Consider the following 49,963-nt stretch of genomic DNA (forward strand, 5'->3'; position numbering starts at 1 on the left):
GCACAAATTGTCATGCTAAGAGTGATCCCTGAGCCTTAGCTAAAGAGTCGTGCTTCGCTGTTTCTATACTGGTCGGGTTTCATCCCGTCGGTAAAACCGAGGGTCTTCACCCGACATTGCAGATAATCACGACTAACGGCCTTTTTCAGCCACCCCTCCCTAAACCAAAAAGATACTTAAGGGGTCCGCCAGTTTCTGCTGGGTGCCGGCTAAAACGAGGGAGAGATATTGCCTTAAGCGTCGCCCTTGTTGATAGTTAGGAATATAATTCCCCTGACCATCGGGACGGAATAAGGGGGCGGCCATAACAGCCTGATATTCTAGGGTTTGTTGGGACTCGGGAGTTAACCAGAGGAGATGATGGGCTGTGGGGACTAGGCCGGAGGGTAATTTTCCTTCTAAGATGGCTAAGACTCGCCACATACAAGCTTTCGGGTTGATGCCTCGTTGTTCTAGGGCTTGTAACATTCGTTCGAGGGTGATGGGTTTTTGGGGGAAGGTGTGGAGTAATTCTGACAAGAGGAAAAAATCACTGTATTGGTGGCGTAAGCGGTCGAAGAGTTGGGGATACTGGGGCAGTTGGGCTAATCCGAGGGCGACTGGCCGGGTGTCGGGGGGGTGAAGACCTTGGATAAAGCGGGCTTGGGGGAATTTTTGCCTTAACCAAGGTTCTAAAAAAGGCCATAAGGGGGTGAAAAAATCTCCACTGTAGAGAATTTGGCTGATTTTTGTGCCGGGATGCTGCAATCCGTCCTCCTGATAGTCTCTATGGCTGAGTAGGAGGTTAATCTGTTGGTTGAGTTGTTTGGTGAAGGGGGTCAATATTTGTTCAATTAAGTCTGCCCGTTGTACTCCCCAAGTTTGCTCTCCGAGGAAGGTGGAGAAGGATTCTTGTTTCTGTAAAATCAACCACACTCGACGGGCCATTTCTAAAAGCGATCGCCCTTCGGAAAAAGACAACACCTGCAATAAGGCCTGATCTCGCTTTGGGTGATCTGGTGTTCCCCCTTGAGGAGCCTCAAACTGTAAATCGGCCAGAAACGCCTGTTCTGGTTGCCACTGGGGATAAATCAACTGGTAAAAAATATCCTCATATAACCCCTGTAGTCCATAATCCAAACTGGTGAGGGTAAAATCACGATAGGAGAGGTCGTTTAAATCGTCGGGAAGGTCTACTAAACCCAGTTCAAGGGTGGTTATCCCTCCTTGGAGGATTAAGGTGCTAGAAGGGGCAAGGTCGGGGCTGTAGGGGCGGGGATCTTCTAAGCGTTCCTGATGGACTTCTTGCCGATCCTGACAGACTTGTGACCAATGAGCCAATAAAACGGCGATCGCATCCTCCACAAAGATCACCTGATCCGGACGCTCCACCACCTTCGCCCCTAAAATCACCTCCCGCACATTAAAGCGATAACTATCCCCCCAAGTCGCCGGACAGTTCACCACCACCGCCACCACATTGGACAACATCTCACCCAACACCTCCCCCGATAACCCCTTAGCCCCCACCCGATACAAATGTTTTACTCCCGCCGGAGTTAAGCTACTCAATAAACTCTGTAAAGCCCGTTGCACCCAATAAAGAGAAATACTTTGACCCAGATCCCCATAGACCTTAGGCTCCCATTGTCGTTGTTTGCGACTGTAATACGGCACCGCCACATTCAACAAAGGCTTAAACTGCTGAACTAACGTCCCCTCCCCCGGTTTCGCCACCTCAGCCGCCATCTCCCCCACCACCATACTCAACCGAGACTTACCCGTTGGCTTAACCTTGGGGCTAAAATAGGCCATCAACGGCAACACCGAAAGCGTCCGACTATCGCTAGAGCCATTGCGTGCCGACCAATAGAGATGATATTGTTCCCCGGTCCCCACTTTCTGCAACACAGCCGAAATGCCAAGGGTGTCAATCTCTAAACCGAGATAGCAACGATTTTCTGGAGCTTCTTCCGAGGAAAACATGGACTCTACAGAGGGTTAGGAGTGATTTGACTTCTCGATTTTAATCAAGGGTTAACTCTCACTCTTTATTTTTAGGTTTGAACAGGGAGGGAGTTGTCACTTCACTCCAAGGATCCGTTGTAATTTCTGTGATGGAGTGAATAATCCGCACTTCATCGGAATCCCCCTCCGATTCTAGGTCAGCCGACTCCTCAAAATCCAGACTTTCCTCTGGACTGTCCCATAAATCGGCAATGGGGGGCAACTCATCAAAAACCATTTCAGGGGGATCTAGGGGATCTAAGGGGTGAAAATCTCCCGCATCCACAAACGTCACCACCGGATCCGTTGCAACCCCATGAATGGGGAGTTCCTCCCAATCTTCCTCCGTGGGTAAATCCAACAAGACCGAACTAGGATCTTCAGGCCAACTCTCCGGATCAACCACATCCGGTTCTGAGTCATCCTGTGCCGATGGGTGAATCCCGTCTGAGGGGGAAACCCCGTCCGTTATCCCATCCAATACAAGGGGATGGGGCATCTCGTCCTCTTGAGGCTGTTCCAACCCCATTTCCGGTTCAGAATTCCCCTCCTCTGGTGCGCTAATTTCCCAGTCCTCAACGGTAGGTTCCACCGTCTCCTGTGGAGTGAAGGATAAAAGAACATCTTCAGGGGGATTTTCCTGTTCTGGTGCGCTAATTTCCCAGTCCTCAACGGTAGATTCTACTATCTCCTCTCTCTCCTCCACGGGGGATTCTACTTCCTCCTCAGCAGGTGCAGCTAAAAGCACTTCCTCAGCATCACTTTCCCCGGAAATCTCCTGTCTTGGCTCAACTGGGGATTCTACTCCCTCCTCAGTCGGTGCAGCTAAAAGCACTTCCTCAGCATCACTTTCCCCGGAAATCTCCTGTCTTGGCTCAACTGGGGATTCTACTCCCTCCTCAGTCGGTGCAGTTAAAAGCACTTCCTCAGCATCACTTTCCCCGGAAATCTCCTGTCTTGGCTCAACTGGGGATTCTACTCCCTCCTCAGCAGGTGCAGTTAATCCCGTTTCCGGTCCAGGAATAACCTCCTCGGCAGGACGAACGCTAGACTCCTGTACAACCTCCGGTTCTCCCCATATATCACCATCTCCCCCATCATTCATGGATAACGGACGAGTAAAGGCAGGATTAGAACTAGGGTGACTGCTTGTTGTATCATCAGAGTCCCACATATCCCGAGACACAAAAACCTCGTCGGGTTCTTCTTCCTCTTCTTCAATTTCCAGAACTTCCACCTCATCTTCTGCTTCCTGTAACAGCAGATCAGACAAGGACTGAATCACCACCACCCCGGATAAGTTTTCTGGTTGAGCGACTGCAACCACTTCCTCCTCGTCTAACACAATTTCCATTGATGGGGGGGGAGGAGTCACGGCTTCTGGTGTTTCTACGGTTTCCTTACCCCCCAGCTCGACATCTTGAACTCTCTCGGAGACAGGAACAGGCATTTCTGCCATGGTAGGTTCTACCGGAGTGGGTTCTACTTCCTCATCAGGAACAACAGGAGCAGGTTCTGTCCTAGCTTCTAACTCTTCTGTGGGTAAGGTAGTGGGTTCTACTTCCTCATCAGGAACAACAGGAGCAGGTTCTGTCCTAGCTTCTAACTCTTCTGTGGGTAAGGTAGTGGGTTCTACTTCCTCATCGGGAGCAACAGCAGGGGCAATTTTTGCCTCGGGTGTAGCCACTGCTGGAGACTGTTCAAAACTAACTAAATCTTCGTTGAGATGTTGGAGGGTTTCCTCTCCTAACACTTCATCTAATACGGGATGACGCAGAACCGAGGTTTCCTCGTCTGGGAGGAGTAACTCCTCTTGCTCTGGATTATGAAACTCATCAAGGTCTTGTTCTACCTCTTCTCCCTCTTCGGGTGAGCGGACGACTAAATCCGACACCTGATCTAAGAGCATGGTTAAAGATGCCGTGGTGACAATCTCCTCCTCGTCCTCGTCATGGGTTTCTGCTAACTTGGCTTTCGCCGGAGATAATTCCGCCGGGGGAACGGTTTCTGGGGCGGGTAAAGCGGGAACGTCTTCAAATAGGAGGGTTTCTAGGCTAACATCTCTCCGCAAGGTCAACAGGGAGGAGTCTTTTAACCCGATTGCGGGATCGTCCAACTCCGCAAAGAGGGCGGTTTCTAGGGGTTGATCGGGGCTGATTCCTTCAAATAGTACGAGTTCGGGGGTGGGAGGTGGGGGTTCTTCTGTGGTGAGGATGAGATCCGATTCTGAGGGGGGTGTCTCGGTGGTGAATAGATCGGAATCGCTGCCGAATAACTGTTCATCCCACGCTTCCCACATTTCGCTGGCATGGGGGGGTGCAGGGGTTTCGGGGGTGGGTTCTCTTGGTTCAATCTGGAGGACTTGATTGGCTTCTGTGGCACTTAAATCTAGATCCAGTATGGCGGCGAGGGTATCGGGTACCCTGGCGGATTCGGAACGGTCTAATATGTCGAAATGATGACTTTGTAGGGGGATTTCTACCCCGGCGAAGGGGTAGAGGGCATTTTCGTTTGTATCCCGTGATCTGGGAAGGGAAAGCTCTGTTGTGGATGTTTCGGGGGCTTCTGGGAGAGCAGAGGCTGGGTGGTCTTTGGAGGAGGGGAGGGAGAGGGGCGTTCCGTTGGCGTAGGGGGCTGAAGGAAGGGCGGGGGCGAGTTGTTGAAGGTAGTCTTGGAAGAGGTTGACGCTTTGTTCCCCTAAGTCGTGGAGGTTGGCGATGTTTTCGCCGAGGGAGTAACGATAGGCTTGGAGATCCTGTTCTAGGGTTTGGAAGACGCTGCGCACGGTGGCATCCCAACCGAGGAGCAGTTGATCAAATTGGCGCTGGAGTTCTCGTAATTGTTCGAGTCGTTCGAGTTGTTGGAGGGGGTTGGGGTTGAGATTGGAGGGCAGGGCGGCCTTTTGGGGGTTTTCCTGTAGGAGGGGCAGGAGTTGGTGGGTGAAACTTTCGAGCGATCGCGCCATTTGTTGCTGGAGTCCTTCACTACACCGGGCTAACAGGACTTGAACAAAATCCCCGGTGATTTGTTGACGCTGACTTTCTAACTTGCGGATCTCGTGGAGTAGGGCCTCACGTTGTTGACGGAGGGTTTCTAACTCCATCTGTAAGGGTTCAATCCACTGATGGCGCTGTTGATTCATCTGTCTCATGACGGCCTGGGCGATCGCCTCGGCTGTCTCTTTCCCTCCGACTGTCTCGGTTGGAGCTAGATTGGGGCTGTTTCCTTCGGAACTCTGTGCGAACAACAGAAACTGACGGATTTTCGCTAAAACCCTCTGTTGTTCATGTAGTTTTTGTTGATGCACTTGTTGGGGGTTAACCTCTTGTGCCTTGGCGTTAACCCCAGTCAAAACCTGATCAATTTCTGTAATCAGTGCGTGAATATCTGTTGGTGAAGTCACAGTCAAACCCAGATCGTAAAAGTACGCAAAGCGGAAACGCCCTATCTTTTTATATTGACACTCTCCCGATACATTGGGAAATTTTTGGCTCAAACTTAGATGGCCTGCCTAAATGATAACCCAGGAGTCTCAGAGAGAAGAGATCGTGAACGACCCACACGAAAAAAACTCGGGAGTTTGGTAGCCCCGTCTCTTTAAAGCGGGGAGTAGTCAATTCTCTACGAGGATGTGACAGCAAACTCTTTAGGTTGGGGGGTGCAGTATGGGGGATGGAGTGGGGAGGGCGGGTAAAAAAATGCAAGCACCTCAGATCGCCATTAGGCGTTGATTACTATCGCCTATGGCTCTGTCGGGGTCAATCTCTGATTGGCTAGACAAGAGTCTATGAGGAAAGAATCCACTCGCCTTTAGGCAGTGGAGTGTCAAATCAACGTTGGAGGGAACAAACTAGATCCTTGACCTTGAGCAAAAAACTTTTTAGTAATAATTTCCCGAAATGTCTCAAAATCGGTCTGCCATGTGCTAATCCGTTTGCTTAAATAAGCGGTTTTTTGGTCTTGATATTCGGGAGGAATGCCATAGGTAAACCCTCCCGAAAATAATAAAGCGGCGATGGAAGTTTGATCCGGTTGTTGTAAACGAACTTCATTAATCCCCAAGTTGAGGGGACAACGTTTAAGCTGATAACTTAAATTGATCGATGCTTTGAGGGGGGCTTGTCCTAACTGTTGCCATCCTCCGGGAGCTAATAAGGTTTCGACAATGTATTTGCGGGCGGCATCTTCTTGATTGGGAAACCCGATGAGAATTTTGGGGTTAATACTAATGCCTTGATAATTGGCGTGGGGGAGTTTTTCGAGGTACTGACGGGCGACAACGGGGGCTTGGAGGTCTTGGGGATTTTGCTTAATGGCTTCTAGGAAGTTAATGGAACGCGGTTGAGCAAAAATATTCACCCCATTGCTAAAGTTCAATTGGGCTACGGCATTATTCAAAACGGGTTGCTGGGTTAATTCCCAGTCGGTGGGAATGATGCCGCTAAAACGTAGGAAGTCTAAACTGATGCTGCCGGGATTGAGATCTGTGGCGGCGATCGCAACGGCCACCTCCTGCATCTCAATATGATTCCCTAGCAAGGGGTTGGTGAGTGGTAAATTTTGCGCCATGATCCTAATTCAATTGAGTAGTTAGGGCTTGCTGAATAAATCCGAGAGTTGGGGAGGCGGGAATCGGGAGGCGGGAGTCGGGAGTCGGGAATCGGGAATCGGAAACAATTGTCAATTGTCAATTATCAATTCCCTATTACTTCTCCCCCTCTCCCCTGCTCCCCTGCTCCCCTGCTCCCAGTTAAGAGGCCATCGTTGCCGTAGAACGTCGGCGACGACGGGAACTCGCCGGAGTGGAACTGGTTTGATCATCGGAAGTGGGGGGCGTTTGCAAGAGGAAAATCACTAAGGGACGACTGCGTAACTCCCGTTGGGTCAAACGCTGTAAACTGTTCTCAATCTCCGCACAAACTTTATCCCAGTTCATCCCCCCATTTTTGGACTCGCTGATCTGTTTACTGTAATCCGAGAGCAAACGTTCCACATTGCGGATCATCAACTGCTTAATAAAGGTCTGATCGCTCGTAGAAACCACACCGCGTAAATGAATGGCTGGGGGAGCGAGTAACTGTAAATTGTGATCCACAGCGGCCGCTACTGTCACAACGCCATCTTCTGCCAGTTGTTGGCGCTCTTTCATCACATGATCATGGACAATTCCCGCCCCATCGACTAACTCAATCCCCGAGGGAACTTGTCCGGCAATACCAATCCGCTCCTCGGTTAGCTCTACAATATCCCCATTGTTAATAATCACCATATTTTCCGCCGGAATGCCCATATTTTGCGCCATTTGGGCGTGTTTCACCAGCATCCGATGTTCTCCATGGACGGGGACAAAAAACTTAGGTTTCGTCAAGGCGAGCATCAACTTATGATCTTCTTGGGCCCCGTGACCGGAAACGTGAATCCCTAAATGACGACCATAGACAACATTTGCCCCTAACATCATTAAGCGGTCGATAGTGTCCACCACGGCTAAGGTATTGCCGGGAATGGGATTGGCACTAAAGACAATGGTATCTCCTTGTTTTACCCGGACTTGGCGGTGATCCTTGCGGGAAATGCGCGTCAGGGCGGCTAAGGTTTCTCCTTGGGAGCCGGTGGTCAAAATCAAAACTTTCTCATCGGGTAAACCGGACAGGGCTTTGAGGGGGGCAAATAAATCTTCGGGACACTTGATGTAACCCAGTTTGCGGGCATGGGCGATGACGTTTAACATAGAACGTCCCAAGGTGATCACTTTGCGGTTATGTTTTTGCGCTAACTGTAGAACGATATTGACCCGGTGGACGGAGGAAGCAAAGGTGGTGACAAATAGACGACCTTTGGTTTCGGCAAATACCCGGTCTAAGTTGGGATAAACGGATTGTTCCGAGGGGGTATGGCCAGGAACTTCGGCGTTGGTGGAGTCACTGAGTAAACACAACACTCCTTTTGCGCCATATTCGGCGATGCGGTGGAGATCAAAATATTCGCCGTCTACGGGGGTGTGGTCAATTTTGAAGTCTCCGGTATGGATGAGGACACCCAAGGGGGTGGTAATGGCGACGCTGAAACTGTCGGCGATGGAGTGGGTGTTGCGGATGTACTCGACGCGGAAGGAGGGACTAAGTTGGACGGTTTGCCGGGGGGTAACGCTATTGAGTTGGGTGCGTTCTAATACGCCAGCCTCGTCTAATTTATCCCGCAAGAGGGCCATTGCTAAACGGGGGCCATAAATTTGGGGGATGTCAAACTGTTTGAGGTGGTGGGCAATGCCGCCAATATGATCTTCGTGACCGTGGGTGACGATCATGCCTTTAATTTTATGGCGATTCTCCCGAACGTAGGTCATGTCAGGCAGGACTACGTTAATGCCGTGCATTCCGTCGGTGGGGAAGCCAATCCCGGCATCGAGTAGGATCATTTCGTCGCCATACTCGAAAATACAGGTATTTTTGCCAATTTCATGGAGTCCACCTAAAGGAATGATTTTTAAGGAGGATTTTTGGTTGTTGTTTGTCATGGGATTTTGTTGGTTTAGATAAGGTTGATCGGCTGTTGAAACGCTGTTTTTTTTCAGGGGTTTTGCTGTCACCCTGTTCTGGTTATTTGTCAAAATGCTTAATTGTTCCTAATTTTTGGGGTTACTCAGGTGATGGGATGCTGAAATAATCAATTGTGAATGATCAATCATCAAGGGACTGTTTTGAGGGATGGGAGTCCATGAACAATTGTTCTTTTGTCTACATTCCTGACTCGCCCCTGATGTCCTGTGCTGTGCCTAATCGTGAGAGAAGAGGAGAAGCTTAACTTCTCTCACGATGAGGGGTTTGAGTTTCCGTTACAGGAGTTTGAGGTCGGTTAAAACGCTTTTCACTTTCCCTTCTAATTCTGGGGGAAGGTCAGTTAGGGGAGAACGGAGTCCCCCTACGTCCCACCCTTGGAGTTTTAAGGCGGCTTTGATGGGAATGGGATTGGTGGTACAGAATAGCACTTTAAAGAGGGGGAACAGTTCAACGTGAATGGCTTGGGCGGTTTGGGGTTGACCGGAGACAAAGGCCTCAATCATGGCTTTAATGCGATCGCCCACTAAATGACTGGCCACACTCACCACACCCGTCCCCCCAACGGCTAAGAGGGGTAAGGTGAGGGAATCATCCCCGGAGTAAATCAAGAATTCTGGGGGGGTCGCGACCCGAATTTGACTCACGAGGTCTAAACTCCCACTGGCCTCTTTAATCGCCACAATATTCTCGATTTGGGCGAGTTCTGCCACGGTTTCCGGTTGTAAACTTTGTCCCGTCCGACCGGGGATGTTATAGAGCATGAGGGGTAGATCGGGGCAAGCTTGGGCGATCGCCTTAAAATGGGCTAATAACCCCGCTTGGGGGGGTTTGTTGTAGTAAGGCACGACCTGTAAACTGGCAGCCACGCCCAATTTAGCGGCTTTTTGACTCCGGGCGATCGCTTCATGGGTCGAATTAGACCCCGTTCCCACAATCACCTTGGCTTTCCCCCCGATGGCCTTTTGAACCACTCGGAATAACTCTAACTCCTCTTCCTCCGACAACGTGGGAGACTCTCCCGTAGTCCCACAGACCACTAAACTCTCACTCCCTAAGTTCACGAGATGATCCGCTAACTTTTCCGCCAGACCATAGTTCACCGTCCCATCCGGCGAAAAGGGCGTAACCATCGCTGTAATAACTCGTCCGAACTCTACCACACTGGAATCCACTCCTACCTTCACATCAAAATCGACTTCTCGCACCACTGCCCTGATCAAATCCTAGCAAGTGGCTAAATGCTGACCGGGTTTTAACCAGTCCTTCTCCAGCAATAACTCCGCAATTTGTACGGCATTTAAGGCCGCACCCTTGCGAATTTGATCCCCACATAACCACAACTCCAAACCACAGGCATGGGATAAATCTTGGCGAATGCGTCCCACCAAAACATCATCCTCTCCCGTCGCATCCATTGGCATGGGGAAATAATTTTGTTGCCAATCTTCCACCAAACGCACCCCCGGCGCTTGGGCTATCACGTCCCGGGCTTTTTCCACCGAGAAAGGTTGACTAAACTCCAAATTCACCGCTTCTGAGTGGGCCCGCAACACCGGCACCCGCACACAGGTAGCACTCACCCGTAACTCGGGTTCCCCGAAAATCTTGCGGGTTTCATGGAGCATCTTCAACTCTTCCTCACAATACCCATTCTCCTTGAGCGGGGAATTGTGGGGAAACAGATTAAACGCCAAAGGATAGGGCAGAATTTCCGGTTGGGGAGCTTCCCCCCGCAAAATTGCCCCCGCTTGGGTTTTCACCTCCTCCATTGCCCTCGCACCGGCTCCACTGGCTGACTGGTAGGTAGCCACCACCACACGCTGAATGGGCTGCACTTGATGGAGGGGATAAATTGCCACCCCCAACAAAATCGTCGTACAGTTGGGATTCGCAATAATTCCCTGATGTTGAGCCGCCGCTTGGGGGTTAATTTCCGGCACCACTAACGGCACTTGGGGATCCATACGGAAGGCACTGGAGTTATCAATCACCACCGCCCCCGCCTCTACAGCCACCTTAGCCCAACGTTTAGACGTAGACCCTCCCGCAGAAGCCAACACCACATCCACCCCTTCAAAGGAGCTTTCTTGTACCGCTTCCACCGTTAGGGTTTCCCCTTGGAAAGAGATTTGCTGCCCTGCCGAACGTTCGGAAGCCAGCAACTTCAACGAGGCTAAGGGAAAGTGACGTTCTGCCAGTAGGGTCAAAAACTCACTGCCTACGGCTCCGGTTGCACCAAGAATGGCTACATGAACTGGTTTTGACAAATGATTATCCTCCAAAATTTACAGGGTAGGTAATTTGAGAGACTTTGTGCATAGACTTTGTGCGTATTTTGCTCAATTCGGGCTTTAATAAGGCTTTACTTTATATTTTTTCCAATCAATTCAATTCTGCGGAACAGTTCCCCTCTGGTTCTGGGCTTGTTTTAGGTAACAGTTACAATAAACTTTAGAAATATAACTCTAAAATACTCAGTTTCTCAAGCATCCCCGGTCATTATTTTTTGATGATCGGGTTGGGGTGAGTTCCCATTCTAGTCTAGAACCAACATTTTAGTTCAAATTCGTTGCCAGTGATTCATTGCCAGTGACTCGTTGCCAGTAATGTGACTCGTTGCCAGTAATTTATCCGTAAATACAAGGTGAGTCTGTATCCTTGTCTAAACGAGGCAGATAGTCTAAGTAATTGTAACGCGCTTTGTACCAAATCGGTAAGTGGGGGGGTGAGTCATCAGTTATCAACTGTTGTTTAATGATCAATGCTCAGGGGTCAACCTTTGAATTCCACATCAGGGAGAGATTCCTTAATGGGGAGATGAGGCAGCTTTTTGTCTCTCTAGAGAGTCGAAGGATGGCGACTTGTGATAAGATCGCATTTGCTGTGCCAAGAGATTCCCCTATCTGCGTCTTGTTGAGTGGGGGGTGTATAAACAGTTTCACGTCACAGTTTCAAGTCATAGTTTCACTTCACTTGGTTGAACACGAGTTATCAATGAAAGTTACCCAGGAAAAGCTCCCCGAAAGTCAGATCGGCCTAGCCATTGAAATTCCCGCAGAAACGTCCAAACTGATGTATGAGCGGACAGTTAATGATCTTGCGCGTACTATTAAGCTTCCTGGGTTTCGCAAGGGGAAAATCCCGCGTCAAGTCTTGATTCAGCGTATAGGAGCCGAGCGTATCCGGGCGGAAGTGGTCGAAACCTTGATTCAGGATAGCTTGCAAAAGGCTTTAAAGCAAGAGAAAATTGACCCCCTTGGCAATTACCAGTTAGTCTCTGATATTAACGAACTGGTCAAGGCCTACCAACCCGGCGAAGCCCTTACTTTTACCGCTTCTGTAGATGTAAATCCTGAAGTCAAACTGGGTGAGTATACAGGTTTAAAGGTTCAAGCGGAAAAAATCGAATATAATCCCGCGAAGGTGGATGAGTTTTTAGAGGAGAAGCGGGCTGAACAAGCCATTTTAGCCCCTGTGGAAGGTCGTCCGGCCCAGGAGGGGGATGTAGCGATGGTGGATTATGAAGGTCGCATCCCTCAAGAGGGTGAGGCTGAAGATATCTTGATTGAGGGGGCAGCAGCGACGGATTTCCAAATGGAGTTAACCTCCGGTCAGTTTTTGGATGATCTGGTCAATGGCATTAAGGGGATGAATGTGGGGGAAACCAAAGAGATTCCTGTAGATTTTCCCGAAAACTATGCCCGCGAGGATTTAGCCGGGGTTTCAACAAGGTTTACTGTCACCCTGAAGGAATTGAAGGAGAAAGAACTTCCCGAACTCGATGATGATTTTGCCGAGGAGATCAGCGAGTTTTCTACGGTGGCGGAATTACGGGAGCATCTGGAAAAACGCTATCAAAACGAGGCCGAAGAAGCCACCAACGCTAACATTGAGGAAGCTTTAGTTGAGGCGTTGTTAGAGGTGGTTGAGGTAGATTTACCCAAAACCTTAGTTAGCCAGGAAGTCGATGCCCTGCTGCAACAGACGGCTATGCGCATGAGTCAGTATGGGGTTGATGTGCGCAGTTTGTTCACTCAGGAGATGATCCCCCAGTTGCGGGAAAATTCTCGCCCAGAAGCGATTAAACGGCTAAGTACCTCCTTAGCGCTGGCGGAAATTGCGAAACAAGAGGGGCTAACACCGGATGAGCAGAAGGTCAATGAACGAGTTCAAGAAGTCTTAACGCAACTGAAGGATCGTCAGGAGGTTGATCCGTCAAAGTTACGGGAGTTTGTGGTGGATGAGTTGCTGCAAAATCAAGCCATTGACTGGTTAAAGGAAAAGGCGGTGGTTGATCTCGTGCCGGAGGGGACGTTATCTCAGCCCGAGGAGGAAGAAGTAGAGGAACAAGCAGAGGAAGCGGCATCGGAAGCTACGGTTGATGTGGAAGCGACGGCCGAATAAGTGACATCCTCCCGACGCCGACCGCTTAGGCGGTACGGCGCGGGCTTCTCCTCTGGGTTGCTCCAGCTTCGCCTTTGCTCGAAAAGGTCGGGCAGAATCCCCCATCCTTTTCAGTGTGACTGTCCCTGTTGGGCAAATCTTAGAGAGTCTCGGTCTGTTTAGAGTGAAGCTGGTTAAGATCAAGGATGAGTTGCCCCATTTGTGTAAAAGTCTCCCCTGTTCTGGGGAATTAAGGCATAATGGAGGAAGGGGGGAATAATAGAGTTAACAAGCATTCAAATTCAGATTTTCTGATTGTTCTTTAATCTGTTTATTCTTCAACCCATTTAGTTCTCAGGCTAAGAAGCTTTGTTATGATTCAATCGCGATCGCCCGACTACTCACCTAAAAGTCATTTTATTCATGATTACTGCTCTTTGGGCAACAGCGCATCTAGCCCGGTTAATTCTAGTTTGAATAGTTCCCGGCGTTCTAGTGCTGTAATCCCTAGTGCTGTAATCCCTAGTGCTGTAATCCCCATTGTCATTGAGCAATCGGGGATGGGCGAACGGGCTTTTGATATTTATTCCCGTCTGCTGCGAGAACGGATTATCTTTTTAGGGACGGCGGTGGATGATGCGATCGCCGATTCTGTCGTAGCCCAACTGCTCTGTCTTGATGCAGAAGACCCAGACAAGGACATTCAACTCTACATTAACTCCCCCGGGGGTTCAGTGTACGCCGGAATGGCCATCTACGACACCATGCAGCAGGTGCGGCCTGATGTTGTAACCATTTGTTATGGACTAGCCGCCAGTATGGGGGCGTTTTTGCTTTCAGGGGGGACAAAGGGAAAACGTCTTGCCCTACCCAGTTCGCGGATTATGATTCATCAACCCCTCGGAGGCGCCCAAGGACAGGCCGTAGATATAGAAATTCAAGCCAAAGAAATTCTCTATATCAAAAACCAACTGAACGAAATGCTCGCGAGTCACACAGGTCAACCCTTAGAAAAAATTGCCGTTGACACAGACCGCGACTTCTTTATGTCCGCACAAGAAGCCAAAAATTACGGTCTGATTGACCAAGTAATCACTAAACCCGGACTTCCTCAAATTGAAGTCCCCTTAACTGCAATCCAATAAGAGGTAGATATGCCGAAGTACGACTCCCATCTAAAGTGTTCATTCTGTGGCAAATCTCAAGAGCAAGTCCGCAAGCTCATAGCCGGGCCAGGAGTTTACATTTGTGACGAATGCGTAGAGCTATGTAATGAGATTTTAGATGAGGAGTTGATTGATTCGTCAAGTCCAGCCCCTCAACCCGTGGCCACCCGGGAAGAACAACCCCCCAAACGTCGGGTTCATGCGGATCGTTTCTCTTTCAGTCAGATTCCCAAACCCACAGAAATCAAAAAATATTTAGATGAGCATGTCATCGGACAGGATGAAGCCAAGAAAGTTTTATCTGTTGCCGTTTATAACCACTACAAACGCCTGAGTTTTGTCCAGTCCAAAAATAATAATGGTGGTAAAGGCGGGTTAGATGACAATATTGAGCTACAAAAATCCAATATTCTCTTAATCGGCCCCACCGGTTCCGGGAAAACCCTGCTAGCTCAAACCTTAGCCAAAATCCTTGATGTTCCCTTTGCCGTAGCCGATGCTACCACCCTCACCGAAGCAGGTTATGTGGGGGAAGATGTAGAGAATATTCTACTGCGTCTGTTACAAGTGGCCGATTTAGACGTAGAAGAAGCCCAACGGGGCATTATTTACATTGACGAAATTGATAAAATTGCCCGCAAGAGTGAAAACCCATCCATTACGCGGGATGTCTCAGGGGAAGGGGTACAACAAGCCCTCTTGAAGATGTTAGAAGGCACTCTAGCCAATGTTCCCCCCCAAGGTGGACGGAAACACCCCTATCAAGACTGTATTCAAATCGACACCAGCAATATCTTGTTTATTTGTGGGGGCGCATTCGTTGGCTTAGAGAAAGTGGTAGAACAGCGCATTGGCAAGAAATCAATGGGTTTTGTGCGACCCGGAGATAACCAGCAGTCGAAGGAACAGCGCACTGTAGATATTATGCCCTTCCTAGAGCCGCAGGATTTAGTGAAATTCGGCTTAATTCCAGAGTTTATCGGCCGGATGCCTGTGATGGCGACCTTGAATCCTTTGGACGAAGAGGCCTTAATGGAAATCCTGACCCAGCCACGCAATGCGTTAGTCAAGCAATATCAAAAACTGCTTTGGATGGACAATGTACAGCTAGAATTCCGTCAAGATGCGGTCAGGGCGATCGCACAGGAAGCCTATCGCCGCAAAACTGGAGCGCGAGCCTTGCGGGGAATTGTGGAAGAATTAATGCTAGAAGTCATGTATGAACTGCCCTCCCGGAAAGACGTGCGGCGCTGCTTAATCACCCCGGAAATGGTCGAAAAACGCTCAACGGCGGAACTGTTAGTTCACCCGTCCACCCTGCCTAAACCGGAATCCGCTTGAAAGGAGGATGAGCAAGGGTGCAGTTTAAAACCAGCCTCAGCGATAGAGAAACCGGATCTACAGAAACCGGAATTGTGAACCTAGGGGGAGTAGACCACTTTTATCAGTGGATTCGCTCCCCCGGCAGTGGGACAGAAAAACCCATCACCCACAAACCCGTTATGGTGTTTGTTCATGGTTGGGGCGGTTCGGCTCGTTACTGGGAAAGCACAGCCCGCGCCATTTGTCAAGACTTTGACTGCTTGCTCTACGATTTGCGCGGTTTTGCCCGTTCAGTCTTACCGAACACTGGAGTTGAGTCCTTGGGGAGTTATGAGTTAGGGGACTATGCCCAAGATTTAGGACTATTATTAGACCATTTTGGCTTAGAGCGGGTTTATTTAAACGGTCATTCCTTGGGCGCTTCCATTGCCGCTTTATTTGCGGGACAATTTCCCGAGCGGGTGGAACGTTTAATCCTCACTTGTAACGGCATTTTTGAATATAATGCCCTATCGTTTAAAGCCTTCCATTTGATCGGCGGATATGTGGTTAAATTCCGCTTTCCTTGGTTTTTGAGCGTTCCCTTGGCGGGGCGTTTGTTTATGGCGCGTTTTTTGCATCGTCCTTTACCGGATGCCATGAGTCGGGAGTTTTTAGAAGACTATTTAATGGCGGATGAAGCGGCGGCTGTCGGGACAATTTACACAGCAGTGAGTGAGCAGGCCGCGTTAGAAATGCCGCAAATTTTCGCTAATTTAGCCATCCCGACGTTATTAGTGTCAGGGGAAAAAGATATTATTATCCCAGCACAATTGGGGCGCAATGCGGCGGCGTTGAATGGCAGGATTGAGTATTTAGAAATTCCCCAGACGGCTCATTTCCCGATGTTGGAAGATGCGGGAGCGTATTTAACCGGAGTGCGGGCTTTTTTGCAGAGCGGAATCTAGCTTAGACTGACCAAATTTCCTCCCCTTAACTCTTTGCGTTAAAGCGGCAAGGCTAGGTTATATTAATGCTTACGGGACATGAATTGATGAAGTATTATGACCTACAGCTTAAGAATTGCCGATCTACCGGAAAGTGAGCGCCCCCGGGAACGTTTGCTAACTGTTGGAGCCAAAAACCTCCTGACGGCTGAACTCCTTGCCATTCTCCTCGGTACAGGTCAAGGCCCCGGCAAACTTTCGGCTGTTGGTTTAGGACAGTACATCTTGCAAACGTTGGGGCAACATCAACGAGATCCCCTGGATGTTTTACGCAGTGTTTCTCCTCAAGAATTAATGGATATTAATGGAGTGGGGCCGGCCAAAGCAACAGCGATTTTAGCAGCTATTGAACTAGGAAAACGAGCCTTTCAACTACGTCCGGCTCCCCGTGCTTTAATTGATAGTCCCCAAGTGGCGGCCGACGCTCTGAGTCATGATTTAATGTGGCAAAATCAAGAACGTTTTGCTGTGTTATTGTTGGACAATAAAAACTGTTTAATTGGGACTCAAGTGATTACCATTGGCACGGCAACAGAAACCCTTGCCCATCCTCGGGATATTTTCCGGGAAGTGATTCGTCAAGGGGCGACTAAATTAATTATTGCCCATAATCATCCTTCGGGAAATTTAGAACCCAGTCATGCGGATTTAATCTTGACGGAGCAATTATTAAAATCGGCTCAATTACTGGATCTTCCTATTTTGGATCATTTAATTTTAGGAAATGGTAATTTTGCCAGTTTACGTCAAGTGAGTGATTTATGGACTCGCTATCCTCAAGGAGAATAGTTAGGGATTAACGTCGTCTTTGAACGACACGATAACCTGTAACTACGCGATGACCATTGGGGAGATTCAGCCATTGCCATTCCACATCGCGATCGCCTTCTAACTCAATGCCAAAAATCGAGGGCGGAATAGATGGATCCGTAGGAGGAGGTGCAGGAATAAAGCGGATACCCTCAGCAATTGCACTGGCACTAGGACTCATAACCTGTCTTCTACCTTGTGATGGATTAACAGCGCCCCCCCATTTTACCCCAAATACTTGACAGTTTGCCCAGAAATTGGTAAGCATTACAGAACTTAACCTAATTAGGGTCTGCTGAAAAAGCCCAACGCTAGACTCAACAAGGGAATAGGGAATAGGGAATAGGTAATAATTATCAATTGTCAATTGTCAATTATCAATTATCAATTCCCCTCTCCCCTGCTCCCCAAGTTATTCAGCAAGCCCTAATTAGGATTCCCGGTACCAAGTAGTGACTCCCCCCGGTTTGTCCACCAGAATCACCCCTTGTGCCTTCAACTCATCCCGAATGCGATCGCCCTCCCCATAATTCTTCGCCCGTCTCGCCTCCTGACGCTGGGCAATCAGCCCCTCAACTTCCGCCTCACTTAACCCCCCCGTCGCCGGAGTTTCCAGACCACCCCAATCCGCCTTAAACCCCAACACCCCCGCCAACGTCACCAGAATCCGCCATTGCACCTCCAACCGTTCCGGACTCACCTCCGTTTTCCCCTCATGGGTCAACAAATTCCGTTCCTTGCGTAACTCCTTCGCCAACTCAAACAAAATCGCCAATCCCCCCGCAAAATTAAAATCCTCATCCACCACATCACTAAAACGCTCAATCCAAGCCTCCGCCACCGGGACATTCCCCCCCCGATAAGCAATATCCTCCAGATTCACCCTCCAGCCCAACTGTTCCCCATACTGATAGCCAAACAGCAAACCATCCTGTAACGTTTGCCAGCCATTCGTTGCCGCCTGCAAGGCCTCATCCGTAAAATCCAACGGCTTCCGGTAGTCCGCCTGCAAAACAAACAACCGCACCGCCATCGGATGCACCGGACGCGCCAACAAATCCCGAATCGTGGTGAAATTGCCCAACGACTTCGACATCTTCTCACCCCCCACCTTCACCATGCCATTGTGTAGCCAATAGCGCGCCAACGGTTTCCCCGTCACCGCCTCCGACTGAGCGATTTCATTCTCATGGTGAGGGAACTTCAAATCCTCCCCCCCCACATGGAGATCAATCGTTTCCCCCATCCCCTCACGCACCATCGCCGAACATTCAATATGCCACCCCGGACGACCCGCCCCCCAAGGCGACTCCCAAGAAGGTTCGCTCGGTTTTACCCCCTTCCACAGCGCAAAATCAAAGGGATCTCGTTTTTTCGGCGCGTCCGGGTCTTCCGTCTCCACCCGGCCACTCGCCCCCGCTTGTAAATCTTCTAACTTGCGACCCGACAGCTTACCATAATCCTCAAACTGCCGCACCGCATAATAAACATCCCCCTGAGACGCATAGGCAAACCCCTTTTGTTCCAACTCCGTAATCAGGCGCTGAATCCCATTCAAGGTATGAGTTGCCCGAGGGTAACTATCCGCCCTGCCCACCTGCAAAGCCTCCATATCCTCAAAATAAGCCTCAATAAAGCGTTCCGATATCTCCTCCATCGACACCCCCTCATTCTTCGCCCGATTGAGGATTTTATCGTCAATGTCCGTAAAATTCTGGACATACTGCACCCGATAACCTCGCCACAGCAAATAACGACGCACCACATCCCAAATCAAACAAGTGCGCGCATGACCCAAATGGCAGTAGTCATAAACCGTAATCCCACAGCAATACATCCGCACCATTCCCCGTTCGATAGGTTCAAATACTTCCATTTGGCGGGTTAAGCTGTTGTAAACACGAATAGTCATGGGAGGTTTTCAGAATCCAGTGAAGTCCAAGGGCAAGCTCTTGAATTATATAGCAGTCGGGGGAATTGATAAATTGCCCCCCGCCCCATCAGGAATAAAGACGAGCCACATAGATCCCATAACCGTTATAAGGTAAGGTTGCCCGCACCTCCCAACTTAAATTAGGCCCTGAACTAATAAACTTTTCCGTCGCTTGGGACCAACGAGGATGGGGTTTACTTGGGTTGACATTGGCCTCAAAATCATACTCACTCGGCACCAATGTATTCCAATAGGTCGCAGGTTGTTCGGCTACAAACTCCACCTTAACAATAGACTTTGCCCCCTTAAAACCATACTTCCAAGGCAAAACCGCCCGAATGGGTGCGCCATGTTGTTTCGGTAACTCTTTCCCATAAATTCCTAGGGCAAAAAAGGCCAACTCATTAGCCATTTCATCAAGGCGCAAACTCTCCGTATAAGGCCAAGGTAACGTCCCTAAATGAAACCCCGGCCCCTTCGTAATATTCGGGTCATAAAAAGAGGTAAAGCGAATAAATTTCGCCGCCGATGTAGGTTCAACTTCGGCCATTAGAGCCTTCATAGGAAACCCCACCCAAGGCAACACCATTGACCAAGCTTCCACACAGCGAAAGCGATAAATCCGTTCTTCTAGGGGAAATTTGCGTTTTAAATCGTCTAAATCGTAGGTGCGAGGATTTTTAACCAATCCTCCCACTTCCACCGTCCAGGGATTCGTCGGCAAGGCTTGGGCGGCCGGCCAAATGCTTTTATTCCCCCCAAACTCATAGAAATTATTGTAACTACTCGCTAAACTTTGGTCGGTAATTGGTCGATCGACCTCAGCAAAATTTGGGTTTTTTGTCAAGTTCTCCAGGGCGGGTAAATTATAGGTCATCGCCAGTTCAGACTGTTGGAAGACTGAACTTTTACAAGCGGTCAGGGGAAGTAATGACGCACCAATCCCCGCCCCAATTAGGGTTTTAAGGAAGCGACGGCGATTATGATAAACGGTTTCAGAGGTGACAACAGATTCTGATAATTGCCAACTGGGGGGATGGACAAAAAAGCTCATAACAGATTACAAAATCAGGATTTTTTCCTATATTAGCTTGTTTTTTAACTCGATTGTTATTTGAATTTAAGTCCGTCCATGGTTTAAAATAAGACAAAAAGCGATACATTAACCAATTTATAATGAGTATTGTCACCCTACAAGAAATTAAAAAAGACTTTGGGATTAAAGAGATTCTGCGCAGGGCGAGTTTTAGTATTGACTCCAACGATAAGGTGGGATTGATTGGGGTAAATGGCTCAGGAAAATCCACCCTCTTAAAAATGATTGCTGGACTAGAACCCCTTGATGGGGGGCAACGGTTGGTTAAATCGGGGGCGAGAATTATCTATCTGCCGCAGCAGCCAGATGTCGATGAAAACCGCACGGTTTTGGATCAAGTTTTTGCCGACAGTACGGAACAAATGGCCTTAGTGCGAGAGTATGAAGACCTTTCCCATCATATGGCTCGGGCTAAAGGGGAGGAGTTAAATCGCTTGATGTCTCAATTAACGGCTGTTTCCGAGCAGATGGAAGCGGCCGGGGCTTGGGAGGTGGAAACGCGGGCTAAAATTATCCTGACGAAATTGGGGATTGAAGATTTTGATCGGCGGGTGGGGGAGTTATCGGGGGGGTATCGTAAGCGCATTGCTTTGGCCACGGCGCTGTTAGCGGAACCGGATTTGTTGCTGATGGATGAACCGACGAACCATTTAGATGCGGAGTCGGTGGAGTGGTTACAGGACTATTTGAGTCAATATCGGGGTGCTTTGTTGTTAGTCACCCATGACCGTTATTTTTTAGATCGGGTGACGAATCGCATTTTAGAGGTGGATCGGGGGGATCTTTATACTTATAGTGGCAATTATTCCTATTATTTGGAGAAAAAAGCGTTGGCCGAGGAGTCTGAGGTGAGCAGTCAACGCAAACATTTAGGGGTGTTGCGGCGGGAGTTGGAATGGTTGAAGCGAGGGCCGAAGGCACGGAGTACCAAGCAGAAGGCGCGCATTGACCGCATTGATGAGATGCAGAATCGGGAGTTTAAGGAGGTGCAAGGCCGGGTAGAAATCGACACTCCGGGGCGACGCATTGGTAAGAAGGTGATTGAATTGAAGGGGATTGAGAAGGGTTTTGAGGGACGGGTATTAATTCGAGATTTTAGTTATGAGTTTAATCCCGATGATCGGATTGGGATTATTGGGGGCAATGGGGCGGGAAAATCAACGCTGATGAATTTAATCACGGGGCGAATTGAACCGGATGGGGGGACGATTGAGGTGGGGAAAACGATTCATTTTGGCTATTTTGACCAACATTCGGAGGATTTGCTGGCGGCGCTGAATGAGAATCAACGGGTGATTGATTATATTCAGGATATTGGCAGTTATGTCAGGACGGCGGATGGGGGTCAAATTAGTGCGTCCCAGATGTTGGAGCGGTTTTTGTTTCCGGGGAGTCAACAGTATGCACCGATTTTTAAGTTGTCGGGGGGGGAAAAACGGCGTTTGTTTTTGTTGTCGGTGTTGATGGAAGCGCCTAATGTGTTGATTTTAGATGAACCGACGAATGATTTGGATGTGCAGACGTTGGCGGTGTTGGAGGAGTATTTAGAGGATTTTAATGGTTGTGTGATTGTGGTGTCTCATGATCGGTATTTTTTGGATCGGACGGTGAACACGATTTTTGCTTTGGAGGGGGAGGGGCGGATTGAGCGGTATCCGGGCAATTATTCGCTGTATTTGGAGTATAAACAGAGGCGCAGGGTTGCTGAAACTCCGGCGACGACTCCGAGTAAACCGAAGGGGGAAAAGCCCCGATCTAGTGGAAGTTCTCCCTGTCGTCTGTCGAATTATCAACGTCGGGAGTTGGCGGAGTTGGAGGAGAAAATTCCTCAATTGGAGGCGAAACGAGGGGAGATAGAAGCGACGTTGTATGAGCATCCCCCGAGTGGTTATACAAGGTTACAGGAGTTGTCGGAGGAGTTGGCGCGGTTGAATGAGGCGATTGATCTGGCTACGGAGCGCTGGTTAGAGTTGGCGGATTTGGAGTAATGATTGATTCCTCTCTGGCGAGGAGGTGGGGGGGGTTTCAAAATCTAGGAAAAGCCAAAACATTCTGAAAAAGTAGGACAATAGGCAAAGTTGCTACCAAACGCTTAACAACAGGATGGAATAGAGGTTGATGAGGATTCTAGTTCTAAGCTGGGAATTTCCTCCTCGCATTGTGGGGGGAATTGCACGCCACGTCGCCGAATTATATCCAGAATTGGTGAAACTGGGTCATGATATTCACTTGATCACCGTGGAATTTGGCGATGCTCCCCGCTTTGAACTGGTGGAAGGGATTAAGGTTCATCGGATTCCGGTTGCGCCGGGTAATGATTTTTTCCATTGGGTGGTGAATATGAATGAGAGTATGGGGGTTTATGGGGGGAAATTGATCCAAGATTTGGGGCCCTTTGAACTGATTCATGCTCATGATTGGTTGGTGGGGGATGCGGCGATCGCACTTAAACACCGTTTTAAAGTTCCCCTGGTTGCCACCATCCACGCCACGGAACACGGCCGCTATAATGGCATTCATAACGAAACCCACCACTACATTCACGGCAAGGAGTACATCCTCGCCCATAATGCTTGGCGGATTATTGTCTGTACCCACTACATGGAACAAGAAATCCAACGCATTTTTCACAGTCCGGGGGATAAAGTCAACGTGATTTACAATGGCATCCGTCCGGAAAAAAAACGACGAGATCCCCGCTTTGACCATATGAAATTCCGTCGCCAGTTTGCGGCAGATCAGGAGAAAATCGTCTATTATCTCGGTCGGATGAGCCACGAAAAGGGAATTTCTGTGCTGTTGGATGCGGCCCCTCTTTTGCTGGGGGTCTTGGGCGATCGCATTAAATTTATTATTATCGGGGGTGGAGATACATCTCACCTCCAACAACAAGCCAAAAACCTCGGTATTTGGGAGAAATGTTACTTCACCGGATTTATGTCCGACTCTGACCTCGACAAGTTTCAAACTATTGCCGACTGTGCCGTTTTCCCCAGTCTCTATGAACCCTTTGGTATTGTCGCCTTAGAAAGTTTTGCTGCCCGAGTGCCTGTCGTGGTGTCTGATACCTGTGGTTTGCCCGAAGTAGTACAACATGGCATTACAGGCATTGTTACCCAAACTAATAACCCCCATTCCCTCTGTCAAGGCATTCTAAAAATCTTGAAAAACCCGGATTATGCTCAGGAATTGGTGGATAATGCTTACAACGATTTATTCTTGCGCTTTGACTGGACGATGTTGGCTCAACAAACCGAAACCGTTTATCAGTGTGTTGTCACAGAACGCGCCCAAGTCCATTGGTCCTAGTTTGTCCGCCCCCCTGCCCCCGACTCTTCGACTTATTCAGCAAGCCCTATCCTATTCCACAAAGGAGTTAGATTCTGCTCACCTGACCTCACTCAATTATGCCTAGACATTCCCAACAACCCCGATTTTACGATGCCGTCCTTGGTGGAGATTCCCCAGCACCGAGAGGGAGTCTGGTTTTAGGGGGTTTAGAAGGGGTGAGACGGCGCTTAGAAAGCCCTCTAGAAGAGGTGCGACGGGTGGCTCTGGTCGAAGCGATGAAATACGGCGAAACAGGTATTTCTTGGGTAATTAGGGCGTTACAAGACCCCTCACAACAGGTTCAATGGTCTGCCTATCTGCTCCTACGGGAACGGGCGAAAATGTCTACCTATCTTCTACAACAAGAGCGGGCGGATTTAAAGGTGATGTTAGCCTTGCGTTCTTATAATCCTTGGTCTTTATTTCACGATTTACACACCCTCGAAGGGCATCATCATGCCGTGAGTTCTTTGGCCCTAAGTCCTGATGGGAAAACCTTAGTCAGTGGCAGTCACGACAAAACGATCAAGATTTGGGATGCCACCACCGGAACGCTCAAACGCAGTTTAGAAGGTCATTCGGAATGGGTGGATAGTGTGGTGATTAGTCCCAACGGGCAAACTTTGATTAGTGGTAGTGTAGACCGTTCTATTATCCTCTGGGATTTAAAAACCGGGAATCTCTTACGCATGATCACGGGACATAATAATTTTGTTAAATCTTTAGCCATTAGTCCCAATGGACAAACTTTGGTGAGTGGCGGCATTGATGGCATGATTAAGGTGTGGGATTTTAACAAAAATCAGTTTAATTATGCGATTAAGGGACATTCTAATATCATCAACACGGTGAGCTTAAGTCCTGATAATCAATGGTTAGCTAGTGGGGGATCTGATGGAACGATTCAGGTCTGGAGATTCAGAACGGGTGAGCATCACGGGACGTTTAAAGGTCATTTGAGTGCGGTTAAATCGACTCGTTTTAGTGGGGATAGTCGAACGTTAATTAGTTGTGGTGCGGATAAAATTATTGTGGGCTGGGATGTAAAAACGGGTAAAACTAAATATTGGCTACCGGGACATTCTGATGAAGTTAATGATTTATGTATCAGTTCAGATGGAAAAACGGTGATTAGTGGCAGTGCTGACCAAAAAATTAATGTCTGGAATTTACGAAGAAAAACCCTACAACATAGTTTTTCTGGGCATTCTGATTCCGTAATTTCCGTAATTCTTAGCCCAGATGAAAAAAGAATTTTCAGTGGAAGCAAGGATGGAACAATTAAAATTTGGGGTGTATCATAGGGGCAGATGTTGCTAAGTTATATTGCTTAGTCTCTAGGTGCTGATATGGGAATGAACAGGAAACCAACCCAGCTAGTGGCGGGGTGGGTTAGTCTGGTCTTGTTTGACTCAATAACTGGGGCTAATATAGCGTTTCCAATTGATCAACTCTTAGAGAAATTTCTCACAATACTTCAAGCTACTTGTACCCCTTGTATACTGTTCCCAGATCCGGTGTTCCCTTGGCTTTCTCTTGTGGATTACAAAACTCAAATGGAAACGTTATATTAGCACAATGACATTTGCATGGTGACATTTTCAAGAGGTCAGTTTATAGCTTATAGCTGTTTTTTGAAGGCTTGAATTAACGCATTTTTTGACTTTTTTTCATTCTGAGGCAATAAACGCATAAAAGCACAACCTGTGCATGGGTTAATGTGCTTGAATAAATTGCCTTGAGTGATCCAGCAGACAAGTTTTAGGGGGTCAGAATCCCTAAGTTCTTGTTGGTGTGCTGAAAGTGTATTCTGTTTTACCAAGGGTGTTTTCTTTTATGGTTAATCCATACCAAATGATTGGGGCTACTCTAGTTTCTATCGCTCTGGTCAGTCAATGTAGTTTGCGGGGATATCTAAACTACGGCCAGTTTGAATTGGGTATTAAATTAGTACAAGGAACGGCGACACCGTGCTGTCAGTGTTGTGATGCGGAGGGTAAAAATTGCCGTTGTTGTTTATGTAATTAAATGATTGGGGGGGAAATCCCCTCACTTCCTATCCCTGATGTGTGATCTTAAATCGAGTGCAATCGCCATTTATTCCGACTTGATATGAGAACGAGTTTTGTCCTGAATAATACTCAGTGGGGGTCGTGAATTGGTTAGTATGGGGGAAATAGGGCGATTAAAAGGAAGGGTCATGAAGGCACGAAGGGAAGTACAACTCGGCATGATGTTATGGCACCACCCTTGGAGTCGTTTTGTGGGGGGAAGTTTGGCGGTGGTTGGGGTGTGGGTTTTGCAGATGTTAGGGGCGATCGCACCGCTAGAGCATTGGGTCTATCATCGCCTGTTTGAGCTGCGAGGAGAACGCCCTTGGGATGACCGAGTAGTAATTGTTGCCATTGACCAAGTGAGTCATGAGGGATTTACTCAAGAATCTTGGTCGCGATCGCCTTATATTAAACTCCTCCAGCAATTAGCCCCTTCCCAACCCCATGCTATTGTGTTTAACCTCCTCCTGCTTCAGGAAACCGCCGAAGATGGGGAACTTGCGGCGGCAATGGCCGAGTCTCCTCCGGTGGTTTTGGGGGTGTCTTGGGGGCCCAATCGACAACTCCTGTTACCTGCTCCCCGCTTGAGGGAACAGGCCAGCGGGATGGGTCATCTCTTCTATCCTGCCACCAGTGGAGGCTTTGTCTATCAGATTACGCCGCAAATGGGGGATATTCCGGCATTAAGCTTGAGTTTAACCCGTATTCCCACCTTAGCTCCCTTATTCCCCCCTCAGCCCTCGGATTACCCTTCATTTTGGATTAATTGGCAAGGGGACATCAGGAAAATTCCCACTTACTCCTTTGCGGGGGTGTTACGGGGTGAAATCCCCCCGGAAACCTTTCGAGACAAAATTATTCTAGTCGGTTCCACGGCCACCGGATTTGATACAGTGATGACCCCCTTTAATGATGAGAATGTGGGCAATGGGGTTCATGTCCAAGCGGCCGTTATTAGCAATCTGTTACAGGGGAATCATCTCAAGGTTTGGGGGGAAGGAGCAAAGGGACTATTTTGGGGCTATGGGTTGCTGGGCATGGTTTTGGGGGGCGTACTAACGGGGCAAAATCTGCGCCGCCTATTGTCGGGGATGGTGGGGATTAGTGTGGTTTGGGTGGTGTTAGCTGTGGGGGTGTTTTATGGGAATGGGTTAATCCCGGTGGTGTCTCCTTTGTTGGTGGTAGGATCTGCTAGTGCGATCGCCCTTCTACAGCACTACTGGATCAAACAAGCCCAGAGCCACTATCATCAACAGTACGACTCCTTAACAGGACTGCCTCAACGTTCCGTTCTGATTGAACAAATCCAGACCCATCTCGCCCAGATTCGGAACAGTGAACAGGGGCATTTTGCCCTGTTATTTTTCGATTTGAACCGTTTAGGTGAAATCAATGCCCATCAAGGGTATCCTGTGGGCGATCGCCTCCTGCAAATCACCACCCAACGCTTAAAAGAACTCCTCAGTCATAATGGTCACGCTCCCTGTCTGTTAGCTCGTATGGGGGGCGATGAATTCGCCATTCTCTACCCACAAGTGACCGCTCCGGATGCGGTTCTTCATCTGGCGCAAGAATTGGAAAACGTGCTACAACAACCCCTTTCTTTAGCGGGGGAAGGAGTTTATAGCAATGTGAGCATCGGGATTACCTTCTCTTGGGATGTCATGACCAGTCCCCCCTCTTCTCCCAATACGGACCTCTGCCAACTCCTGTTACGTCACGCCGAAATCGCCATGTATCAAGCCCGCGTACAAGGTCAATCCTCCTACGCGGTCTTTAATGCCTATCTCCATGAAAGTGCGATCGCCCTCTGGCAACTAGAAACCGATCTCCGTCATACCCTCAACTCCCTCTCCCTCAATACCTCCCTAGGACTGAATCAACCCTCCTTAGAACGAGAATTCCAACTTCAGTATCAGCCCATTGTTTCCCTTAAAACGGGTAAACTGCAAGGATTTGAAGCCCTCATCCGGTGGCATCACCCCAAACGGGGTCTAATTTCTCCCTTAGAATTTATTCCCATGGCGGAAGAAACCGGACTGATTGCCCTCTTGGGGCGTTGGGTGATTTATAAAGCTTGTTATCAACTGCGGACGTGGCAATATTCCTTTCCCGACTTTAAGCATTTAGTGATTACCGTGAACCTATCTCCCATTCAACTCCTGCAACCGGATATTGTGCGACAAGTGCAAGGGATTTTAGAGGAAACGGGAGTAGATAGTCGTCGTCTCAAGCTCGAAATTACCGAAAGTAGTTTAATCGCCAATGCGGATCATGCGATCGCCTTGCTCCAAGAATTTCGGGAACTCGGGGTGCGTCTCAGTTTAGACGACTTTGGTATGGGTTACTCCTCCCTCGGCCGTTTACAAAACCTTCCCCTACACACTCTCAAAATTGACAAGTCCTTTGTCCAAGACATGAAACCCTCGGGAGACAGCACTAAAATTATCCAAATGATTCTAGATTTAGCCCACAGTTTCAACATGAATGTCGTCGCCGAAGGCATTGAAACCCCCGAACAACTGAAAACCTTACGGGAGCTAAACTGTGACTACGGACAAGGCTACTTTTTCGCCCCACCCCTCACAGTTGCAGAGGTAGAAACCCTGCTCAATCAACCCTTACCGAAAATTTGGGTTTAAAGCCCCGTCCTTTAGCAATCCTATACAGGGTCGGTTCTCGTTTCAATACCTCATAGGCATTATAGGTCATTTCAAGAAGATTTAAGTTCATTTCCCTTGTCTCCTTTTTTTATTGTTTCAATACCTCATAGGCATTATAGGTCATTTCAAGATGCAATCCCCATCGCATCAATCCAACGATGCTTGAGTTTCAATACCTCATAGGCATTATAGGTCATTTCAAGATGGGGTGGTGGATGAGTTTGTCGATGAGATTAACGTTTCAATACCTCATAGGCATTATAGGTCATTTCAAGAACCGTTGGTATCCGGGGGGGTTCTTAAATTAAAAGTTTCAATACCTCATAGGCATTATAGGTCATTTCAAGATAATGTCCCCGGGGATTGTAGTCCCCGTTGTAAGCGTTTCAATACCTCATAGGCATTATAGGTCATTTCAAGTGGCGGGCAGCAGAAAGCTTCTGCTCGGCCTGCAAAATCTTGTTTCAATACCTCATAGGCATTATAGGTCATTTCAAGTGGAAAGCCCAGCTTGGGTTAATTTGTCCACTTCGGTTTCAATACCTCATAGGCATTATAGGTCATTTCAAGTTTAAAACAATCATTTTACACCGATTTTCTAATTTGTTTCAATACCTCATAGGCATTATAGGTCATTTCAAGTCCGCTAAAATGAACTCCACTGCCCTGTTTACGGTGATATGTTTCAATACCTCATAGGCATTATAGGTCATTTCAAGTTTGAGGGCTTTTTAGTTATATCAGCATAAATTACGTTTCAATACCTCATAGGCATTATAGGTCATTTCAAGAGAATTGTACTATGCAGATATTACAGGCAATAACCTGTTTCAATACCTCATAGGCATTATAGGTCATTTCAAGAAGGGTTGTTCCATACCGAATATGTTCTTGTAGTAGGGTTTCAATACCTCATAGGCATTATAGGTCATTTCAAGATTCCACAGGCCGATAAAGAGAGGCAGGCTGGCGTTTCAATACCTCATAGGCATTATAGGTCATTTCAAGCCAAAACTCAAGGAGAAGCATGAGCAGTAACATTGTTCCGTTTCAATACCTCATAGGCATTATAGGTCATTTCAAGTGTATGTACACTAATATGCCAAAAAAATACCCTCCCAGTTTCAATACCTCATAGGCATTATAGGTCATTTCAAGCAGGCATTTCACCGCGTACCGTTCTCCTGCTTCGTTGTAGAGGTTTCAATACCTCATAGGCATTATAGGTCATTTCAAGTTGGCTCAAAGACCTAGAGGATTTAATAGAGCAGCATGATTTTGTTTCAATACCTCATAGGCATTATAGGTCATTTCAAGGAACGGGTCTATTGCCATAGACCCATAACTAGTTACACGTTTCAATACCTCATAGGCATTATAGGTCATTTCAAGGACTCCAGCAACTTAATTCAGTGGGAGCGACAAATTCGCGTTTCAATACCTCATAGGCATTATAGGTCATTTCAAGAGCGGCAGTCTGAAAGCCTTATCTTGTGCGACCTTCGCGCTCGACTTGCGCGACACCCACAAGAAAACTATAACACAGCCTTCCCAAAAACACAAGAAAAGGCTGAAACCCTTGCCCTGTAAGGTGCGCGACACCCTCCGATCCAGAACCCCCCTCAAACCCAATCCAGCCGAGCTTTTTGGACTATTCTCGCCCAAGGGCAAAAAAAACACCCACCCCGTCGCGCAATTTGAGAGAGGAGAATCCCTCACCCAACCTCGACCAGTTAAGCTGGTGTTCTACGAGCCGATTTTTGGGTTGACTTCGCGCTGAAGCGCAACTACGAGCCGATTTTTGGGTTGACTTCGCGCTGAAGCGCAACTACGAGCCGATTTTTGGGTTGACTTCGCGCTGAAGCGCAACTACGAGCCGATTTTTAGGTTGACTTCGCGCTGAAGCGCAACAACGAGCCGATTTTTAGGTTAACTTCGCGCTGAAGCGCAACTACGAGCCGATTTTTAGGGTGACTTCGCGCTCAATCTGCTGTTTCTTCGTGGTTCAACTCTCCATAATTCCCATTAACAGAGCTTAACTGTTCCCGCACGTCATCAATGGCTAAATTTAACTGAGCAATTTTATGTTCTAGACTGCGGCGAGCGTGTTCCATACTCGCCTCAGATAATTCTGGACCTTCTCCAACTGCACCGTCGAGAGACGAGGATTCCCTGCTCTCATGCTCCCCAGAACGTCGAGAAGCCGCCAGTGCGCCCACAATGCCGCCCACAATGCCGCCCAGAATCACGCCAGTTAAAAAGCCGCCTGTAAATCCGTCTCGTTGACTCATAATTAAATAATCCTCAATTCCCCTTTTCTATTCTATTCTGTCTCCAGAAAGTTAAAGAGTGCCAAAAGCGCGATCGCCTGCATCCCCCAAACCCGGTACAATATAACCCTGTTCATTCAAATCCGGGTCAATCATCGCCGTATAAATAATCAAATTGGGGTTGTATTGGTTGATTTTTTGCAATGCCGGATGAGCCGCCACCACCGAGATAATTCTAAACAGTTCAGGATTCGCCCCCCGTTCAATTAACGCCTCCAATGCCGCAATCATAGAACCTCCCGTGGCCAACATCGGATCTAAAATTAAAATCCGGGTGTTGGAGTCTATGGTTTCCGGCAATTTGTTCAAGTAACAAGTCGCCTCAAGGGTTTCCTCATTGCGCACTAACCCCAAATGATAGGTCGAAGCGAGGGGGAGCAAAGTTTGTGCGCCATCCAACAAGGCCAAACCCGCCCGCAAAATCGGCACAATGGCCATCGGGGGCTCCGGATTGATTAAAGTCGCTTCACAAGGGGCGAGGGGCGTTTCTAATACAATATCCTCCGTAGGGAGCCAGTTGCGGCTCGCTTCATAGGTTAGCCAACGCCCCAATTCTGTCATAGCACTTTTGAAGAGAACAGAAGGGGTATTGCGATCGCGGGCAACCCCCAGCCAGTGTTTAATCAGGGGATGTTCCGGGACATAGACGCGCAGTTGTGAAGTCATGGAGCAGCAAATTTCAAAAGGTTCTGAGTCCTTGATCATACTGCTTTTCGCGCCGCGATGGGTCAACCCGCCCCAAAAAAACAATAGAAAAAAACCCAGCATTCTTACTGGGTTTTTGCACCAACCAACTTCGGTCAAGTCAATAAGCTCAGAAATCGATGAACTCTTCCGGTTCAAACCAAATCGAATTACGAGTTCTTAAATCCCACAAGCTTTATATCTTGCCTTGTTTTCCCTGCTTACAGTCTCCCAAATCTCTATCCGGATGTATAGGCCAAACGGCGGATCTTTACCAAAACCTAATCCTAAAGGGAATTCCTGTAAAGCTACCGTGAAGTTAATCACCGCAAACTTGCCCCCCTTCTTTGGTAAAATAATAGACCGCGCTTAACTTCTACTCACACCATAAACCCATGCCCTCCGACTATCTTGAACGCATCCTGAATGCTCGGGTTTACGATGTTGCTCAAGAAACCCCCCTCGAACTCGCTCCTAATTTATCACGCCGTTTGCAGAATCAACTCTTTTTAAAACGAGAAGATATGCAATCGGTTTTCTCCTTCAAATTACGAGGAGCCTATAACAAAATGGCACAACTCCCCCCCGATTTACTCGCTCAGGGAGTCATTGCCGCTTCAGCCGGAAATCATGCTCAAGGAGTCGCTTTAGGCGCTCATCGTTTGGGAACAAGGGCCTATATTGTCATGCCCGTTACCACCCCCCAAGTCAAAATCAACGCCGTACAAGCTAGGGGTGGGGCCGTCATTCTCCACGGGGAAACCTATGATGATGCCTACACCTACGCCTGTCAATTAGCCACAGAAAAAGGCTTAACCTTCGTTCATCCCTTTGATGACCCGGATGTTATTGCCGGACAAGGCACCATCGGCATGGAAATTTTACGTCAATATCAAAAGCCTATCCATGCCATTTTTGTCGCCATTGGGGGCGGGGGCTTAATTTCAGGCATAGCAGCCTATGTGAAACGCTTGCGACCCGAAATTAAAATGATTGGGGTGGAGCCCTTAGATTCCGATGCCATGTATCAATCCCTCAAGGCCGGGGAACGGGTGCGTTTGCCCCAAGTGGGCTTATTTGCCGATGGGGTGGCCGTGCGACAGGTAGGGGCGGAAACCTTTCGTCTGTGTCAGCAATATGTCGATGATATTGTGCGCGTGGGAACCGATGACACTTGCGCGGCGATTAAGGATATGTTCGAGGATACTCGGTCTATTGTAGAACCAGCCGGGGCCTTGGCGATCGCAGGAGCTAAAGCCTATGTGGAACAGACAGGGATTGAACACCAGACCCTAATTGCCGTGGCTTGTGGAGCAAATATGAATTTTGACCGTCTCCGTTTTGTGGCGGAACGAGCCGAATTAGGGGAACAACGAGAGGCCATTTTTGCCGTAACAATTCCCGAAAAACCCGGCAGTTTACGCCAGTTTTGTGATTGTTTAGGTAAGCGCAATTTAACCGAGTTTAATTATCGCATTGCTGACCAAACAGAAGCCCATATTTTTGTCGGGGTGCAGGTAGAAAATCGCGCTGATGCTGCCCAATTAGTTGAATCCTTTGAGTCCTTTGGCTTAAAAACCTTAGATTTAACAGACGATGAATTAACTAAGCTGCATCTGCGTCACATGGTGGGGGGAAAGTCTCCCTTAGCCCATCATGAATTATTATATCGTTTCGAGTTTCCGGAAAGACCCGGCGCATTAATGAAGTTTGTTGCGTCGATGAGTCCCGATTGGAATATTAGTTTATTTCACTATCGCAATAATGGTTCAGACTACGGACGAATTTTAGTAGGGATGCAAGTTCCTCCCCATGAAATGAGTCAATGGCAAGCCTTTTTAGAAACATTAGGTTATCGCTACTGGGATGAAAATCATAATCCTGCGTATCATTTGTTCCTCGCCTAATTTAAGGTTAAAAGTTCAATCTTGTAGCCATCCGTAGGTTGGGTGAAGCGAAGCGCAACCCAACAAAACAATTGATAATTGTTAATTGATAATTGATAATTGTTTCGCGATCTGTCGGTTGGGTGAAGCGACAGCGCAACCTAACAAAACAATTGATAATTGTTAATTTATAATTGATAATTGTTTCGCGATCCGTAGGTTGGGTGAAGCGAAGCGCAACCCAACAAAACAATTGATAATTGTTAATTGATAATTGATAATTGTTTCGCGATCTGTAGGTTGGGTGAAGCGACAGCGCAACCCAACACCCCCAGTCAGGAGATCAACCATGAACACCCCAAACCCCCCGTAGGTTGGGTGAAGCGACAGCGTAACCCAACAACTCACTAAAAAGTGACCCGATAACTATTACTAATTATTGATTTTGATTTTCCGTTTCCCAAGACCTAACCTATCATTCAGATATAACAAGCTCAAACACCATAAAAATCCTCTTGCTCAAAAAAAATAAAATAATGTTATTTCCTCGTCAAGTATGTTTCCAGACTGACAGTCCTCACTGTCCCTCTGGTGTGGAGAGTCAAGCCAACGCTCCTTTACCCTCCGCCCACTTAGCCGATTTTGAGCGTCATAACCCCACCTTTCAAGCCCTGTTTAAAACCATTGCCGATGGGCTATTAATCGTTGATCAGGAGGGGTTTTCTCTCGCAGCAAATCCTACAGCTTGTGAATTATTGGGATTAACGGAACAGGATTTAATCACCCACAAACTGGCAGATTTTATTCCGCCAGAGTTTAACTTTGCCCAAGCTTGGCACGACTTCTTAAGCACAGGTCAAGCCTCGGGAAACTTCAAACTGATCAACAGCAAAGGAGAACAGAAAGCGGTGGAATATACTGCCACGGCTCATTTTTTGCCCCAAGTCCATCTGTTGACTTTGCGAGAGTTCACCCCTCGGGATGATTCAGGGGATCTCCTGCGAAAAATTGCCCGCCATATTCCGGGGGTGATTTATCAATTTGATCAATATCCCGATGGTCATTTTGCCTTTCCCTTTGCTAGTGAGGGGATGTGGGATATTTATGGGGTGAGTCCTGAAGCCGTGCGGGAAGATGCGACTCCCGTTTTGCAATTGCTACACCCAGATGATGTTGTCCAAGTGTCGGCCTCTATTCAAGAGTCGGCGGAAACCTTGGAGGAGTGGCATTGTGAATATCGCATCTGTCACCCCGATGGTAGAATCCTGTGGGTGGTCGGTCATGCCACACCGCAACGGGGACATGATGGGACAATTACTTGGTTTGGCTATATTCGGGATATTACCGCCGCCAAGGGGATAGAAAGCGCGTTACGAGAGAGTGAAGCCCGAACTCGCGCCCTCCTCGAAGGGATTCCGGATATGATGATTCGGTGCGATCGCCAAAGAGTCTTTTTAGACTTTAAACCTTCCTCCCAAGTCGCTTCCCTCATGCGACCGGAGGAGTTTCTAGGCAAAACGGTTCATGATATTCTACCCCCTCCTGTCGCCCAACAAACCGGGGAAGCCATTGAGAGAGCCTTGGATACCCAAGAAATCCAAGAGTTTGAGTATGAACTCCCTACCCCTGCCGGAGTTTGCAGTTATGAAGCGCGTTTAGTGGTGTGTGGGGAAGATGAGGTGTTTTGCATTATTCGGGATATTACCGAACGCAAGGAGGCAGAATGTCAATTACAAGCGGTTCTCAGTCGGAGTCAACTATTAAATCAAATTAGTACAGAAATCCGCAATTCTTTGGATCTTGACACTATTTTAAAAAATGCCGTCAATGCCATTTTTGGGGAATTAAATGTCGATATTTGCGTGTTTGGCTGGTATCGCCATGATCTAGAGCCTCCCTGTTGGGAAATTGTACAGGAACAAAGACATCCAGACCTGGGGAGTTGGTTAGGAATGTATCAAATGAGTGATTTTCCCCAACTTTATAGGCAGTTATTGAATAAAGAAATCTATTATGCTGATATTAGTCAATCAGAGGATCAAATACTCAAGGCGTTTTGTGAGGATGCGGGAATTGCCCTTTATTTTGCCCTACCCGTACACATGGGCAACCGTCAAGGGGCGTTTGAGATCGGGCGGATTAACAATGACTGTCTTTGGCAAGAGCATGAGGTTAAACTGTTAGAGAGTATTGGGAATCAAGTTGCGATCGCCATCTATCAAGCCCAACTTTACCAAGAATCCCAAGCTAAAACCCAAGAATTAGAGAAAGCCTATCACGAACTACAACAAACCCAAATCCAACTGATTCAAGCCGAAAAAATGTCCAGTTTAGGGCAGTTGGTGGCGGGTGTTGCCCATGAAATTAATAATCCAGTTAACTTTATTTACGGCAACTTAACCCACACTTCCGACTATATTCATGATTTATTTGAGTTAATTCAACTCTATCAATCGGTTTATCCAGAATACCATCCCCAGATTGAAGAGTTTATGGAGGAAATTCAACTCGATTTTGTGATCAATGATTTTCCCAAAACTATTGAATCCATGAAAAATGGGGCGTTACGCATTCGGGATATTGTAAAATCCTTACGCACTTTCTCCCGAGTGGATGAAGCAGAATATAAGACAGTGAATTTACATGATAATCTTGATAGTACCTTAACCATTTTGCAAAATCGTCTCCATCATCAGGGACACCTTCACTATATTGAAGTGTTTAAAAACTATGGCAATTTACCGAATATCACTTGTTATAGTGGGTTATTAAATCAAGTGTTCATGAATTTATTAGTGAATGCCCTAGACTCTATTGAGGAGCGACAAAAAAAGAGCTTATCCGCAGATCATTATGTGGGTAATATTACGATTAAAACCCAACCAATCGCCCCGGATTGGGTATCAATTACCATTAAAGATAATGGGATGGGCATTCCTTTAGAGGTTCAACAAAAAATGTTTAATCCCTTTTTTAGCACCAAACCTGTGGGCAAAGGGACGGGGATGGGATTGGCGATTAGTTATCAAATTGTGACCCAAAATCACCAAGGCCATTTACATTTTTCTTCCACTCCGGGAGTTGGGAGTGAGTTTGTCATTGAGTTACCTGTAGTCTAGTCTAGACGCTGTGACTTTCACAAAAATCAAGGGCTATTGTGCCAGTGGTGAAACTGGCTAATCTTCTGGAACTTCTAAGGCTGACCTTGAATCTACAAAGGAAGAACCGATCGAGGACACCCCAACGAGTGACACAGATCGCTGTCTGGAGGGTGGGGTCAAAGACTAGGGTAGAGAGTAGGATGGATTAGCTGGGAGGAAATGATGAACTATCCAGAGATGGCACCGTTTATTCAGAGTCTAGAGGAGGCGTTTGGCAAACCGTCTGATTATTCTGGGGTGGATCAGGGCATTGTGGGTCATGAAATGGATCATGCGCCGCCCTTCTTTGAGCGTTATTTACGCAGTTTAGTTCTAGAACATTCCAATCTGGGCAATTATACAATGGCGATCGCACTTTTAGATGAACTGATTGCCTGTAATCCAGATAGTGCCATGGATTATAACAATCGCGGTCTGATGTATTTTAACTGTGGGGAGTATGATCAAGCCCTCGCCGACTACAATCAGGCGATCGCGCTCAATCCCCGTTTAGATAGTGCCTATAATAACCGCGCCAACTGCTATATCGCTCAAGGTCAACTGGCCGATGCGATCGCCGATTATCAAATTGCCCTCGACTTTAACCCCGCCAACTGGCGCGCTTGGATTAATCAAGGCATTACCTACCGCGACATGGGACTCTATGACTTAGCCATTGAGAACTTTGACCTCGTATTAGTCCTCGGAAAACGCCTCAAAGCCCGCAGCTACGGCGAACGCGGCCGCACCTACCATTTACGAGGCGACTGGAATCTAGCGATGGGAGACTATCAACGGGCCTTAGAAAGCCTCTCTAATACTCTCCCCTCCCGTCGTTACCGCAAACAGATTCAACAGTGGCTAGAAGAACTGTTAAACCCCATGACGGCCTGACAGAGTAAGATAAGAGGGTCTAAGATGCCCGAGGAAACCATGAACTAAATATCAGTGAAATATGAAACCTGAAGCATCACAGCGAGAGGGGTGTAGAGACAAAGCTCTTTACACCCCTCTCCTTTTGGCTCAACTTCCCACGCCCCAGAACTCACTCCTCCGACAGAGTGCCTTAACCTTTGCCGAATCGTTAACATTTTGTTACAAAGGAAAGAGAGACGAAAATTTTGTTTATCAGCGCAGAACTTAACACAATGTTTGGTGGCTTTGTTGGTTCAAATCAAAATCAAGGGGCGGATTGGGGGGAGAACCTCCTCAATACCGTTGCCAGTAATACCATCCGCCACCTGTTTACTCAGTGTGAATCGGTTGAGGTACAAGTGCGCTGTCAGCCCTCTAGCAAGCTGCTACAGGGGAGTATTGATAGCTTTAAGATGCAGGGGCGAGGTCTAGTAATTCGCCGGGATTTCCGCACGGCCGCCATGTCCTTTGAGACGGACGCGGTAGCGTTAGATTTTGGGTCAGTGTTAAAGGGAACTATTGCCCTGAAACAACCGACTCAGGCGATCGCACTCGTAACACTGACAGAAACCGACATTAACCATGCTTTTAAAGCCGAGTTAGTACGGAAACGGCTAGAAAACCTTACAGACCCGCGTTTGCTGGAGTTATCTGGGGGGGAACCGGTTTCCTTTACCGATGTTCACCTAGAACTGTTGCCCCAAAATCGGATTAAATTATTCGCTCAGACCCATTTAACCAATCAAGTGGTTCCAGTCGTCCTTAGTTGTGAGCTAGGTTTAGCCAAACGGCGACGAATTACCTATGAAAACGCCGTGTTTGAGGGGGAAACCATTCCCGAAGGTTTACAGGGCTTATCGCGCCTGTTAATGGGGATTCTGGTAGATATCCTTAACGAGATGGTAGACCTCGACCGTTTCAATTTAGATGGAGTCCTCTTGCGGTTAAATCGCCTAGAAACTCAGGGGAAAGAATTGCTGTTTAGTGGCTATGCTCAAATTGAACGTATTCCCCGCAGTGGTTAATTTTCCCCATGATTTAACACGGGGGGAACTCATGAATTCCCCCTACACCCCACAACGGTTTTAGCTGTGAATCCCAAAGCCGCCTATCTATCCGTAGAATTGAGTCGGTAATTCACTGGATAACGTCCATTAGCTTCAAGCCGGGATAGAATTGCCGCAACATGGTTTTAAGCGGTACATGATAATACTGATAGAAAGCTTGGTTAACTGCACTAATTTCTACCGTATGATTAGGGTGATTGTCCTGTAAACTCATGACAATATTTTTGAGTGCGGTTTTAAGATTTTGTGCAGAGTTTAACTCAACTTTAACCGGGGAAATCTGTGCCTTTTTCTCTCTAACATTTCGGGAAGAGTCTCTGACCTGAAAGGGCTGGACAGGGGTGTAAAAATAGGAGTCTGGTTCGGTTTGTAACTTCACAAAAAATACATCAGGATTCGCTGTAACGTATAAGATAAAATCCGGTGAGTGGCGAAGCAATTGTTTAACATGATCTCGGGTAATGCGTGAAGGATGGGCAGGAGAATCATGATAATGTTCTGCATAGAGGGTGAGGAGTTTAGAACTTTTAACCCAAGGATTTCCCGTCCTTTCGGCTTCTACTAGAATCATCTCCCGTAACCCAGCGAGAAGCTTATGCTGAGAGCCAGAATGAGAGGAAGGAGTGTAGGCTTGCATGATGAAATTTGCCCGTTAACTTCACTACAAAGCTAACTACATCCGGAGTGATAAAAATTCCTTACGGCTTACTCTAATCTCCCAATCTGGTTGGGGAGCAGGGGAGCGGGGAAGTCGGGTGTAATGTCATTGACTAACTTTGACTAACTTTAGCCAGAAACCGGGTTGCATTCATTGTCTAGTTTTCCCGATACACCCTAGCAAAAACCCGGTTTCTCATGTCAATTATCAATTATCAATTATCAATTCCCTATTCCCTGACCTTGACAAGAGGAGAAAAGGTTTAACTTGTCAAGATTGGGGGTCAGCCAGTGGAGGGGTTGAGGGCTTCCTCTAGGGCTTCTAAGGCCTCTAGTTGTTGCCAAACGGTTTGTAAAAGGCGATCGCATCCCGCCCCCGTCACCGCCGAAATTTCACAGATCGGATCTGAGGTGACTTGGGCAAATTCCCCCCGCATAAACTGCACCCAATCCTCATCCACCACATCCGTCTTATTTAACGCCAAAATCTGGGGTCGTTCCCCCAAACCGCGACCATAGGCCGTCAATTCCGCTTGAATCGTGCGATAGTCCCCCAAAGGGTCATCCCCCGTAATATCCACCAAATGCACCAACAGCTTTGTCCGTTCAATATGGCGTAAAAACTCATGACCTAAACCCACCCCCGCATGAGCGCCTTCAATCAATCCCGGAATATCGGCAAATACCGTCCCATCCCCCGTCGGTTTGCGCACTACCCCCAAATTCGGCACCAACGTTGTAAAAGGATAATCAGCAATTTTAGGACGGGCCGCCGAGAGAACCGAAATCAGCGTAGACTTACCCGCATTAGGCAGCCCAATCAAACCCACCTCGGCTAATAACTTCAACTCCAACCGTAACACCCGCTCCTCCCCCTCTAATCCCGGGAGAGCGTACTCTGGAGCGCGATTCTGGTTACTCAAAAAATGTTGATTCCCCAGACCTCCCTTGCCTCCTTTCGCCACACAAATCTGTTGCCCCACCGTCACTAAATCCCCCATCACCTCCTCCGTCTCGGCATCATAAATCATCGTGCCGCAAGGGACCTTAATCAACAAATCCTTCCCCGAAGCCCCCGTACAATTATTCGGCCCCCCTCGTTTCCCATCATCGGCCTTGAAAATCCGGGCATAACGAAAATCTAACAGGGTTTGCAGGTTCTCGGCCGCTTCAATAATCACCGACCCCCCCCAGCCCCCATTCCCTCCCGAAGGCCCCCCGGCCGGGACATATTTCTCCCGTCGAAAGGCAACAATCCCATCCCCTCCTTTCCCGGCCTTCACTTCAATCTGCGCGTAATCAATAAACTGCATCTTTAACTATTCCCCTCGTTGGGGTTCCTGAAAATTTGCTCACGGACAGCACCTAAATTGAGTCCTGCCCGTTGCTTATAAGTTCAAAAATACTGAGTTCAACAGTATTTAGAGACATCCTCCCCACAATCATCCGCCAAGTAGGACAACGCCCGAAAGCGTAACCCTACTAACTGCTCATAAAGCGGGTTTAACTTGCACATGGGGGGAATGTGAACCACTTTCCGACCAAAGAGTTTAATATCCCGCTCAAAAGGACACTGGGGGGGAACCATTTTACACACAAAACGAGCCACTCGGCGATCTTGGACTTCCATCCCATCTAACCAATCTTGGACAGGTTTGAGGACATTACTCGAAGGGTGGGGAGGCTGTAGGGGAGAAACGGCCGTAGCATTAGCTTCTGCCACAAACGCATCATTCGCTTGTAAGTCGTGTTTAGCGGGGTCGTATAGGGTCTGTTCCAGCACCTGTAAGGCCTTAATTTCCAAGCCCAAGGCCGCTAAAAACTGATTAATGACATTGGACTCCTCCACGGAGTAAACGCCATTGGCCAGTGCCATCATTACGGCAGTCCGCAGGAAGTTTTCCGCCATTTGGGAATCTTGGCCGAGGGTGGCGGCTAATTCTTCGGCGCTGATAGGTTCTAGTTCCCCTAAATCGGTGTGAGGGGCGAGTTCATCTTGAGTTAGTTGGGCGATGAGTTCTTGTTCTTCGGGATCAAAATGTCCATCGGCCCAAGCAACTGTTAATAATCCTCGCAGCCAGACCGAGATTTGCTCGTTGGTGTATTGATGCTCAATCTTGCTGGTCATCACTATTTCCCCGCAATGCTTTCCCCTCTTATTCTAATATGTGCGCTGGTTTGGGGGCTAGGGAATAGATAGGGCTTGCTGAATAACTTGGGGAATAGGGAGCGGGGGAGCAGGGGAGTGGGGAATTGACAATTGACAATTATCAATTCTCAGGGGAGCAGGGGAGCGGGGGAGCGGGGGAGCAGGGGAGTCGGGTGTAATGTCATTGACTAACTTTAACTAACTTTAGCCAGAAACCGGGTTGCATTCATTGTCTAGTTTTCTCGATACACCCTAGCAAAAACCCGGTTTCTCATGTCAATTATCAATTATCAATTATCAATTCCCTGTTCCCTATTACTTTTCAAGCTATGAGTGAAGAAGAGATCGGGGCTGTCATGGCGAAGGGCGCGATCGCCAAGGGATTCTAGGAGTGGGGATGTATTCCCACTTCTCACAAAACTTTAGATTAATTTAATTTGTATCAACCCAAATCCCTCTATACTAAACTTAGTGTGAGTTGGTTCAAAATGGCTAAAAAAATCATCAAAGATTTTATTTTTGTCCCAAAAATAAAAATAGTAATATGAGGTAATCTCGTGCTAGGAAATAGGTCAAAAAATAGGTCAAAAAATAGGTCAAAAAAACCAAGACTTTGAGTGGCGGAAAACTCAAGATATAAGGACATTAGAATCTAGTAACATCAATACAGATTGCCTGAAAGTTACTCAAGATTTTTAATAGCTAAACTCAATCTTTCCTGCTCACAACGCTAGATTCAGAAAAAACGTCCTGTTCCTTAGTACCTTCAAAACATGAAGGATAATGCAAGGAAAACTTACCCTAGTTTCCTAGTTATCTAGCCCCCTTTGGAATGGGCAAGATCGGGAAAAATTCGCGAGTAAAATAGGGTTAAAATTGTCAGTTTTATCTATTTCCTATTCCCCATTACCCATTCCCTATTCCCTAAAACAAGGAGCTAACTCATGGAAGTTTATGATGTAGCCGTCATTGGTGGCGGAATAGTTGGTTGTGCGATCGCACGGGAACTGATGCGCTATTCTTTACGGGTGATTTTACTGGAAAAAGAGATAGAAGTCGGTTTTGGTGTTAGTAAAGCTAATAGTGGCATTATTCACGGAGGACACCACAGTTCACCGGATACCCTGAAAGGAAAGTTAGAGTGGGAAGGAAATCAACTGTGGGATGCCTTACGGGACGATTTAGACTTTGGTTTTAAACGCATTGGAGAAATTACTATTGCTCTGAGTGAGGAACAAATTCCCACCCTACAACAGATTAAAGCCCAAGGAGAACAGAAGGGTGTGCCGGGTCTGGAATTATGGGAGACTGAACAAATTCTCAAGGCAGAACCTCACCTTTCCCCAAATATTGTCGCGGGATTATATGCCCCTACAACGGGGGTAGTTAATCCCTATGAGGCCTGTTTTGCCCTGATTGATAATGCTCGACTCAATGGGTTAGAAATTAGCACAAAAAACCCTGTACTGGGCTTAGATTACCGGGAGGATGTTTGGCAAATTAACGCCCAAAAAGGAGTGATTTATAGCCGTTTTGTGATTAATGCGGCGGGACTTTTTGCCGATCAGATTGCCGAAATGGCTGGGGTGGGCAACTTTAAAATCTATCCGCGTAAAGGGGAAGAGTATTTACTGGATAAACGCTTAAATGGCTATATTCAACGGGTGATTTTTCCCTGTCCTACTCCTGTTTCTAAGGGGATTTTAGTCATTCCCACTTATGACGGAACGTTAATGGTGGGGCCGACGGCGGAACAGGTGGAAGATAAGGAAGATTTAACCACAACGGCGGCCGGAGGACAAAGGGTTTTTGAGGCGGTGATGCAGTATGCTCCGGGTATTAGCCCCCGGGATTGTATTGCGGAGTTTGCGGGATTGCGTCCGGTGGCTGATGGGGAAGATTTTATCATTGAACCGAGTTCTCGCCCGGGGTTTATTCAGGTGGCGGGGATTCAATCTCCGGGCTTAACGGCGGCTCCGGCGATCGCACTTTTAGTCTTAGAAATCCTCCAAGATAGCGGTCTAGCGTTGATTCCCAAGGATGACTTTATCGCCAAAAACCCCCCGGTGATTCGCTTTGCCAGTTTATCTAGGACAGAACATATGACCTTAACCCAAGAGCATCCCTCCTATGGGCGGATTGTCTGCCGTTGTGAAGGGATTACCGAGGGGGAAATTTTGGCCGCTATTGCCCGAGGAGCCGCTACCCTGGACGGGATTAAATTCCGCACGAGGGCAGGGATGGGGCGCTGTCAGGGAGGATTTTGTACGGGGCGCTGTTTAGAATTGCTCTCCCGTGAATTGGGCTGTCCCATTCCGGCCTTGACGAAACGGGGGGGCGAGTCTTGGATTGTCCGCGCTAGAGAGGAGGTTTTAAATCGATGAATACCTATGGGAATCGACCCTTAGAAACGGCTTATGATGTGGTTGTGGTGGGAGGAGGCCCCGCAGGCATGGCGGCGGCTTTAGGGGCGAAAAAACAGGGCGCAGAGCGCATTCTGATTGTAGACCGTGAGAAGGAAGCGGGGGGGATTTTATTGCAGTGTATTCACCCCGGTTTCGGTCTGCAACATTTTAAGGAGGAGTTGACGGGGCCTGAATATGCTCAACGGTTTTTAGGGCAAGTGTTAGCGGCGGATATTCAGGTGGCTAAGGATACTTATGTTCTGGATATCGACGGTCAGCGACGAGTTACCTTAATGTCTGGGGAGACGGGAATGCAGCAGGTGCAGACGAAGGCGGCTGTTTTGGCGATGGGGGCAAGGGAACGGACCCGGGGAGCCATTCGCACTCCCGGACGCAGACCTGCGGGGGTATTAACGGCTGGATTAGCCCAAAAGTTTGTTAATTTGATGGGCTATTTACCGGGCAAACGGGCGGTTATTTTAGGGTCTGGGGATATTGGCTTAATTATGGCCCGTCGCCTCACGTTGGAGGGGGTGGAGGTGGTGGGGGTGTTTGAAATTATGCCCTATGCGAATGGTTTAAACCGCAATATTGTTCAGTGTTTGCAGGATTTTGATATTCCTTTACACTTGTCTACAACGGTGGTGGATATTCAAGGACGCGATCGCCTCGAAAAAGTCACGGTCGCTCCGGTAGACTCCCATTTTGTCCCTGATTTAACCAGAAGTTGGGACATTGACTGTGACACCCTGTTACTGTCCATTGGTCTAATTCCAGAAAATGAACTCTCCCGTCAACTGAATTTACGTTTAGATCCCGTCACTCAGGGACCCGTGGTGAATAGTCGCATGGAAAGTTCTCAAGATGGGGTGTTTGTTTGTGGGAATGTAGTCCATATTCATGATTTGGTGGACTTTGTGAGTGCCGAATCTAGTTTAACGGGGGAATATGCGGGACTCTATGCGACTGGACAACAATTGCCTCGGGATAATATCCGCTTAATTCCGGGGGAAAATGTGGCCTACTGTGTCCCTCATACCATTTCTAGCGATCGCGAGCATACCGTTTATCTGCGTGTGCGCAAACCCCTAGAAAAAAGTGTTCTCCGTTTAGGGGAAGTATACGAGAAACCCCTCCGCTACGTCTTCCCAGCCGAGATGGTCAATCTCAAAGTCCGTCCCCGTTTCCTCCATCAGTTTCATGGAGATGCCTTGAAAATTGATGTTTTGCCTGGGGAATAGGGAATAGATAATTGATAATTGATAATTGATAATTGACAATTGATAATTGACATGAGAAACCGGGTTTTTGCTAGGGTGTATCGAGAAAACTAGACAATGAATGCAACCCGGTTTCTGGCTAAAGTTAGTCAAAGTTAGTCAATGACATTACACCCGACTCCCCCGCTCCCTAACCCGCAGGGGGTACAATTACATTAGTTGTCCCCGTGAGAGTATTGGCCCCTCCCGAGGTGATGGTAGTTGCCCCTCCCGAGGTGATGGTAGTTGCTCCCCCCGCGCTGACACTAATCACCCCTCCCGCTTTTAAAGTGATTCCCCCTGCGGCATTTAAATTTAAACTCGCTCCGCCTTGAATCGTAATCGTTCCAAGGGCTTTTAAGGTAATACTGCGATCGCGATCATTGAGAATACATTCCTGTCTGCCTTGGCTGATAATCTCAATCTTGCCATTGGTTTCATCCAAAATAATCTTATGGCCGCCACTGGTCTTAATTTCAATAGCGCGATCGCCATTACTATCCTTCAACTGGATCTCATGTTTCCCCGCCGTTTGTAAAGAGATCCCCCGCTTACTACTGGTTTTATCCTCCTCCACAAACTGTAACTGATGTCCCGTCCGCGTCTTCAACGTCCGCACCCGCACCTTTCCATTTTCCACACTCTGATTCACCGCCACCGGGGGTTTATCCTTCCCATTCCACACCCCCCCCACCACATAAGGACGGTGAATATCCCCATGTTCAAACCCCACCAACACCTCATCATTAATCTCCGGCAGACAATCAAACCCCCGTTGATCCCCCGCCCCCAAGGCCACCACCCGCGCCCAATTGCTCGCGTGGGCGCTCCCATCCTCCTCCGGCGTGAGCGTAGGGAATTTGACCCGTACCCGCCCCCAACCTTGGGGATCCTTATTATCCGTCACAATACCCACTAAAAACGTCTGTCCGGGCTTTAATTGGGGCTTAGGGGAAAGAATTGAGAACAGATCCCCCCCGCGTAAACCTCGCACACTAAACTCCGTCCGATAACTGCGTTGATAGTAAACATGACGAGTCGCCGTGATGTAATACTGCCCGTCATACTTGCCCATATCTTGCAGCTTAACCACCCGTCCCGTGCGGATTTTGGGATTGCCCTCCCCCGTGGCATCCGCGTAAATATAGGCCCCACCTAACTCATTAAACAGGGATTGGGCGATCGCATCCGCCTCCTTCGCCTGAAACACAGGTTGGTCCACCACAATCATCTTAGGCGGAGGAGTCGCCCCCATCGTCGGCGGATTCTTCGGTCCAAACTGTCCCCCCGTCGTAGACCCCCTCCCCTGCTGACTTTGAGTAATCACCTGTTCCCGTTGCGCCGTCCCCACAATCGCCTTCTTCTGACCATAATCCCATCCTCGCACCTCCACCCCACTCACCTGTTCCGCACTCGTCACCCGCACCCGAAACCCCCCGAAATCCTTCAGCCACGTTAACGCCAAATTCTCCCCCCCCTGAGGCCTCCGAAAATACAACTTACCATCCTGTACAAACAACTCAAACCCAATCCTAGCCGCCCGATGGCGCAAAAACTCCATATTCGTTTGATTCTCTTGAAACACATACTCATGAGGATCCCCACTCGCATCAATTCCCCCCACATTAATCCCCACCTCCCGCGCAATTTCCCGCACAATATCGCTATCCGTATAATTCTGAAACGAACGGTTATAACGACCCCGATGTAAACGATGGGAAATATCATAACCCCGCACTAAAACAGGCGCTTGAGAATTCTCACTAAAATGACTCTCAATCCCCGTAATTTCCCCCTCAATTAAAAACTCCCGATTCGCCCGACTAAAATCCGGATCCTGCGTCGTACTCGACTGAAAACCAATCCTCACCGTTTGCCCAATCTTCAACATATCATCATACCGCCAAGGCTTATCCTCATCCTGTCCCGGAAAATAAGGATTTTCTACCACAATCGTAAACATCGCAGGCAGATGCAAACTCTCCTCCACCGTAATCTGTTCGAGATCATTCATTAACTCCTTCGGCGCATCCTGCCCCCCTAACTGTAAAAAGGGTACCGCAACATAACTAGAATCTTGAGCTTGTATCATTTTTTTCAGCCAAAGTAATAGAGAGCAGCCAATTACAAATCAAAATCAAAAAGTAACTCAAAAGCCAATATTTATCAAACCTGATTGAGTGAACGTCCCAATCTTAATGCTAGAGTTATCAACGTCTAAACCCATTTTTTTAACTCTTCCGCTTCTTTTTGGAGAGCTTCACATTCTTTAGAACGTTTATCCGCTTCCTTATTCAATCGGTCTGCTTCTTGTGGATTAAAATCTGGATTACTTTTCAGAAATCCGAGCCATCGATTATTTCTATGTCTGGCATCTTGTCTCATTTGATCAACCTGTGCAAGGCAATTTCTATGCGCTTCTTCCGCATTTCTTACCGCTTGTTCCCTTGCCTGTCCTGCACTTAAAGGTTTAGCAGGCTGTTGCCGAGTATCCCGACTCCCAAATAAATCCTTATTGTAGGTTCTAGCACTAGCTGCTAAAAAAGAACTATCAACCTCTTTTAACGTTAGCTTAACCTCCGCTCTTACTGGAGTTCCATCCGCCAAAAACATCGTTAACTTATAATCCAACTTCTCCACAAAACAAGTTAAATAATTTTGATCCCCCCAACATAACTGATAAATCGGAGGACGAGACACCACAGTACCCCCCGAAGAATAGCCTTGAAACTTAACCGAATTTTGGAGCTTTTCAATATATTCTTTCATCACACTTTTACCTGACTCATAAGTATCAAACATAATCTTATTAAGAGTCGTACTCCGTGCCTTCGGATACTCAAAACTGACTTTAGGCGTTCCTTGATCTGTTCTAGCAGACTTAGAATCTTTTACCTTAATAGATTCTTGAAACTGCAACATTTCCGGGTTAAACAAAAACTGGAAATCGTAATCTCTATTATCTGTACAGAATAATCTTGCTTTTTGTAAAACTGTCATAAAGCCTCCTGTTATATCACATGAATTACCAAGAAATACGACTATTATATAACAAACCCTTACGTTCTCGTTCCACCTCCAAACGTTGACAAATCATAAGATACATTTCCCGCGCCAAAATCTCTAAATCCTGTGCTGCTTCTTCATCCATAGTTTCATCTTCTGGAAATTCCACATCTGCCGCAATAATCACTGCTTTTAGTTCCCTCAAAAATAGATCATCTGCCTCCCCTAATCTTAACTCTAAAGCTTTCAATATTGCCACATCTGCTGACTTAATAGTTTCCCCTAACTGTTCTTCAAAAGCACTATCAGACTCTTCCAGTTTTTCTTCTAACAACTCCAAGACATTTTCTGAAAAATTAGGATCTTTATCTTTTTGCTGTTGCCGAAACGTTTCGGTAAACACATCATTTCCAGCTATCCGTGTCACCGAAGCATCAGCAAATTGTTCATTAAACCCGTCTTCCAATTGAGCAATTCGTGCAATTAAACTTTCAATATAAGCTTCGTCTTGCTCCTCTTGAAAAGGCAGGATTTTTTTGAAACTACGTCTTAAATTTTCAGCAAAATCTTGGTCAACCGTAGGTGCTTCTGATGAGCTAGAAATATCATCCTCTGATTGAACATCATCAGATTGATTTTCTTTATCTAAGAAACGTTGCACCACTTGATTTTCTGTGTCCTGAGTTGATTCTTCCCCGAATAATTGTGCAGCATTCTCCCAAGAATTGGGAACCGATAAAGCAGGTTTTTTTGAATCAGATTTACGTTGAATTGCAGAAGTATCCCCCACTGTTTCCCGTTGGATAGGAGTTTCTCCTGAAGATGTCTCGACTTGTCTCTGGATTGTTGGTGTTTCCGATGAGGATGGAATTGTCGGAGTCTCCCCAATTGTTTCCCGTTGAATAGGAGTTTCTCCTGAAGGTGTCTCGACTTGTCTCTGGATAGGTGTAGATATTCCTTCCCCAGATGTCTCAGATTTCGGTTGAATTGTCGGAGTCTCTCCAATTGTTTCCCGTTGGATGGGAGTTTCTCCTGAAGATGTCTCAACTTGTCTCTGGATAGGTGTAGATATTCCTTCCCCAGATGTCTCAGATTTCGGTTGAATTGTCGGAGTCTCTCCAATTGTTTCCCGTTGGATGGGAGTTTCTCCTGAAGATGTCTCAACTTGTCTTTGAATTGTCGGAGTCTCCCCAACTGTTTCCCGTTGAATAGGAGTTTCTCCTGAAGATGTATCGACTTGTCTCTGAATTGTCGGAGTCTCTCCAGTCGTTTCCCGTTGGATAGGAGTTTCCCCGGAAGATGTCTCAACTTGTCTTTGAATTGTCGGAGTATCCCCAGTTGTTTCCCGTTGGATAGGAGTTTCTCCTGAAGGTGTATCGACTTGTCTCTGAATAGGTGTAGATATTCCTTCCCCAGATGTCTCGGATTTTGGTTGAATTGTCGGAGTCTCCCCAATCGTTTCCCGTTGGATGGGAGTATCTCCTGAAGGTGTATCAACTTGTCTCTGGATAGGTGTAGATATTCCTTCCCCAGATGTCTCGGATTTTGGTTGAATTGTCGGAGTCTCCCCAATTGTTTCCCGTTGGATGGGAGTTTCCCCCGAAGGTGTATCGACTTGTCTCTGAATCGTGGGTGTTTCCGATGAGGATGGAGTTGTCGGAGTCTCCCCAATTGTTTCCCGTTGGATAGGAGTTTCTCCTGAAGGTGTCTCGACTTGTCTCTGGATAGGTGTAGATATTCCTTCCCCAGATGTCTCAGATTTCGGTTGAATTGTCGGAGTCTCCCCAATTGTTTCCCGTTGAATAGGAGTTTCTCCTGAAGGTGTATCAACTTGTCTCTGGATTGTTGGTGTTTCCGATGAGGATGGAGTTGTCGGAGTCTCTCCAACTGTTTCCCGTTGGATAGGAGTTTCTCCTGAAGATGTATCGACTTGTCTCTGAATTGTCGGAGTCTCTCCAGTCGTTTCCCGTTGGATAGGAGTTTCTCCTGAAGATGTCTCAACTTGTCTTTGAATTGTCGGAGTCTCCCCAACTGTTTCCCGTTGGATAGGAGTTTCTCCTGAAGATGTCTCAACTTGTCTTTGAATTGTCGGAGTCTCCCCAACTGTTTCCCGTTGAATAGGAGTTTCTCCTGAAGATGTATCGACTTGTCTCTGAATTGTCGGAGTCTCTCCAG

Annotated in this window: 31 protein-coding genes, 1 pseudogene and 1 CRISPR repeat array; of the genes and pseudogenes, 15 read left to right on the plus strand and 17 right to left on the minus strand. The window is 47.6% G+C overall.

Going from position 1 to position 49,963, the window contains the following annotated elements; genetic code table 11:
- Positions 1–159: 159 nt before the first annotated feature.
- The 6 genes from K4A83_RS06840 to K4A83_RS06865 form a co-directional block, all read right to left on the minus strand.
- Positions 160–1,965 carry a hypothetical protein gene (locus K4A83_RS06840; RefSeq protein WP_265263713.1) on the minus strand — a complete coding sequence of 602 codons (1,806 nt, stop codon included), beginning with the start codon at positions 1,963–1,965 and terminating at the stop codon, positions 160–162.
- A 58-nt stretch (positions 1,966–2,023) separates the two neighbouring features.
- Complete coding sequence (locus K4A83_RS06845; protein WP_265263714.1) at positions 2,024–5,389, minus strand: hypothetical protein; 3,366 nt, start codon at positions 5,387–5,389, stop codon at positions 2,024–2,026.
- Between the two features lie 422 nt (positions 5,390–5,811).
- On the minus strand, positions 5,812–6,555 hold the full coding sequence (locus tag K4A83_RS06850) for a hypothetical protein (RefSeq protein ID WP_265263715.1): 744 nt from the start codon (positions 6,553–6,555) through the stop codon (positions 5,812–5,814).
- 181 nt (positions 6,556–6,736) lie between these two features.
- On the minus strand, positions 6,737–8,503 hold the full coding sequence (locus K4A83_RS06855) for a ribonuclease J (protein WP_265263716.1): 1,767 nt from the start codon (positions 8,501–8,503) through the stop codon (positions 6,737–6,739).
- Between the two features lie 318 nt (positions 8,504–8,821).
- Positions 8,822–9,706 carry a 4-hydroxy-tetrahydrodipicolinate synthase gene (gene dapA / locus K4A83_RS06860; RefSeq protein ID WP_407809928.1) on the minus strand — a complete coding sequence of 295 codons (885 nt, stop codon included), beginning with the start codon at positions 9,704–9,706 and terminating at the stop codon, positions 8,822–8,824.
- Positions 9,707–9,769: 63 nt separating this feature from the next.
- Complete coding sequence (locus K4A83_RS06865; protein ID WP_265263718.1) at positions 9,770–10,813, minus strand: aspartate-semialdehyde dehydrogenase; 1,044 nt, start codon at positions 10,811–10,813, stop codon at positions 9,770–9,772.
- Positions 10,814–11,540: 727 nt separating this feature from the next.
- Here K4A83_RS06865 and tig point away from each other — a divergent pair.
- The 5 genes from tig (at position 11,541) to radC (ending at position 17,193) form a co-directional block, all read left to right on the plus strand.
- The gene (gene tig / locus K4A83_RS06870) at positions 11,541–12,950 is read left to right on the plus strand and encodes a trigger factor (RefSeq protein ID WP_265263719.1); all 1,410 of its coding nucleotides are present in this window, start codon (positions 11,541–11,543) and stop codon (positions 12,948–12,950) included.
- Between the two features lie 353 nt (positions 12,951–13,303).
- Positions 13,304–14,074, plus strand: a complete 771-nt coding sequence (clpP, locus tag K4A83_RS06875) for an ATP-dependent Clp endopeptidase proteolytic subunit ClpP (protein WP_407809927.1) — start codon at positions 13,304–13,306, stop codon at positions 14,072–14,074.
- A 9-nt stretch (positions 14,075–14,083) separates the two neighbouring features.
- A complete protein-coding gene (gene clpX / locus K4A83_RS06880; RefSeq protein WP_265263720.1) occupies positions 14,084–15,436 on the plus strand; it encodes an ATP-dependent protease ATP-binding subunit ClpX in 1,353 nt (450 codons plus the stop codon).
- Between the two features lie 17 nt (positions 15,437–15,453).
- On the plus strand, positions 15,454–16,365 hold the full coding sequence (locus tag K4A83_RS06885; RefSeq protein WP_265263722.1) for an alpha/beta fold hydrolase: 912 nt from the start codon (positions 15,454–15,456) through the stop codon (positions 16,363–16,365).
- A 96-nt stretch (positions 16,366–16,461) separates the two neighbouring features.
- Positions 16,462–17,193: a RadC family protein gene (gene radC / locus K4A83_RS06890; protein WP_265263723.1), complete on the plus strand. Its 732-nt coding sequence runs from the start codon at positions 16,462–16,464 to the stop codon at positions 17,191–17,193.
- Positions 17,194–17,200: 7 nt separating this feature from the next.
- Here radC and K4A83_RS06895 read toward each other — a convergent pair whose 3' ends face one another.
- From K4A83_RS06895 to msrP, 3 genes are all read right to left on the minus strand, one after another.
- Positions 17,201–17,395, minus strand: a complete 195-nt coding sequence (locus tag K4A83_RS06895; RefSeq protein ID WP_265263724.1) for a hypothetical protein — start codon at positions 17,393–17,395, stop codon at positions 17,201–17,203.
- 249 nt (positions 17,396–17,644) lie between these two features.
- Entirely contained in the window at positions 17,645–19,126 is a 1,482-nt protein-coding gene (gene cysS / locus K4A83_RS06900) for a cysteine--tRNA ligase (RefSeq protein ID WP_265263726.1), read from the minus strand.
- An 88-nt stretch (positions 19,127–19,214) separates the two neighbouring features.
- Positions 19,215–20,201, minus strand: a complete 987-nt coding sequence (msrP, locus tag K4A83_RS06905) for a protein-methionine-sulfoxide reductase catalytic subunit MsrP (RefSeq protein WP_265263727.1) — start codon at positions 20,199–20,201, stop codon at positions 19,215–19,217.
- 122 nt (positions 20,202–20,323) lie between these two features.
- Between msrP and K4A83_RS06910 the strand changes: the two genes are divergently transcribed.
- The 4 genes from K4A83_RS06910 (at position 20,324) to K4A83_RS06925 (ending at position 28,269) form a co-directional block, all read left to right on the plus strand.
- Positions 20,324–22,231, plus strand: a complete 1,908-nt coding sequence (locus tag K4A83_RS06910) for an ABC-F family ATP-binding cassette domain-containing protein (protein ID WP_265263728.1) — start codon at positions 20,324–20,326, stop codon at positions 22,229–22,231.
- A gap of 130 nt (positions 22,232–22,361) precedes the next feature.
- Positions 22,362–23,552, plus strand: a complete 1,191-nt coding sequence (locus K4A83_RS06915) for a glycosyltransferase family 4 protein (protein ID WP_265263729.1) — start codon at positions 22,362–22,364, stop codon at positions 23,550–23,552.
- Between the two features lie 98 nt (positions 23,553–23,650).
- Complete coding sequence (locus K4A83_RS06920; protein ID WP_265263730.1) at positions 23,651–24,877, plus strand: WD40 repeat domain-containing protein; 1,227 nt, start codon at positions 23,651–23,653, stop codon at positions 24,875–24,877.
- Positions 24,878–25,773: 896 nt separating this feature from the next.
- Positions 25,774–28,269: an EAL domain-containing protein gene (locus K4A83_RS06925; RefSeq protein ID WP_265263731.1), complete on the plus strand. Its 2,496-nt coding sequence runs from the start codon at positions 25,774–25,776 to the stop codon at positions 28,267–28,269.
- 39 nt (positions 28,270–28,308) lie between these two features.
- Positions 28,309–29,758: a CRISPR direct-repeat array (repeat unit 37 nt; unit sequence GTTTCAATACCTCATAGGCATTATAGGTCATTTCAAG).
- Positions 29,759–30,272: 514 nt separating this feature from the next.
- On the opposite strand, the gene K4A83_RS06930 is transcribed toward K4A83_RS06925, so the two are convergent.
- Both K4A83_RS06930 and upp read right to left on the minus strand, forming a co-directional pair.
- A complete protein-coding gene (locus tag K4A83_RS06930) occupies positions 30,273–30,581 on the minus strand; it encodes a hypothetical protein (RefSeq protein WP_265263733.1) in 309 nt (102 codons plus the stop codon).
- A gap of 51 nt (positions 30,582–30,632) precedes the next feature.
- Positions 30,633–31,286, minus strand: a complete 654-nt coding sequence (gene upp, locus K4A83_RS06935) for a uracil phosphoribosyltransferase (RefSeq protein ID WP_265263735.1) — start codon at positions 31,284–31,286, stop codon at positions 30,633–30,635.
- Between the two features lie 413 nt (positions 31,287–31,699).
- On the opposite strand from upp, the gene ilvA reads away from it, so the two are divergent.
- The 4 genes from ilvA to K4A83_RS06955 all read left to right on the plus strand — a co-directional run bounded on the left by ilvA (position 31,700) and on the right by K4A83_RS06955 (position 38,270).
- A complete protein-coding gene (ilvA, locus tag K4A83_RS06940; protein ID WP_265263736.1) occupies positions 31,700–33,211 on the plus strand; it encodes a threonine ammonia-lyase, biosynthetic in 1,512 nt (503 codons plus the stop codon).
- 515 nt (positions 33,212–33,726) lie between these two features.
- The gene (locus K4A83_RS06945; protein ID WP_265263737.1) at positions 33,727–36,309 is read left to right on the plus strand and encodes a PAS domain S-box protein; all 2,583 of its coding nucleotides are present in this window, start codon (positions 33,727–33,729) and stop codon (positions 36,307–36,309) included.
- 201 nt (positions 36,310–36,510) lie between these two features.
- Positions 36,511–37,224 carry a tetratricopeptide repeat protein gene (locus K4A83_RS06950; protein ID WP_265263738.1) on the plus strand — a complete coding sequence of 238 codons (714 nt, stop codon included), beginning with the start codon at positions 36,511–36,513 and terminating at the stop codon, positions 37,222–37,224.
- A gap of 254 nt (positions 37,225–37,478) precedes the next feature.
- Entirely contained in the window at positions 37,479–38,270 is a 792-nt protein-coding gene (locus K4A83_RS06955) for an LmeA family phospholipid-binding protein (protein WP_265263739.1), read from the plus strand.
- 112 nt (positions 38,271–38,382) lie between these two features.
- On the opposite strand, the gene K4A83_RS06960 is transcribed toward K4A83_RS06955, so the two are convergent.
- The 3 genes from K4A83_RS06960 to K4A83_RS06970 form a co-directional block, all read right to left on the minus strand.
- Entirely contained in the window at positions 38,383–38,949 is a 567-nt protein-coding gene (locus K4A83_RS06960; protein WP_265263741.1) for a hypothetical protein, read from the minus strand.
- Positions 38,950–39,253: 304 nt separating this feature from the next.
- Positions 39,254–40,282, minus strand: coding sequence for a GTPase ObgE (gene obgE, locus K4A83_RS06965; RefSeq protein ID WP_265263742.1), 1,029 nt, complete (start codon positions 40,280–40,282; stop codon positions 39,254–39,256).
- Positions 40,283–40,380: 98 nt separating this feature from the next.
- The gene (locus K4A83_RS06970) at positions 40,381–41,097 is read right to left on the minus strand and encodes a Mo-dependent nitrogenase C-terminal domain-containing protein (RefSeq protein ID WP_265263743.1); all 717 of its coding nucleotides are present in this window, start codon (positions 41,095–41,097) and stop codon (positions 40,381–40,383) included.
- A gap of 965 nt (positions 41,098–42,062) precedes the next feature.
- Between K4A83_RS06970 and K4A83_RS06975 the strand changes: the two genes are divergently transcribed.
- Positions 42,063–43,502 (plus strand): NAD(P)/FAD-dependent oxidoreductase, encoded by a 1,440-nt coding sequence (locus tag K4A83_RS06975; protein ID WP_265263744.1) that lies wholly within the window; start codon positions 42,063–42,065, stop codon positions 43,500–43,502.
- On the plus strand, positions 43,499–44,764 hold the full coding sequence (locus tag K4A83_RS06980) for an NAD(P)/FAD-dependent oxidoreductase (RefSeq protein WP_265263745.1): 1,266 nt from the start codon (positions 43,499–43,501) through the stop codon (positions 44,762–44,764). Before K4A83_RS06975 ends, K4A83_RS06980 begins: the two co-directional genes overlap by 4 nt.
- A gap of 169 nt (positions 44,765–44,933) precedes the next feature.
- Here the strand turns inward: K4A83_RS06980 and K4A83_RS06985 are convergent, their stop codons facing one another.
- The 3 genes and pseudogenes from K4A83_RS06985 to K4A83_RS06995 all read right to left on the minus strand — a co-directional run.
- Positions 44,934–46,874 (minus strand): VgrG-related protein, encoded by a 1,941-nt coding sequence (locus K4A83_RS06985; protein ID WP_265263746.1) that lies wholly within the window; start codon positions 46,872–46,874, stop codon positions 44,934–44,936.
- Between the two features lie 125 nt (positions 46,875–46,999).
- On the minus strand, positions 47,000–47,782 hold the full coding sequence (locus tag K4A83_RS06990) for a CIS tube protein (RefSeq protein ID WP_265263747.1): 783 nt from the start codon (positions 47,780–47,782) through the stop codon (positions 47,000–47,002).
- Between the two features lie 25 nt (positions 47,783–47,807).
- Positions 47,808–49,963: pseudogene (locus K4A83_RS06995) on the minus strand (hypothetical protein); the annotation flags it as partial.

Origin of the sequence: Spirulina subsalsa FACHB-351, from assembly GCF_026130165.1 — a bacterium.
In the GTDB taxonomy this organism is placed as follows: Bacteria; Cyanobacteriota; Cyanobacteriia; order Cyanobacteriales; family Spirulinaceae; genus Spirulina_A; species Spirulina_A subsalsa_A.

Excerpts from the sequence above, each read along its gene's own strand:
- K4A83_RS06850 (WP_265263715.1), bottom strand. The coding sequence starts at position 6,555 with ATGGCGCAAAATTTACCACTCACCAACCCCTTGCTAGGGAATCATATT.
- clpX (WP_265263720.1), top strand. The coding sequence starts at position 14,084 with ATGCCGAAGTACGACTCCCATCTAAAGTGTTCATTCTGTGGCAAATCT.
- K4A83_RS06910 (WP_265263728.1), top strand. The coding sequence starts at position 20,324 with ATGAGTATTGTCACCCTACAAGAAATTAAAAAAGACTTTGGGATTAAA.
- K4A83_RS06980 (WP_265263745.1), top strand. The coding sequence starts at position 43,499 with ATGAATACCTATGGGAATCGACCCTTAGAAACGGCTTATGATGTGGTT.
- radC (WP_265263723.1), top strand. The coding sequence starts at position 16,462 with ATGACCTACAGCTTAAGAATTGCCGATCTACCGGAAAGTGAGCGCCCC.
- ilvA (WP_265263736.1), top strand. The coding sequence starts at position 31,700 with ATGCCCTCCGACTATCTTGAACGCATCCTGAATGCTCGGGTTTACGAT.
- tig (WP_265263719.1), top strand. The coding sequence starts at position 11,541 with ATGAAAGTTACCCAGGAAAAGCTCCCCGAAAGTCAGATCGGCCTAGCC.
- K4A83_RS06985 (WP_265263746.1), bottom strand. The coding sequence starts at position 46,874 with ATGATACAAGCTCAAGATTCTAGTTATGTTGCGGTACCCTTTTTACAG.
- upp (WP_265263735.1), bottom strand. The coding sequence starts at position 31,286 with ATGACTTCACAACTGCGCGTCTATGTCCCGGAACATCCCCTGATTAAA.
- clpP (WP_407809927.1), top strand. The coding sequence starts at position 13,304 with ATGATTCAATCGCGATCGCCCGACTACTCACCTAAAAGTCATTTTATT.
- K4A83_RS06990 (WP_265263747.1), bottom strand. The coding sequence starts at position 47,782 with ATGACAGTTTTACAAAAAGCAAGATTATTCTGTACAGATAATAGAGAT.
- K4A83_RS06920 (WP_265263730.1), top strand. The coding sequence starts at position 23,651 with ATGCCTAGACATTCCCAACAACCCCGATTTTACGATGCCGTCCTTGGT.
- K4A83_RS06975 (WP_265263744.1), top strand. The coding sequence starts at position 42,063 with ATGGAAGTTTATGATGTAGCCGTCATTGGTGGCGGAATAGTTGGTTGT.
- K4A83_RS06970 (WP_265263743.1), bottom strand. The coding sequence starts at position 41,097 with ATGACCAGCAAGATTGAGCATCAATACACCAACGAGCAAATCTCGGTC.
- obgE (WP_265263742.1), bottom strand. The coding sequence starts at position 40,282 with ATGCAGTTTATTGATTACGCGCAGATTGAAGTGAAGGCCGGGAAAGGA.
- K4A83_RS06895 (WP_265263724.1), bottom strand. The coding sequence starts at position 17,395 with ATGAGTCCTAGTGCCAGTGCAATTGCTGAGGGTATCCGCTTTATTCCT.
- K4A83_RS06945 (WP_265263737.1), top strand. The coding sequence starts at position 33,727 with ATGTTATTTCCTCGTCAAGTATGTTTCCAGACTGACAGTCCTCACTGT.
- K4A83_RS06955 (WP_265263739.1), top strand. The coding sequence starts at position 37,479 with ATGTTTGGTGGCTTTGTTGGTTCAAATCAAAATCAAGGGGCGGATTGG.
- K4A83_RS06925 (WP_265263731.1), top strand. The coding sequence starts at position 25,774 with ATGAAGGCACGAAGGGAAGTACAACTCGGCATGATGTTATGGCACCAC.
- K4A83_RS06960 (WP_265263741.1), bottom strand. The coding sequence starts at position 38,949 with ATGCAAGCCTACACTCCTTCCTCTCATTCTGGCTCTCAGCATAAGCTT.
- K4A83_RS06840 (WP_265263713.1), bottom strand. The coding sequence starts at position 1,965 with ATGTTTTCCTCGGAAGAAGCTCCAGAAAATCGTTGCTATCTCGGTTTA.
- K4A83_RS06950 (WP_265263738.1), top strand. The coding sequence starts at position 36,511 with ATGATGAACTATCCAGAGATGGCACCGTTTATTCAGAGTCTAGAGGAG.
- cysS (WP_265263726.1), bottom strand. The coding sequence starts at position 19,126 with ATGACTATTCGTGTTTACAACAGCTTAACCCGCCAAATGGAAGTATTT.
- msrP (WP_265263727.1), bottom strand. The coding sequence starts at position 20,201 with ATGAGCTTTTTTGTCCATCCCCCCAGTTGGCAATTATCAGAATCTGTT.
- K4A83_RS06930 (WP_265263733.1), bottom strand. The coding sequence starts at position 30,581 with ATGAGTCAACGAGACGGATTTACAGGCGGCTTTTTAACTGGCGTGATT.
- K4A83_RS06915 (WP_265263729.1), top strand. The coding sequence starts at position 22,362 with ATGAGGATTCTAGTTCTAAGCTGGGAATTTCCTCCTCGCATTGTGGGG.
- K4A83_RS06855 (WP_265263716.1), bottom strand. The coding sequence starts at position 8,503 with ATGACAAACAACAACCAAAAATCCTCCTTAAAAATCATTCCTTTAGGT.